The organism is Blastomonas sp. (genome assembly GCF_030373265.1).
GTDB lineage: Bacteria > Pseudomonadota > Alphaproteobacteria > Sphingomonadales > Sphingomonadaceae > Blastomonas.
In genome coordinates this window covers 1-56907 of record NZ_JAUCZC010000016.1, presented here as the reverse complement: position 1 = coordinate 56907, position 56907 = coordinate 1, and the positions used below count along the sequence as shown (strand labels likewise).

Below are 56907 nucleotides of genomic sequence, written 5' to 3'. Positions count from 1 at the left end.
ATCCTCGACGGCGCAACCGCGTCCATTCCCCCTGGCGGCCGTATCGGCCTGATCGGGCGCAACGGCGCGGGCAAGTCCACGCTGATGAAGGTGATGATCGGCGAACTCGAGCCCGATGACGGCGAGATCGACATGCCACGCCTCGCCAAACTGGGCTATATCGCACAGGAAGCCCCGCACGGCGCGATGACCCCGCTCGAGACCGTGCTCGCCGCCGATGTCGAGCGCACCAGCCTGCTCGAAGAGGCCGAAACCTGCACCGATCCCGACCGGCTGGGCGATGTCCATGATCGGTTGCTCGCGATCGATGCCTATAGCGCGCCTTCGCGCGCGGCGATCATTCTCACCGGCCTCGGCTTCGACGACGAGATGCAGAACCGCCCGCTCGACAGCTTTTCGGGCGGCTGGAAGATGCGCGTCGCTTTGGGTGCGCTGCTGTTCTCGCAGCCCGACGTGCTGCTGCTCGACGAGCCCTCGAACCACCTCGATCTCGAAGCGACCTTGTGGCTCGAAAACTTCCTCAAGGCGTACCCCGCCACGCTGATCGTCATCAGCCACGAGCGCGATTTGCTCAACAACGTCGTCGACCACATCCTGCACCTGCAGGGCGGCAAGGTGACGCTCTATCCCGGCGGCTATGACAGCTTCGAGCGCCAGCGCGCCGAACGCGCCGCGCAGCTCGCCGCCGCCAAGCTGTCGCAGGATGCCCAGCGCGCCAAGTTGCAGGATTACGTCGCGCGCAACAGCGCCCGCGCCTCGACCGCCAAGCAGGCGCAGTCACGCGCCAAGATGCTCGCCAAGATGCAGCCGATCACCGCGCTGATGGAAGATCCGAGCCTGACCTTCGACTTCCCCAGCCCTTCCGAGCTCAAGCCCCCGCTGATCACGCTCGATCTGGCCGCGGTCGGCTATAGCGCGGACACGCCGATCCTGCGGCGGCTGAACCTGCGGATCGATCCCGACGACCGGATCGCGCTCTTGGGGCGCAACGGCAACGGCAAGACCACGCTCGCACGGCTGCTCGCAGCCCAGCTGCCGCCGCTCGAAGGTGCGATGGATACCGCGGGCAAGATGCAGATCGGCTATTTTACCCAGTATCAGGTCGAAGAACTCGAAAGCGACAGCACCCCGCTCGAACAGATGACCCGCGCGATGAAGGGCAAGACGCCTGCAGCCGTGCGCGCGCAACTCGGCCGCTTCGGCTTCTCGGGCAACCGCGCGATGTCGAGCGTCGGCACCCTGTCGGGCGGCGAGCGCGCGCGGCTGGCGCTGGCGCTGATCACCCGCGATGCCCCGCACCTGCTGATCCTCGACGAACCGACCAACCACTTGGATGTCGATGCGCGCGAGGCTTTGGTGCAGGCGCTCAACGAATATGACGGCGCGGTGATCCTGATCAGCCATGACCGCCACATGGTCGAGCTGACCGCCGACCGGCTGGTGCTGGTCGATGCCGGCACCGCGACCGAATACAACGGCTCGATGCGCGATTACATGGACTTCGTGCTGGGCATCAACCAGCCCAAGGGCGAGCCCAAGCCCAAGATGTCCAAGAAGGACAAGAAGGCCGACGCCTTCCACCGCGATCAGGTCCGCAAGGTCGAGAACAAGGTCAAGGCAGCCGAAAAGGCCGTCGCCGAACTTCAGGCGCAGTGTTCCGACCTCGACCGCGCGATGTTCGACCCTTCTTCGGCCAAGCCCGAGCACGCCAAGCTGACGATGAGCGAACTGGCCCGCCAGCGCGCGCGGCTGGGCGACGAGCTTGCCGCAGCCGAGGCGACGTGGCTTGAAAACAACGAGAAGCTCGAAGCGCTGAATTGACGCTTGCTGGCGTCCCGGGGATGGTTTAACTGATCGGTTAAACCAACGAAGCCCGAGAGGATACCTGCATGGCCGACGCCTATATCATCGACGCTGTCCGCACCCCGCGTGGGGTCGGCAAGCCCGGCAAGGGCGCGCTGTCGCACCTGCATCCGCAGGACCTTGCCGCGACCGTGCTCAAGGCGATCAAGGACCGCAACCACCTCGACACCGCGACCGTCGACGATATCGTGTGGTCGACCTCGACCCAGAAGGGCAAGCAGGGCGGCGACCTTGGCCGCATGGCCGCGCTCGCGGCAGGCTATGATGTCAAGGCCAGCGGCGTGACGCTCGACCGCTTCTGCGGCGGCGGCATCACCTCGGTCAACATGGCGACGGCATCGGTGATGTCGGGCATGGAAGACTGCGTGATCGCGGGCGGCACCGAGATGATGAGCTACACCCAGACCGTGGGCGCAGCCGAAGCGAACGCCGGCATGCCGCCGCCGCTGATGGGATCGCACAACCCTGCGCTCGACGAACTGCACCCGCAGTCGCACCAGGGCGTGTGCGGCGATGCGATCGCCTCGATCGAGGGCATTTCGCGCGAAGCGTTGGATGCGCTCGCTCTGGTCAGCCAGCAGCGTGCGGCGCGCGCGATCGCCGAGGGCCGTTTCGACAAGTCGGTGGTGCCGGTGCACAATCCCGATGGCTCGGTCGCGCTCGACCGCGAGGAGTTCCCGCGCCCCGAAACCACCGCCGAGAGCCTTGCCGGGCTCAAGCCCGCGTTCACCGCGCTGGCCGATTTCGAGATCGGCGGCACGACCTTCCGCAAGCAGATCAATCGGCGCTATCCCGACCTGACGATCGAGCACGTCCACCACGCGGGCAACAGCTCGGGCGTGGTCGATGGTGCAGCAGCGGTGCTGATCGCCTCGAAGGAGTATGCCGACAAGCACGGGCTAAAGCCGCGCGCGCGCATCGTCACCTATGTCAACATGGGCGATGACCCAACGCTGATGCTCAACGCCCCCGTCCCCGCGGCGAAGAAGGCGTTGGAGCGCGCAGGCCTGACCAAGGACGACATCGACGTGTGGGAAATCAACGAGGCGTTTTCGGTGGTGGCGGAGAAATTCATCCGCGATCTCGATCTCGACCGCGAAAAGGTCAACATCAACGGCGGCGCGATGGCGCTGGGACATCCGATCGGCGCGACCGGATCGATGCTGATCGGCACCGCGCTTGACGAGTTGGAACGTTCGGGTGGCCGCTATGGCCTCATTACGATGTGCGCTGCGGGCGGCATGGCCCCTGCGATCATCATCGAGCGTATCTGAAACTGAACTTCGGCCCGGTGAGCGCGCTTTACACGAGCGCGTTCACCGCCGCCATGAACGGCCCGATCGACACCGGCTTGGACACATAGCCCTCGGCGCCGGCGTCGCGGATCCGGTCTTCGTCGCCCTTGCCCGCATACGCGGTGACCGCCATGATCGGGATCAGCCGCAGGTCGCGATCGGCCTTGATCGCCTCGATCAGTTCGAGCCCGCTGATGTGGGGCAACTGGATATCCATGATAATCAATCCGGGCACGAACTGACGTGCACGCTCCATAACCTCGCGGCCATCCGCCAGCCCCTCGACGGCAAAGCCGTGCGCGGTGAGGAGATCGCAGAAAAGTTTGCGATTGAGGTCGTTGTCCTCGACAACCAGCACTCTTTTTGCCACTGAACCGCTTATCCAAATTGCCGACGCGCGAGGCGCCGGACGTTATTCACCAGAACGTGGATGTAGGCCAAAGCCGTGACCGACACAATCAGGCCAGACACAATCAGGGCAGACCGGGGTCAGCCCAATGATCCTGCGACGATGGCGCTGATGGCGCTATCCTGGCTGCTGGGCGACGGTGAGCGCGCCGACCGGTTGCTGTCACTTACCGGAATGACCGTCGACGATCTGCGCCAGGGCGCCTCGAACCCCAGAATTCTGGCGGAATTCGTCCGCTATCTCGAGGGGCACGAGGCCGATCTGGTTGCCGCTGCCGATGCAATCGGCACCAGCCCGCCGGCTTTGGTCAACGCCCGCATTGAACTTGAACGCCAGACATGACCCCGAACGGACCCGACATGACCCCCTCCCCCCGAGCCCCCCGCCCACTGCTGATCACCGATTGCGACGAGGTGCTGCTGTATATGGTCTCCCCGTTCCGCGAATGGCTGGACGAGGCGCATGACATCGAGTTCGACATGTCCGGCGGCGATTTCGCCAAGGCGCTGCTCGATCGCAAGACGCGCGAAGCGGTAAAACCGGGGGATATCTGGCCTTTGCTCAATGCGTTCTTCGACACCGAAATGCATCGCCAGATGCCGATCCCGGGCGCGATCGAGGCCCTGCAGGCGATCAGCGAACAGGCCGACATCGTCGTTCTGACCAACCTCAATGATCACCGCCAGCAGTCGCGCAGCGAGCAGCTGGCGCGCTTTGGCGTGCACCATCGCGTCGTCTGCAACCAGGGGCCCAAGGGCGAACCCCTGAAGCGGATCATCGATGAGCATGCCCCCTCGGTCGCGATCTTCGTCGACGATCTGCCGCAGCACCACGAATCCGCCGCCGAGCACGCACCCGAGGTCTGGCGGCTGCACATGGTCGGAGAGACCGCGCTCGCTCCGCATATCGCCTGTGCCGCCAGCGCCGGCCATGCCCATGCCCGGATCGACAGTTGGCACGAAGCGCTCGACTGGGTGCTCGAACGTTTTGCGCTGGGCGTCCCTGCCCCCGGCATCGCAGCGGCAGCTTGACGCTGGCCCACCCATTGGAGAGAATGCGCATATGACTGACATCATTGAAAAAAGGCTGGCCGAAATTGGGCTGGACCTGCCCCAGCCGGCAGCCCCCGTGGCATCCTATGTTCCCGCCGTGGAAGTAAATGGATTGCTCTACATCTCGGGCCAGCTGCCGTTCATCGACGGCAAGGTGGTCACCGGACGGCTGGGGGAGAATGTTTCGCTCGAAGCCGGAGAAGCCGCGGCACGCGCATGCGGCATCATGCTGATCGCGCAGATGAAGGCAGCTCTGGGCTCGCTCGACCGGGTCGAGCGGATCGTCAAATTGGGCGCGTTCATTGCGAGTACGCCCGAGTTCAACGCCCAGCCCAAGGTCGCCAATGGCGCTTCCGATCTGATGGCGCAGGTCTTCGGCCCCGCTGGCCAGCATGCGCGCAGCGCTGTCGGCGTACCCGTGCTGCCGCTGGGCGCAGCCGTGGAAATCGATGCAATTGTTGCCGTTCGGCCTGCTTGACGGCTGGCTGGCGCCGCCGCCCGACCCCCGCCGCATCGCCTGGCTGGGAGAGCAGCCCTACGCCCATCGCGGACTGCATGATGGCAACTGGGACGGGCCGGTGCTGGAGAACGGCCTGCCCGCCTTTGCTGCAGCGATCGCGGCGGGCCATGGCATCGAATGCGACGTCCAGCGCAGCATCGACAACCGCGCGGTGGTGTTCCACGATTTCTCGCTCAGCCGGCTGACGCTGGCGCAAGGGCGGGTTGACGGCAAGACCGCCGCCGAGTTGACCCAGATCCGCCTGATCGGTCAGAACGGCGCGATTGCCGAGCTTGGCGCGGTGCTGGGCGTGGTGCGCGGGCGCGCGCCGATCCTGATCGAGATCAAGACCGAGAGTGACAACGTCGCGCCCCTGTGCCTGGCGGTGCGCCGCGCGCTAGAAGGCTATGGCGGCAAGGCGGCGATCATGGGCTTCCACCCGGCCGTGTCGGCGTGGTTCCGGCGGCAGGCACCGCACATCACACGCGGGCTTGTCATCACCGAGGAAGGCAACCGCGGCTGGAAGGGCATGCTGCAACGCCATCGCGACCTGTGGAAGGCCAAACCCGATTTTCTGGCCTATGACATCCGCGACCTGCCCAGCCGCTTCGCCGGCGCGCAGCGCGCGCGCGGGCTACCGGTGCTGACCTGGACCGTGCGCAGCGACGATCAGCACGCCATCGCCGCTGCATATGCCGATGCACCGATCTACGAACGGACAGCCATGCCGGACTCCGCGCTACCAGCATGAACGAGCGGGCGATCACCGCAGAGGTCGGCCGCAGCATCGCCGCACTCGATGCTGGTCAATGGGATGCTCTGGCAGGTCCGGACAATCCGTTCGTGTCCCACGCGTTCTTAAGCCTGCTCGAGCAATCGGGCAGCGTCGGGCGCGGCACCGGATGGACCCCTGCCCCGATCACGATCAAGGGCGAGGACGGCGCGCTGGTCGCCGCGCTGCCGGCCTATCTCAAGAGCCACAGCCAGGGCGAATACGTCTTCGACCACAATTGGGCGCACGCCTGGGAAAATGCTGGCGGCAGCTATTATCCCAAGCTGCAGATCGCGGTGCCGTTCACCCCGGCAACCGGCCCACGCATCCTGCTCGCCGATCCGGTCTGGTCGCTGCCGATCCTCACCGCCGCGCAGAACCTTGCCGAGCAGAACGCCCTGTCCTCGGTCCACGCGACCTTTATCGAGCCTGCGCAACTGCCGCTGTTCGAACAGGCCGGATGGCTGCTGCGTGCCGACACCCAGTTCCACTGGCACGATGAGGACTATGGCGACTTCGAGGGGTTCCTGGCCTCGCTGACCTCGCGCAAGCGCAAGGACCTGCGCAAGGAGCGGGCCAACGCACAGGAGGGCGTCGAAATCGTCCACCTGACGGGGGACATGATCACCGAAGAGCATTGGGACGCTTTCTGGATCTTCTATCAGGACACCGGCGCGCGCAAATGGGGCCAGCCCTATCTCACCCGCGAGGCGTTCAGCCTGATGGGTCAGACGATGGCCGATCGCATTTTGCTGATCCTGGCGCTGCACGAAGGGCGCCCGATCGCCGGCGCGCTCAACTTTATCGGCAGCGATACGCTCTATGGCCGCTATTGGGGCTGTACCGTCGACAAGCCGTTCCTGCATTTCGAGCTGTGCTATTATCAGGCGATCGACGCCGCACTGGCACGCGGCCTGACCCGTGTCGAGGCGGGCGCGCAGGGCGGGCACAAGATGGCGCGCGGCTATGCGCCCGAGATCACCTGGTCGGCGCATTACATTCCCGATCCGGGCTTTCGCCGCGCTGTGGGTGATTTCCTCGTGCGCGAGCGCGCAGCGGTGGAGGCTGACCGCGACATGCTGACCGAGATGCTTCCGTTCCGGCGCGGTCCATCTCCTGCTTGACGCTGGCGCGCGGGCAGCGCACCATCGCACCAGCAACACCTGCCTAAGCTCCTGACCTTCCTGCAGAAAGCCTTCGCCCCATGCGCACCCTTCGTCTTGCCGCCCTGTTGCTTGCCTTCGCCAGCCCCACCGCCCTCATGGCACAGGTCGCGCAGACTGCGCCCGACAGCAGGCTGACCGGCCAGGACCTGTTCTCGCTCGAGGTTGCCGCTGATCCGCAGATCGCACCCGATAGCGGCAAGATCGCGTTCGTCCGACGCGCCAACGACATCATGGCGGACAAGGCGGTCTCGTCGATCTGGCTGGTGGATACTGCCACCGGCGAGCTGACCCCGGTTGCCGCAGGGCCCGGCAGCCACAGCCAGCCGCGATGGTCGCCCGACGGCAAGCGCCTTGCTTATGTCTCGACGGCAGAAGGCGGTGCGCCGCAATTGTTCGTGCGCTGGATGGCCTCGGGCGAAGCCGTGCGGATCACGGGTCTGCCGCAAAGCCCGGGCAACATCGCCTGGTCCCCTGATGGCAATCAGATAGCCTACACCATGTTCGTGCCCGCCGAAGGCCCGAAGCTGGGCAAGGCGCCCGACAAGCCCGAGGGAGCGACCTGGGCAGCGCCGCTCGAAACCTATGACCTGCTCTCCTATCGTGCCGATGGCGCGGGCTATATCAAGCCCGGCTTCGACAAGATCTTCGTCGTCCCCGCGACCGGCGGCGCACCGCGCCAGCTCAGCTTCGGCGAGTATCATGACGGGGGCGGGCTGACCTGGAGCCGCGACGGGCAGACGCTGTACTTCTCGGGCAACCGCTCGCCCGACTGGGAAAACGATCCGGTCGATGCAGAGATTTACGCGCTCGACATCGCCACCGGTGCCATCACCGCGCTCACCGACCGCGATGGGCCCGACGCATCGCCGGTGGTATCGCCCGATGGCAGCAGGATCGCTTATCTCGGCTTCGACGACCAGCTGCTCGGCTATCACAACGCCCAGGCCTATGTGATGAACCGCGACGGATCGGGCAAACGCGCGGTCGCGCCCGCGCTCGACCGCAGCATCGACACCCTGGTGTGGGCACCCGATGGCCAGGCACTGATCGCGCAATATGACGACCATGGCGAAACCCTCGTCGCGCGGATCGGCATGGATGGATCGGTGCGCGAGATCGTGCGCGGCCTGACCGGCCCGGCGCTCGACCGGCCCTATGCGGGCGGATCGTTCAGCATCGCAAGAAACGGTGCGATCGCCTATTCGGGCGGCAATGCCACCAAACCTGCCGATGTCATGCTGGCGAGCGGCGGCAAGACCCGCACGCTGACACGGTTCAACCAGTCGCTGATGGCGAGCAAGCGGCTCGGCGAGGTGCGCAAGATGACCACCGCCTCGACCTTCGATGGCCGGGAAGTCGAAGGCTGGCTGACGCTGCCGCCGGGTCACGTGCCTGGCATGCGGGTGCCTTTGGTGCTCGAAATCCATGGCGGACCGTTTGCCGCTTATGGCCCCCATTTTTCGACCGACAACCAGCTCTATGCCGCATCGGGCTATGCGGTGCTGTCAGTGAACCCTCGCGGATCAACCAGTTACGGTGCTGAGTTCGCAAACCTTATCCACCATGCCTATCCGGGCAACGACTATGACGATCTGATCGCGATGGTCGACAAGGCGATTGCCGACGGTGTGGCTGATCCCGAGCAGCTGTTCGTCACTGGTGGATCGGGTGGAGGCGTGCTGACCAGCTGGATCGTCGGCAAGACCGACCGCTTCAAGGCGGCCGCGACGCAAAAGCCGGTGATCAACTGGACCAGCCAGGCGCTGACCGCCGATGGCCCGGCGTTCTTCGCGAAATACTGGTTCGGGAAAATGCCGTGGGAGGATCAGGCGAGCTATTGGGCGCGCTCGCCGCTGTCGCTGGTCGGCAATGTGAAGACGCCGACTTTGGTGGTGGTCGGCAGCGAGGATTATCGCACCCCGGTCAGCGAATCCGAGCAGTACTATACCGCGCTCAAGCTGGTCGGCGTGCCGACGGCTTTGGTCAAGGTTCCAGGCGCCAGCCATGGCGGCATCGCGGCGCGGCCTTCGCAAAGCGCGGCCAAGGCGTCGGCGATCATCGCCTGGTTCGAACGCTACCGCAAACCGGCAGCGCAGTAAGACTCAGGCGGCGCGCGCTGCGATCTGCTGGAGCCAGGCGCGGGCTTCGCGCTGGGCTTCGGCGATCTGGCGTGCGGTCATTTCCTCGGAGATTTCCGCGCGGCACAGCTGGCTTTCCTCATGCCCCTTGACCGCGGCGAGGTTGAACCATTTGTGCGCTTCGATCAGATCGACATTCACGCCGTGTCCCCCGGTGGAAAATGCCACTCCCAGATCGAAATAGGCGTTGATGTCGCCGCGCGCTGCCGCAGCGAGCTTGCTCTCCATCAGAAACGTCGCGGACTTCAGACTGTTAGCCATCACTCATGCCCCTCTTTGCATGGCCGGTTGATCCGACAGGGGCGAGCTTGGGAAAATGTGGTGAAGAAAAGGTTAATTCGGCAGTAACCATGCCAGAAGTTTTACATTAGCTTGCGTTTACGGGCATATTATCGATCAGCCGAGTTCCGCCGATGCGCGCTGCGACCAGCAGCCGCGCCGGACGGTCGGCAGCGTCCATCCGCTCAAGCGTCGCCGCATCGGCCAGCGTGACATAATCGACCGAGCCGAACCCGGCTGCCAGCAGCGCCTGCTCGATGCCGCTGGTTGCCTCCCTCACCGGACCACCCGCCTCGATCACCGCGATCCCCGCCTGCATCGCGCGTGGCAGCATCGCGGCGGCAGCGCGCTGCTCGGCGCTCAGATAGGCGTTGCGCGATGACAGCGCCAGCCCATCGACATCGCGCACCGTCGGCACACCGATAATGTCGAGCCCGAAGTTCAAATCTCGCGCCATCGCGCGGATGACGGCGAGCTGCTGGTAATCCTTCTCGCCGAACAGCGCCATATCGGGCTGAACCTGGTTGAAAAGCTTGGCAACGACGGTCGCGACGCCATCGAAATGACCGGGCCGCGCCGCACCGCACAGGCCCTCGCTGACCCCGGTGACGCTGACGTTGGTAGCAAAGCCTGCCGGATAGACCTGATCGACATCGGGTGCCCACAGGATTGCCACGCCAGCCTCGCTGAGCATTGCAGCGTCCGCGTCTTCCTGTCGCGGATAGGCGTCCAGATCCTCGTTTGCGCCGAACTGCTTGGGGTTGACGAAAATCGACGCGACCACATGGTCGGCGCGCTGCCGGGCCTCTCGGACAAGCTGCATGTGCCCGCTGTGCAGCGCCCCCATGGTGGGCACCAGAGCCACCTCGCCGCCCTGCCGCCTCAGCAGCGAAACCGCAGACCTCAACCTGTCTAGCCGACGTATGATTTGCACCTTGGTAAAGCCTCCGATAGGGAACTGCCGCAATGGGGTACGGGTCGTGCCCGCACGCGATTCACTAGGCAGCACTGGCACATTCGTCGGCCTGCTGGAAGGGGCTGAAAACCATGGACATGACGACGCGCAAGGCGTCCCCGCACCATATCGTGTTTGCCAACGAGAAGGGCGGCACCGGCAAATCCACCAGCGCGGTCCATGTCGCGGTGGCTCTGTCGTATCTCGGCTTTCGCGTCGGCGCGATCGATCTCGATCCGCGCCAGCGCACATTGCACCGCTATCTGGAAAACCGTGTGGCAACACAGGAACGGCGCGGCATCACCCTGCCGACCCCCCGGTTCGAAGTGTATCAGGAAGAAAGCCAGGCTCGGCTCGAGCAGATGGTCGTCAAGATGAGCGAGGACTGCGACTTTCTGGTCTATGATACGCCGGGCCGTGATGACAAGTTCGCGCGTTTCGTCGCCACCCGCGCCGATACCTTGGTCACCCCACTCAACGACAGCTTCGTCGATTTCGATCTGATCGGCCAGGTCGATCCGGAAAACTTCAAGGTCCGCCGCCTGAGCTTCTATGCCGAACTGATCTGGGAGGCACGCAAGGCGCGCGCCAAGACCGACGGGATCGAGATCGACTGGGTGGTGCTGCGCAACCGCACCCAGCAGACCGATGCCCGCAACAAGCGCAGGCTCGATGCCGCGCTCGCCGAACTCTCCAAGCGCGTCGGCTTCCGCTATGTCCAGGGACTGTCAGAGCGCGTTGTCTATCGCGAACTGTTCCCCTCGGGGCTGACCTTGCTCGACAAGGGCCATCTCGCCGATCTCGGCACCAGCCACATCATCGCCCGGCAGGAACTGCGCGAAATGGTCTCGGCGCTCAACCTCCCCGGCGTCGGCAGCCGGGCTACCGAGCGCCAGCCGCAGCTGATCTGACGCCCGGCTTTTTCAGGGCGACTTCGCCATCAGCTTGAGCGTCATCGCGGTCATCGCCTCGGCGGCTGTGGCGATCACGGTATCGGCCTCGGGTGCCCAGAACGGGCTGTGCAGCGAGGGCATTTCGGCGCCCTCCTTCTTGGCCTTGTTGTATTCGGCCAGCGGCACCCCGCCGACCCAAAAGATCAGGCTGGTGATGTTGTCGGGATCGGCGCGGTAGAAGCGGCTGAAATCCTCGCCACCCATCGACGGCGGCACCTGCGCGACCCGCTGCTCGCCGAACCGGGCCTTGAGCATCTCGGCGGTCTCGCGGGTGAAATCCGGGCTGTTGTAGACCGCAGGCGTGAAGGTGTCGCTCATCGTCACCTCGGGCATCCGGTCTTCGGGCATGCCCGCGGCAATCGCCTCGCCTTTGGCCACGCGCTTGATGCCGTTGAGGATTTTCTCGCGCGTCTCGTCCGAATAGCTGCGCACCGTCAGCAGCAGCTTCGCCTCGTCGGAGATGATGTTGTGCTTGGCCCCCGCCTGGAAACTGCCGACGGTGACCACCGCGGCATCCTGCGGATCAAGCTCACGGCTGATCAAAGTCTGCAGCGTGGTGACGATCCGCGCGCCGAGCACGATCGGGTCCTTGGTCGATTGTGGATAGGCACCGTGCCCTCCCAGCCCTTTCACCTTGATATCGACGCTGTCGACATTGGCGAGCGCGAAACCGGGGGTGTAGCCGATGAAACCGGCGGGTGCCTGCGCGGCATCATGGAAGCCGAGCACGTATTCGGGCTTGGGAAAGCGCGTGTAGAGCCCATCCTCGAGCATCGCCAGCGCGCCCGAGCCGATCTCTTCGGCTGGCTGCAGGATCATCACCAAGGTGCCCGACCATTCGGCCTTGCGCTTGACCAACTGCCGCGCGGTGGCGACCCAGCCGGTCATATGCGTGTCATGCCCGCAGGCGTGCATCACCCCGGTCTCAATCCCCGCGGGGCTCATCGCGCGCACCTTGCTGGCAAAGGGAAGCCCGGTCTGCTCGACCACGGGCAGCCCATCCATGTCGGCGCGAAGCATCACCACCGGACCGGGACCGTTCTTCATCACCGCGACCACGCCGGTCCTGCCGACGCCTTCGGTCACCTCAAAGCCCAGGCTGCGCGCCTCGGCGGCAAGCTTGGCTGCGGTCTTGACCTCCTGAAAGCTCAGCTCCGGATTGGCGTGCAGATCGCGATAGATTTCCATCAGGCCGGGCATGTCCGCAGCGATATCGGCGCGGATGGTGTCCTGCGCCTGCGCGGGCATGGCGGCTGCCAGCGCCAGAACGGATGCGGCAAACGCGCGCGTTACAAACGATGCGACCGGCATAAGTGTCTCCCCAGACATATGTTTGAGCCGCAGGCTAACGCCTTGATCGCATTACGCCAATCGAATTTGGACCGTCATTTCCGCGTCCGCGGGAATACCGCTCGTTGTGGCCGGGGTTGCGCGCAAGCGGGCCCCCCGGCGTGCCCGGGGGATGACGAAGATGCGCACCTCACCCGTCGCGCCTCACTTCAGTGGGCGGAGATCGATGATGTCGAGCGTCGATTCATAATAAGGGTTGGGAAACACGATCCGCCAGCGGTCCTCGCCGATGCGCTCGACGGTGCCGGCCATGTCACGCTCCTTGTCCTGCCCATACGGCACCAGGGTCTCGTCATCGCCCAGCATCAGCGAACCCAGGAACACCCCTCCGCGCTTACTATCGGCGTGAATGAAACCAACCGGGCGCTGCGAGCCGGTGAGCTTGACGAACTGCCGGGTCGCCCCGCTGCCGTAAACCGCACAGACAAAATCGGGATAGGCGATGAACGCCAGATATTTCCCGCCCAATTTGTGGGTGGCGCACCGATAGCGTCCCTCGGGGGGCAGCGGCGTCTCGAGACGCTTTTTCGGATCGTAGAGCAAACCGTCCTTGGCGAGTTCGCCAGCATATTCGGACGCGCGCACCTCGGCCAGCGCCGCGGCGAACGCGGTGTCGCGCTGCTTGAGCCGCTCTGCATCGCTGGCAGTGATGGTATCCTGCCAGCCCTGCGCGGTGGCCACCGTGCCCAGTGCCGCAGCGGCAAGCACCAGCCCTGCTCGGATCCCCAAAACCATGCTCACTCTCCGTGCCTCGTGGTGGCCAGCCTGATCAGCTGTGCGGCGCCAGATCGAAGGCGGCCGTCTTGCCGTTCATGATGTTCTGCGCCAGCAGGTCGCCGCGTTTCATCACCGCCTGCACCGCCTCGATGCCCTGGTCCCAGTGCATGTCCATGGTGGCGCGCGAAAACTCGAAATCGCGCATCCCGCTTTCCCATCTTTGTACATTGTAGATCAGGTGGACGATGTTGACTGCATTGTCCTCCACCAGTGCGCGCATGCGCTCGACATCGGGGTCGGTCCGCATGTCTGGCGGCAGCATCGCCAGAACGTTGCGCAGCGCCTCGTGCTCCTTGCGCAGCTTGAGATAATAATCGGTCACCTGCCGGGTGCGGCTGGAATAGCGGATGTCCTTTTCGCGGCTCATCACATCGGCAAACTTGGTGGGAAGCTCGCCACGTGCCGGGAACAGATCGACCTGGAAGGCCAGCATATCGCTGGTCTGGTTGTCGAGCACATAGGCCAGCGGCGTGTTGCTGACGAGGCCGCCGTCCCAGTAATGCTTGCCGTTGATTTCTATCGGCGCAAACCCGGGAGGCAGCGCGCCCGAGGCCATGATATGGCGCGCGTCGATAACCTGCGGGCCGTGGGGGTCCTGCGTGTCGAAGTAATAGAAATTGCCCGATTCCACGTTCACCGCGCCGACCGAAAACCGCATCGGGCCGTTGTTCAGGCGGTCCCAGTCGATGAAGCGGTTGAGCGTCTCGATCATCGGGGTGGTATCGTACATGCTGACCGCCGCGGGCGTGCCCGGCCAGGCGAAGAAGGGCGGCAGCAGATGCGGGCGATAGAAGCCCGGAACGCCGACCGTCGCGGCCATCGCCGCTCCGGCATAGTGGTTCACCTCGCGCCAGTAGTCCGCATCGCCGAGCATGAAATCGACGGTGCCCGACGTCACCAGCTCCCAGAATTCGCGCAGCCGTGTGCAGGCCATATCGGGCTCGTTGCCGGCAATAATCGCCGAGTTGATCGCACCGATCGATATCCCGGCGACCCAGTCGATCCGCACGTTCTGTCGCACGAGTTCGCTGAACACGCCTGCCTGATAGGAACCGAGCGCGCCGCCGCCCTGCAGCACCAAGGCCACGGTTTCCGGCAGCGGAACGGCTGCGGACTGGGTATCCAGCGCATCTTGAGAGCCCGGCATGTTACGTCCTCGTCTGTTGGCGTGCCATTGCACGCTTTGGACGTGACTCTATGCCGCAGCGCACAATAACGCAATTGCTGCAAAAATGGGTGATGCCCATCGCACGCTGCCGGTGGTAGACAGGCACTGTTCGCTACAGGGATGACGCAGCGCATGAAGCTCGACGACTATCGCACCTCAGACAATGTTTCGGATCAGCGCGGCGGCAGGGGCGGCGGCTCTCGCCTGCCGATCGGCGGCGGCAAGATGGGGATCGGCACCATCCTTATCCTGGGCATCGCAGCCTTGGTTTTCGGCATCAATCCGATGGAACTGATCCAGGGGGGCGGGATGACCGGTGGTGCGCCGGTGCAGACTCAAGGACCTGGGGCAGCCGGCGGCCAGAACGCGGCGCAAAGCTGCGCGGTCGATGAGAAAAGCAAGTTCAGCTGCCAGGTGCTTGCCAGCACCGAAGACACCTGGGGGGCGCTGTTCCAGGAACAGGGTCAGGCCTATCAGCCTGCCACCCTGACTTTCTATGACCGCAATGGCCAGTCGGGATGCGGCGCGGCACAAAGCGCGATGGGGCCGTTCTACTGCCCCGCCGATAACGGAATTTATCTCGACACCAGCTTCTTCGACGAACTCGCCACGCGCTTCGGCGCCGCAGGCGATTTCGCTCAGGCTTATGTCATCGCGCACGAGGTCGGCCACCATATCCAGACGATCACGGGGCGCTCTGCCAATGTGCGCCGCGCGCAAAGCACCGCCAGCCAGGCCGAAGGCAACCAGTTGCAGGTGCGGATGGAGCTTGAGGCGGATTGCTATGCCGGGGTCTGGGCGGCGCGCAACAAGAACCGCATGGAACCGGGCGATATCGAGGAGGGCCTGACCGCCGCCAGCGCCATCGGAGATGATACGCTGCAAAAGGCTGCAGGCCGCAGGCCGGTCCCCGAAAGCTTCACCCATGGCACCTCTGCCCAGCGCATGGCGTGGTTGAAGAAGGGGTTGAGCACCGGCGACCCGGCGCAATGCGATACTTTCAGCGCGACACGTTTGTGATCGGACGCATCGTTTGGCACAGTCGTGCGTAAGCGCAACAAAGGCGCTTAACTGACGCCATAACCGGGGAAACCATCATGCACCGCACCGCCACCGTTCTCGCCAGCCTTGCCTTTGCCGCGAGTGCACTTCCCGCCGCCGCGCAGAACCCAGGGTCGAATGGACCGCGCTCGACCGAGCAGGTGGCCGAAGATGTCGTCACCCAGCCGGTCGAGGATATCGGGATCGACAAGAAGGACATCCCGCAAAATCTGATCGCCATTCAGGACAAGCCCTATTCGCTGGTCGGGATCAAGACGTGCGCTCAGATCCGCAGCGCGATCGGTGACATGGACGCAGTGCTCGGCGAAGACCTCGACGTGCGCTATGAGCAGACCCGCGATGACAAGCGCAAGGATACAGCCGGCAGGGTCGGCGGTCTGATCGTCAATTCGATCATCCCCTTCCGCCGGGTCATTCGCGAAATCTCGGGAGCGGCGGCACAGGAGCGCCGTTATAACGCCGCGGTTTATGCGGGCGTCGTGCGGCGCAGCTTCCTCAAGGGGATCGGCCATCAGCGCGGCTGCAAGTATCCGTCCGCACCCGAGCCTTCGAGCATGAAGTGACTTGCTTCAAACTCCTCTCCCTTTAGGGGAGGTGGCTCGCCGCAGGCGAGACGGAGGGGAAGCGTCCGGATGATGTGTCCGATGGGATGCGCAATTCGGCTGCCCCTCCACCGCTTCGCGGTCCCCCTCCCCGTTCCGGGGAGGATCCGACAGTTGGGGGCAGAAATCTATGCGACGTTTTCCGGTCCGGCGGCTGGCCGATTGCCACACGGTCGATGACTTTCGCGAGCTGGCACGCAAGAAGCTGCCCTATCCGGTGTTCCACTATATCGATGGCGCTGCCGATGACGAGGTGACCCGCAACCGCAACACCACGGCGTATGAAGAGTGCGACCTCGTCCCCAATGTGCTCGCAGGGGTCGCAGATATCGACATGACGACCACGCTGATGGGCCGCAAGATCGATATGCCGTTGTTCCTGTCACCGACAGCCTTGCAGCGGCTGTTCCATTGGCGCGGCGAGAAGGCGGTCGGTGCGGCGGCGGAAAAGTTCAACACCTTCTTCGGCATCTCCTCGCTCGCCACGGTCAGCCTTGCCGAGATCGGCGACAGCATCGCCAGCCCCAAACTGTTCCAGCTCTATGTCCACAAGGACAAGGGCTTGAACGCCGCGCTGATCCAGGCGGCCAAGGACGCGAAGTTCGATGCGCTGGCGCTGACGGTCGATACCATCGTCTCGGGCAAGCGCGAGCGGTGTTTGCACACCGGCTTCACCTCTCCGCCGCGGCTCACCCCGGGATCGGCGATGAGCTTTGCTACCCATCCCGGCTGGTCGTTCAATTACATGGGCCGCGAGCGCTTCTCGCTGCCCAATCTGGAAAGCCATATCGCGGCGGGCACCAACGCGGCGATTTCGGTGGCGGACTATTTCAACACCATGCTCGACCAGCAGATGGACTGGGCGATGGCCGAGGAGATCCGCAAGGCGTGGGACGGCCCGTTCTGCCTGAAAGGGATCATGAGCGTCGAGGATGCGCGCCGCGCGGTCGCGATCGGCGCGACCGCGATCATGGTGTCGAACCATGGCGGACGGCAGCTCGACGGCAGCCGCGCACCGTTCGACCAGCTCGCCGAGATCGTCGATGCGGTCGGCGACAGGATCGAGGTGATCTGCGATGGCGGCATCACGCGGGGCACGCATGTGCTGAAAGCGCTCAGCGTCGGCGCCAAGGCGTGTTCGGGCGGGCGTCTGTATCTCTACGCGCTCGCCGCCGGGGGCCAGCGCGGGGTCGAGCGGACTTTGGCCAACCTGCGCGGGGAAATCGAGCGCGGCATGAAGCTGATGGGGGTGACCAAGCTCGACCAGCTGACGCGCGGCAATCTGCGCTGGCGGTAACCGAGCGGGGACGCTCACCGGGGGCGGCCCACCTCCCCCGTGGCGCTGATGATGATCCGGTCGCTGTTGGCGCCGCGCGACAGCAACACCGTCACCGGCGCATTGGGCAGTCCGGTGCTGTCGAACCAGAAGCGCGCGCGTGTCGGTGCTGCAGCGGCAGGATCGGTGCCCGGCGGTTCAACGGATTGTGCAGCCTCGCCTTCGATCCGGGCGATAGTCCCCGGCTTCCAGTCCCGGTTGGCCAGCGTCCGCGCGTTCAAGGGAACCCATTGCCGGTCCTGCCGCGCATCGAAGCCGTAGCCCGATGGCGCGATCCACACCGCGATCGGCCGCGCGCTCACCACCGCCTCGTCGCGCGCTGCGGCGACGCGGGCGGCAAAGCGATCGGCATCTTCGGAAAGCGCCGAGCTGTCGCCAGGGATGGACAGCATCACAGCGCCCGCGACCAGCCCGACGATGAACAGCACCACCATCAGTTCGATCAGCGTGAAGCCGTTGCTCAAATCCTCCCCGAGCTTGTCTCGGGGTGGGGGACTGCGCCGCGCAGCGGCGGGGTGGAGGGGAAGCGAGGCGCACGTCTTTTTCATCGGTACGATCCCGCTTCCCCTCCACCATTCGCTGCGCGAACGGTCCCCCTCCCCCAGCAAGCTGGGGGAGGATTTAAGCGTCTCACCCCCCATTGGCGGTGATATCCGCATTCTCGTTCTCGCCGCCCGGTGCGCCGTCGGCGCCCAGCGAATAGAGGTCGAACGCGCCGGTGGTGCCGGGGCTGGTGTACTGGTACGGGCGGCCCCACGGATCCTGCGGCAGCTGCTTGATATAGCCACCGCTGCGATAGCGGCCGGGCTGCGTCAGCGTGGGAGGTGGGGTCATCAGCGCGTTCAAGCCCTCTGCCGACCCCGGATAGGCAAGATTGTCGAGCCGGTACATCTCGAGCGCCTGGCTCAAGGTCGCAATGTCGCTGCGCGCCTTTTCGGTCATCGCGCGGTCCTGGCTGGGCAGCACATTGATCACGACCACGGTCGCGAGCAGACCGATGATGAAGATCACCACCATCAGTTCGACGAGGGTGAAGCCATTGGCACGCTTGCGTGCCTTGGGCGAGAGGCGCTTCAGCAGCGCGGATCGAAAGTTCAACATGATATTCCTCATAAGCCAGTCAGGTTCTGAAGCTGCAGAATCGGCAGCAGGATCGACAGGATGATCAGTGCGACCACCCCGCCCATCACCACGATGATCGCCGGCTCGAGCAGCGCCATCGCGGTGGAGGTGAAATTCTGGAACTCGCGCTCCAGATACTCGGCGGCGCGCTCGAGCATCGTGTCGAGCTGGCCGGCGCTTTCGCCGCTGGCAACAAGATACACCAGAAGCGGCGGAAACGTCCCCGCATTGCGGAGCGCGCCCGACAAGGACCCGCCCGAACGGATCGATTCGACCGCTTCTTCGAGCGCCTCGCGCAGCACCGCATTGCGCACGGTGCGGGTGGTCAGCTTCATGCCCTCGAGCAGCGGCAGGCGGCTGTGCACCATCGTGGCCAGCGTGCGCGCCAGCTTGGCCGCGTTCAGGTCGCGGATCAGCCGTCCGATCAGCGGCAGCCTGAGCAGCATGCCGTCGAAGCGGTATTTGAATTTGGGCACCTTCATCGCGCGCCAGAAGGCGATGCCCGCCAGCACCAGCGCGATGGCAAGCGCCCACCACCAGGTACTGAGAAAATCGGAAAGCCCGATGACGATCCGCGTGATCAGCGGCAGCTGGGTCTGGGCATTGTCGAACTGCTCGACCACCCGCGGGACCACCGAGATCATCAGGCCTGCGACCACGCCGAAGGCGACCAGCGTCAGGATGATCGGATAGGCCAGCGCCCCGATGATCTTGCCGCGCACCTCGGCCTGCTGCTCGAGCAAGGCCGCCAGCCGCTCGGTGATCACCGGCAGCGAGCCCGAGCTTTCGCCCGCGCTGATCATTGCGCGATACAGCGGCGGAAAGCTGCGTGCCTCGCGCGCCATCGATTCAGCAAGCGACTGGCCCTCCATCACGCCTGCGTGAACGTTGATCAGCACATCGCGGGCGTTGGCCTTTTCGGTCTGGCGGCTGATCGTGCGCAGCGCTTCCTCGAGCGGGCTGACGGACATCAGCGACGACATCTGCCGGGTGAACAGGGTGAGCTGCTTGGGGCTCAATCGCGCGGTGCGCTGCGACAGCAACGCTTTGCGCGGCGGCGCTGGCGATACGGTGACGATGTGGAACGCCTTGCGGATCAACGCTGCGCGCGCCTGCGCATCGGAAGGCGCGCTAATCCGCCCCTGCCGTTCGCGCCCGGCCGCATCGATCACCTTATAGGCAAAGTCAGCCATTGGCCGTTTCGGGCACCGGTTCAGCCTCGCGCCTTGAAATCCGGATCGCCTCTTCCGCGGTGGTCTGCCCGGTGCGGACGAGTTCGCGCGCCGCCGAGCCGAGGTTGGGCGCGTTGAGGAAGGCATGCCGCGAGATGATCGCCTCGTCGCCGCCGTCGTTTATCAGCCGGCGGATCGTTTCGTCGACGCGCACCGCCTCGAACACGCCGATGCGTCCCTGGAAGCCGGTGTGGTTGCACGAATCGCAGCCGACCGGGCGATAGACCACGGTGCCCTTGTCGAAGCCGAGCAGCGAGGCGAGCGAGCCATCGGCCTGCACCGGCTCGCGGCAGTCGGGGCACAGCCGCCGCACCAGCCGCTGCGCAACGACCGCACGCAAGGTCGAGGCGAGCAGGAACGGCTCGATCTTCATGTCGCGCATCCGGGTGATCGCGCCGATCGCATCGTTGGTGTGGACGGTCGAGAGCACCAGATGTCCGGTCAGCGAAGCCTGCACCGCGATCTCGGCGGTCTCGTGATCGCGGATTTCGCCGATCATCACCACGTCGGGATCCTGGCGCAGGATCGCGCGCAGCCCTGCGGCAAAGGTGAGCCCGACCTTGGGATTGACCTGGGTCTGGCCGACGCCTTCGATCGCATATTCGACCGGGTCCTCGACGGTCAGCATGTTGCGCGAGCCATCGTTCAATTGCTTGAGGCACGAATAGAGCGTCGTCGTCTTGCCCGATCCAGTGGGACCGGTGACCAGCACGATGCCATTGGGTTCGGACAGCGCCTCGGCGAGGATCTTGTGGGTGCGCGGACTCATGCCCAGCAGCCCCAGATCCATATTGGCGTTTTCCTTGTCGAGCAGGCGCAGAACGACGCGCTCGCCCGCGCGACTGGGCAAGGTCGAGACGCGGACGTCGAGCAATTTGCCGCCGATCGTCAGACCGATGCGGCCATCCTGCGGCACGCGGCGCTCGGCGATGTCGAGCCGCGCCATCACCTTGATCCGGCTGACGATCACCGGCGCGACATTGGGCGGCATCCGCAGCTTTTCCTGCAGCACGCCATCCATGCGCATGCGGATGACCAGCCCGGTTTCATAAGGCTCGATATGGATGTCAGACACGCCCTGGCGCGCGGCCTCGGCGATCACGCCGTTGATCAGCCGGATCGCGGGCGCATCATCGGCGCTGTCGAGCAGATCCTCGGCGCTGGGCAGGTCGCTTGCCAGCATCTCGAGATCGCCGCCATCGATGTTCATCGAGCTCGCCATCGCCGCTGCATTGCCCTCGACCGCATAATGATCCGACAGATAGCGTTCGAACTGCGCCACCGGGGCGATCTCGACATCGAACGGCATCGCGAGATAGCGCCGCACCTCGAGCAAAGTGATCGGGTCCGCGCCTTCGCGCAAAGCGACCTTGAGCCGCCCCTCGGCCTCGCCCAGCATCACCACGCCATTGTCGCGGGCAAAGCCATAGGGGATGTCGAGCATCATCCGCGACAGGGTGCGATCAACCGACAGGTCGAGCGCAGAGCCGGGCCCTTCGCTAGCGGCCTCTTCCATGGGAGCGTCGCCTTTGCGGATCTTCATGGCTGTTCTCCCGGCAAGGGCGGCATCTGGCCTGATCGCTGCGCAGGCTGGCTCGGCGGCAGTGTCATGCTGTCGAGCGGCGCGCTGTTCGGCATCGCGCGCGGCGATACGACCAGATCGTTCGGCCCTGCAGGCGGAGCGACCGGAATGTTTGCCCCCATATAATCGCGCACAATCGCGTCGAGCGAGGGTTCGCTTTTGGGGTTAAACTCGATCTGCGCCGCGCGCACATAATTGTAACGCCGCGCAGCGATTGCCTGCGCATCTTCTGCGGTGCGCAGGATCGTTGGGCGGATGAACACCATCAGGTTGGTCTTGGTGCGTTCCTTGCCACGCGACTTGAACAGTTCACCGATGATCGGAATATCGCCCAGGAACGGAATCTTCTGGATCGTGCGGCGTTCATTGTCGTCGAGCAGTCCGCCCAGAGCGATAATCTCGCGGTCCTTGACGGTGACCGTGGTTTCGACTTCGCGCTTGTTGATGATCAGTTCGTTGAAATCATCGCTCACCGGACCGACGATCGAACTGACCTCCTGCCGGATCTGAAGCTTGACCTGGTTGCCGGCATTGATCTGCGGCTTCACTTCGAGCTCGATGCCGACATTCTGGCGCTGGATGGTGCGGAAGGCGTTGTCGAAATTGTTCGACAGCGCCTCGCCGGTGCTGACCGGGATTTCCTGACCGAACAGGATCGAACCCTGGACGTTGTCGTTCACGGTCAGCGACGGCGTCGACAGGATGTTCGAATCGCTGTCTTCCTGCACCGCGTTGATGATCGCGCCCAGCACGCGGTTGTTGCCGATATCGGCGGCAAAACCGGTATAGCCGCCGCGCGCGCCCAAGATGCGGTTGGCTGCGTTCTGACGGAGGAAATCGCCCACCGCGCTGTTGGTGCTGGTGGTCACGGTGTTGCCGTTGATCACGGTGGTCGTTTCATCCAGGTCATTGGCAAGCAGGCCGCCTGCAATATCCAGAATGTTGGGCGTGACGTTGGAGAACGGCGTGACGAGGAACGGGATGTCCTTGCCGCCGATGAGGAACTGGACGCCGAGCTCGCGCGCCACCCGGTCCGAAATCTCGACGATGATCGCCTCGACCAGAACCTGTTCCTGGCGGATATCGAGCTGGCGTACCAGTTCGGCCAGCGAGCGCTGGACATCCACCGGTGCCGAGATGATCACCGCATTGGCGCCCTCATAGCGGGTGATGATCGCCTGGCCGCGCCCGTTCGACAGCGCCACCGCGCCACCGACCGGAGCCGATGCTCCGCCGGTCGCCGCGCCATTGGCTGCGGGCGCTGCGACCGCCGCCGACAGCGGCTGCATGCCGCCCCCGCCCTGGCTGCCGGCCATCATCTGCAGCACCGGCACCAGCTGTTGGGCATCGGCATAATCGAGCCAGATTACGCGGATTTCGCTGCCATTGGCGGCGCGTGCATCCAGCTCTCGGGCGATCGCGGTGAGCCGCGCTACCGTTGGCGCATCGCCGCGCAACGCGACCGAGTTGCTGCTGTCCACTGCGACGACCGACACCAGAGGCGCGCCCCCGCCGCCTTCTGCGCCGCCGCCCGGTGCCGGGCTGAGCTGCTGCAGCGTCATCGCGATTTCTCGCGCGCCGGCATGGTTGAGCGTGATCACCTGGGTGGTCGCATTGTCACGGTCGATCTGGCCGATCAGCGCGCGGATACGGCGGATGTTGTCGGCATAATCGGCGACGACCAGGCTGTTGCCGCTGCGGTTCGCGGTGATCGAGCCTTCGCGGCTAACCAGAGGACGCAGCGTCTCGACCGCCGTGCTCGCGTCGATCGCGCGCAGGCGGAAGACTTCGGTGACGAACTCGTTCTGCCCACCGCGGCTGCCCACCCGGCCTGGTGCCGAGGCCGCGCCATCGGTCGGCTGAACGCGGTACGCACCGTTGGCGGTCGGCACCGCGATCAGCCCGTTGGCGCGCAAGGTGGAAAGGAACACCTCGAAATATTCACTGCGGCTCAAGGGCCGATCGGTGACCACCGAAACCTTGCCCTGCACACGGCCGTCGATGATGAAGGTGCGTCCGGTGACCGTCGCCGCGTCCTCGATAAAGGCGCGGACATCGGCATCGCGGACATTCAGGCTGTGCTGCGCGGCCAAGGGCGACGACAGCACGAGCGCGGCGCACAGCGCCAGGGTTGAGATGTGTTTTTTCATGGTTCCGGAATGATCAGCGCGATGGGAAGGGTTTCTGTGCCGCGCTCGACGAGCAGCGAAATGCGGGCACCAGGGCGAAGCTGCCCTGCCAGCGCCGCGCCATCCTGGGCGGAGCTGACCTTGCGGCCGTTGATTTCCACGACGATATCACCGGGTTTGAACCCGGCCTGCGCAAACACCGCACCATCGGCCTTGGGGGTGACGGCGAAACCGCTGACGCGGCCGTTTTCGGAGCGCGGTGCAAAGCCAATGCCTGCGGTGATCGCGTCTGACGTAAGCGGCCCTGCTTGGGCTACCGGCAGCTGCGGCGCTCCGGATACCGGGGCAGCGGCGGTATCGCCCACCGTCTCGGCGGGAACCGACTGATCGATGAACAGGCTTTCGCGCGATCCGCCGCGCTCGAGCACGACATGATCGAACAGCACCTCAACCAGCTTGACCCCGGAGGCGACTTCCTCGCCAACCGAATAGCTGCGCTGCACCCCGTCGGATCCGGCTATGATCGCAGAGCCGCCGCCCGAAGCCTCGTTCATCCGCAGCCCGTAGAGCGTAAGATCGAGCGAGGTGACCGCCGCGCTGGCATCGCCCGTTGCGGCGGCGCGATCGAACCCGTCAAAACTGGCGAAGAGCGCTGCGCGCGAGGGAGCGGACATGACGTTTGCGGTGCGCGCCTGCCAGTCGCCCAAAGGGGAAATCGGGGTGACAATTGTCCAGATCAGCCGGGCAAGCTGGATGACCAGCGCCAGCACAAGCAGAGCCCGCAGCCAGCCATACAGGCCGACCGGCAGAAACCGAGCGACACTGCCGCCCCGCCCTTCAAACCTTGCCGACCGGAATCGGGAGAGTGAAGCGCCAAGGCCTGTCTGCGCGCCGTTATGGGCCGCTGATGCCACGAATCACTCCCCTTTGCAGGCCGATCCCCTTGGCCCTCACTCGCTGCTAGGCGCAGTGAATGACGGTTGGATTACCAGTTTGTGACAGATATTTGAACGCAAATGCGTCGGCGCGCATCTGAAGCGCAAACAAGTAGGGGGCAGGCTTGTCGCCCGCCCCCCTTATGGTCGCGTTGAAACCGCGCTGACGCGTCAGAAATTGGCGGACAAACCAATGCTGAAAGCTGCGCCAAGATCATAGCGGTTGTAGAAAATGCGATTGTCGCCAACCCGCTGAAGTTCCTGGTACTTGGTGCGCGTAATGTTGCGCGCCTCGAATTTCAGCTCGGCGTCCAATCCGCCCAGTCGGATGCCCTGCCTTGCGACAAAGTCGAGACGAAGCCCGGGTTTCTCGAAGATGTCCGGCTGACCGGAAGGGCCGCGGCTGGTCACACGATCGCTGTTGTAGATGAACAGCAGCGTCTGCTGGGACAGCCGCTCGGTATCCTCGAGGCCGATCTGCAGGTTGACGATGTGATCCGACTGTCCGGTCAAGGGCGCCCCATCGATGAAGAAATTCGAGGCTGCAGAGCTCAACCCGTTCACCACCGTCACATCACCGGGCCGCACTTTCAGTTCAGACTGCGTGAAGGTGTAGTTTGCCAGAAGCAGCAGCCGGCGCGAGGTGAAAAAATCACCATCGATCCAGTTGGCCATGTCGAAATACTTTATCGCTTCGACCTCGGCACCATACAGCGTTGCCTTGGGAGCGTTGGCAAAACTGGAGTTGACGACGTTGTCCGAATTCGAGGTGAAGGTTTCGATCGGATTGTCGATCGATTTGAAGAAACCGGCTGCCGAGAAACGCTGATCGCGGTCGAAATACCACTCGTAGCGTGCCTCGGCATTGATCAGGCGGCTATCCTGTAGCGATGGGTTGCCACGGAACACGCGGTTGCTGTCCGTGTCCTGGAAGACCTGCGCGATCAACTCGCGGAACTGGGGCCGGGCGATCGTGCTCGACACGTTGAAGCGCAGCTGCATGTCGGGAAGGAATTCCCAGGTCAGGGTTGCAGTGGGCAAGAAGTAGTCGTTGTTGAGGTTGGTCGCGACGATGGCCGATGCACCGCTGTCGAACAAATCGACCGGTACCACTGTCAGTTCCGCGTCCTCATAGCGCACGCCGGCGTTGAGGCTCAATCCTTCGGCCATATTGACCTGAAGCTGGAAATATCCGGCGTGAGTCGTCAGGTCGGCCTGGAACGCTGCCGTGCCGTCCTGCGCCGACGTTTCGATCAGGAAGATGTCGTACAACTGGACGCTTGCATCGGACAGCAGGAAATCGGGCCGCAACTGCTGGACGGGGATCGGCAGACCGGGCGCGCGATAGAGAAAGGCTCTGCGCACGGCACTGCGGGATGCGTCCGTATAGGCATATCCGATCGACGCCGTGATATCGGGGGTCACTTCATAGCCCAGATCGATACTGCCGAACCAGAGATCTTCATTCAGGTCGCTGAACGCCAGCGAAGCTACGCCCTGGGAAGACCCCCCGAGGTCGTTGATGAATTTCCGGCTCAGGGGATTGTTCGGATCATCAACGGTCGACCGAACATACGTGAAGCTGCGCTCGTAGGGCGCTTCGCGCTGCGAGTTGGCATATCCGCCGCGGGTGTTGACCGAAAAGGCGTCGAACTTGAATTCGCCGACGAGCTGGGAATTGATCAGCTGGCGCTCGAACCAGGCGGTGTCCTGCTCGAGCAACTCGGTCTGGAAGGTGTTGATGTTGGTGCCGACGCCCAACCGCCCCTGCTTCAGAGTGTCGCGGATATACAGGTTGGTCCAGCGCAGCTTGTGCTCGCCGAACTCAAGCGCCGCGCCCAGCAATCCGCTGACGATGATGCGGTTGTCGGTGATGACGCGGGTAAAGTCGGAGGCCGGCGTACCCGAAAGGTCGAGCGTGCTTGCAGACTGCTGGAGCGTTTGACGGGTCAGCCACTTGTTGCTGATATTGGCCGAAGCGATCAGGCCCAGTTGGGTATCGCCAATCGGAATGGTGGTCCCGCCGGAAAAGCCCGCGGACCAGTTCACCGGAATGTTGTTGTTGCGTTGCAGGACGGTGGTCGGCGCATTGACAAGCTGAAGCTGGATGGCCTTCAGATCGTCGAGCGTGAAGTCCGCGCCCGGCAGGATGGGGCGGCCGCTGTTCAGCGCCGCGCTCAACAGCGGGGGAATGTCACGGGTTCCATTGTCGAACCCCGTCCAGTCGGTGCGCGACCCGAAATAGGTGTAGCCAAGCTGTCCCGTGGTTTCCGTATCCCCACCCGTGCTGAACGACACGTTGAGAAACGGTTCTGCGGGAGTAGCGATGGTGGTCAGATTGATCGCACCGCCGCCGAATTCACCGGGATAACTCGCCGAAAACGTCTTCTGAACCACCGACGATGCGATCACGCTCGTCGGGAAAATGTCGAGCGGAACCACGCGCTTGAGCGGCTCGGGGCTGGGCAGCGGCGAGCCGTTGAGCAGAGCCAGCGAATAGCGGTCGCCCAAACCGCGGACGTAGACGAAACCGTTGCCGACGACGCTGAGACCGGTGACGCGCTCGAGCGCGCCCGCGATGTCGCCTTCGCCGGTACGCGCAATATCCGCCGAGGACAGCACCGATACGACCTCGGTATTCGCCCTGAGGGTATTCGGAATGAACCGGCCGCGGACGACGATCTCCTGCCCGCCAGCACCGGGACCGGAAACATCGACTTCCTCTTCTGCGCCGAGGTCCGGTTCAGCCTGCGCGTCCGGGACGACGGTGCCGCCAGCCTGCGCATTCTGGCTGACGGTGCCACCACCAGCCTGCCCGTCAGACGATTGCGCCCAGGCGCTGGAAGGAGCAACAAGCGCTGTGCTCAGCAAGAGTGCGCCCGCAAAGGATAGCGGCATTCGCATAATAACCCCCATAGTATGGGGGTCGAGCCGGATGGCTCGACCCTTATTCAGTTTGTTCAGATCACGGGGATAGAGGTGCAGCTGCCGCTGCTGGACCCGAAGTTGGCGAAGTTGGAGTTGCAGGTCCATCCGGCAAACCACCGGTCATTCGCATCACGGACCGCACCGATATAGTTCGTGCGCTCGAAGAACGAATTGATCGTCGAAGCATCGAATGCCGGGATGGCGGTTTCTGCAGAGCCGTTGATATAAATCGCGGACAGAGTCGGCGAGAAGGTCGAGCTGACGTTGGTGCCAGCGTTGAACAGCGAAGCGACCTGCTCGTTGGTGACGCCGTTACGACCGCTGAAGGCGTTGCCCGAAGGGCACTGGAACTGCACCGAACGGAAGACGGGAGCGCCCGCTTCGTCGATCGAGGCATCGGCCGCAGTGGCTGCCGTCTGAGGCCGGCTGACCGCGAAGCACGGAAGGTTGGGGCTGACCATCACGCCATTGAAGAACGAATAGTCGGCACCGCCGCGAAGCAGGATGGCCGTTCCGTTGTTGCCGGCGCGATTGTCGCCGTTCTTGACGAAGGTGAAGTTGGACAGCCGGACGTTCTGACGCGGCGTCTGACCATCGTTCGCATTGTCCGAGTCGATTTCGAGGATCGAATCGCCGATGTCCGAGCGCTGGATAGCGAGGACATATTGGATGAAGCCCTTGTAGCCGACATCGGTATCAAGGCTGTCATCTTCCGCGCCGGTGATGACGAGGTGCTTGGCGTTACCGCGGCCACCGAAGATTTCGATGCCGTCATCCGAGCTGTTGTGGACCTGGATATACTGCAGTTCGGTGCCCGATCCGGTGCCCGAGGGGGTAAGACCCTGAAGCTCGCTGTTGCGCTCGAGCACAAAGCCCGAATAGCGGATCTGAACATAGCGCATGCGACCGCTGCTGTCGGTCGGCGATGCACCGCCATACAGCGCGTTGCTGGTGCCTTCGGTGTCACGCTCGCACGCGGCGGTTCCCGGGGTCGCACCCGAAGCCAGGCAGTCGGTGATGGGCGCGCGGCCAAGGAGGACGATGCCGCCCCACAGCTGCGAGGTTGCATCGGTGGCTGCGCCGGTCACGTTCTGGCGTCCGGTGAAAATAATCGGCTGGGCCGCCGTGCCCACTGCATCGATCTGGTTGCCGCGATTGACCGCCAGGAACGAGGCGCCGCTCGCAAACACCACGACGCCAGGATCGACGGTCAGGATGACATTCGTGCCCGTGCTCGTCGGACCCTGATCGGTGCCGACGTCAACGCGGCCACCCATCGAATAGATGACGCCGGGGACGCGGGCCACCTGGGTGTTGCTGGTGAAACGGCTGGGGAACTCGCAGTTGCGGTACGTGCCGGTCGGCCCCGAAATCGTGCCGCGATCGGTGTAAATCGCAGACGGGCAGGATGCTGCCGGAGTGGCCAAGCTGGGCGGAGTCGGGGTCGGGGTCGGCGTTGGCGTGGGAGCCGGTGCCGGCGTGGGGGCAGGAATAACAATCACGCCTTCGCCAGGCGAAGCAATATCATCTGCACCGCAGGCGGTTACTACTAGGGCCGCGGCCGAAGCCATCAGGACCGTACGAACACGTGCATTAAGCATCTTTGATTCTCCGCAAATCTGGACAGGCTGGGCTGTCGGCTTTTCAGGAACGAAGCGGAGATGAGCTGATTCCACCCCCTGGAACGCCGTTCGAGAGGGCAGATAGGCAGGCATGATGAAGCTGCGGCGCTATTTCAGTGACAGCGCAGCGACAGGAATGTGACGATTTGGAGTCTTATATGACAATCCAGCGTCAACCGGACCGCATTCCAGGCTAGGCGACTGGAATTATTGCGTTATTTTCCGGGTACTGCAGCAGCAGTCGGGGGTCGATGCCAGCCTGGAGCACGGCAGTCGACGTCTGTTTGCGGTCACGATTGACTCAGAAGGTGATCATTTTGCAACAATCTGTCCGACTGGCCATGCAAAAGCCCGGCCGAAACGGATTCGACCGGGCATCGCGTTCAATACGGAAGGCGATCGTGGCGATCAGCGGCTGGCATAGCCCTGATCGAGGCGGCGCAGGGCATGGCGCGCGGCAACGCGGCTGTCCATCACCCGCCCATCGGACAGGACGATGTCGAACGACACCGGGGTATCGATCGCCGCCTGATAATGCTGGCGCGCCGATCCGACGTCGCCCAGCTTGGCGTACGCCAGCCCCATATTGATCAACCGGGCGGGATCACGACGGGCGGCGGGGGAAACCTGTTTCTCTGCGGCGTGCATCTGTTCCAGAGCGGCCGGATAATTGCCCTGCAGCATCGCGGCGTAGCCAAGCGAGCCTGCGTCATATCCGATTTCAGTCGCCGCCGCCCGGTTCTGCACAGGCTGGGCAAAGCCAGGGGCAGCCATTCCGAGGGCGGCCAGCGCCGCGAATGCGATAACTTTGGTGTTCATGTCATCAATCCTTTCATCGTGTGACAAGCAGCAGGCTATGCCTTTGTGACATCCGGTGCAACACCAATGTCATATAAAATACGTTTTTGTGTCATATTTTTGTAATCTTAGAAATGTTGAACGATTGTCACACGCACGACACGGGACGTGATCATCAGGCACATGCGCCGTAGCTCGCGGCCAGATCATTACCCGGGGGGAAGCCTTGCCATGACAATGACGATCGACCGCAGACTGCTGATCAAGGCCGGGACCTTCGGTCTGGCCGCACTGTCCATCCCGGGCGCGGCGCAGGCGCTGTTTGCCGGTCGAGGCTTCACCCATGGCGTCGCGAGCGGCGAGCCTGCGGGCGACTCCGTGTTGCTGTGGACACGCTATGTCGCCGATGGCGATACCCGGCTGACCGCGGAGCTTTCCCCCTCCCCCGATTTCGCGAAGGTCGTCGGCGGAGGATCGGTCACCGCAAGCGGCGCACGCGATCATATCGCCAAGCTCACCGTCTCGGGATTGAGCCCTGACCGCTGGTATTTTTACCGCTTCGTGGCGCCGGACGGCAGCACATCCCCGGTCGGGCGCACCCGCACCCTGCCGGTGGGAGACACCGCCGCGTTCAACATCGGCGTCTTTTCCTGCTCCAACCTGCCGTTCGGGTGGTTCAACGGCTATGCCCATGCCGCGGCCCGCAACGATATCGACTTGGCGGTGCACACCGGCGATTACGTCTATGAATATGGTCTCGACGTGTACCCCACCCGCACGCAGGCCCTGCCCGGCCGCAGCGTCCAGCCCGATCACGAGATGGTGACCTTGGCCGATTACCGGCTGCGCTATGCCAGCTACCGGCTCGATGCCGACCTCCAGCGGCTGCATCAGGTGGTGCCGATGATCGCGATGTGGGACGACCACGAGATCGCCAACGACGCCTATCGGGACGGTGCGCAGAATCACCAGAGCGAGACCGAGGGCGATTATATGGTTCGCCGCCGCATCGCCGAACAGGTCTATCGCGAGTGGATGCCGGTCGCCGATCTGGCGCCGTCCGACACGCTGTGGCGCAGCTATCAGATCGGCGATCTGGCCACACTGTTCCGCACCGAGAGCCGGCTGTCGGGACGCGACAAGCCCGCCGAGCTGGCGGAAGCCTTTTCGGGCGGCGGCGACCTGGCCGCAGCACTGGCCAAGTTCCGCAACGAAACCTGGATGGACCCATCGCGCCGGATGCTGGGCGATGACCAGGCGCGCTGGCTGGGTGACCAGTTCAGGGCATCGAAGGCATCGGGAACGCGCTGGCAGGTGTGGGCGCAGCAATGCGTCATGGGGTCGCTCAAGCTGCCGCTGGAGACGGCCGACTGGGTGCCCAAGGATGCGCCACAGATCGTGCGGACCCGCTCGGCCGCGGGGCTTGCCGCAAGCAAGGCCGGGCTGCCGTTGAACATGGACGCTTGGGACGGCTATCCGGTGCAGCGCGAGGCCTTGCTGAAATCCGCGCAAGCCGCAGACGCCGATCTGGTCGTGCTGTCTGGCGACAGCCACAACGCTTGGGGTTTCGACCTCGATGCCGGCGGCAAGCCAGCGGGCGTGGAATTTGCCGGCCACTCGATCAGTTCGCCCGGCTTCGAGGCCTATGCCCCGACGATTGCGCCCACGGATGTCGCAGGGGCGCTGGTTCGTGCCAATCCGCAGCTCAAATGGGCCGACACCAGCGCGCGCGGCTATATGACGCTGAACCTGACCAAGGACAGCGCCACCGCGCACTGGCACAAATTGCGCACGATCCGCGAGCGGGATCCAGCATTGGCAGGCACGACCAGCCTCAGTGTTCGGCCGGGGCGCCGAACGATCGCCGATCCCGCCTGATCGATCTTCGGCCGGCGGCCGCCAGCCGACGTTGGTCGATTGTGCCCAGCCGCCTGCCGAAAAGCTTTGCCCGTCTGCAGGTGGTTACCTAAGCTGACCCCATCGCCGCGAACCGCGCCCCGGAGCGCGTGTTGCGGCCGCCCGCATTCTGCGGGCTCAACCGACATCTGGGGAACTGAATATGGTAAAATCGATTCTGCTGGCATCGGCAGCGCTTGTCGCGCTGACGGCCGCACCTGCCTACGCGCACAAGCCCGATGCCAACGGCCCTGACATCGACATGCTGATCGAGGGCGAGGCTCCCGGCACCACTGCGGCAACCGGCGCTGCCGATGCCGAAGGCATCACCACCACCGCGCGCGATTATTGGGGCAACTGGGGTATCGACACCACGGTCATGAACCCCGCAGTCAAGCCGGGCGACGACTTCTACGCCCACGTCAACGGCAAGTGGCTCGACACCTTTGAGATCCCGGCCGACCGGGCCCGTTACGGTGCCTTCACTCTGCTGGCAGAAAAGTCCGAGCAGCGCGTCCGCAAGATCATCGACGAACTCGCCGCGACCAAGCCCGATGCCGGGACCGGCGCGGGCAAGGTGGCCGCGTTCTACAACGCCTATCTGGACACGGCCGCGATCGACGCGGCAGGCCTGGCCCCTGCCCAGCCCTATCTCGACACCATCAAGGCGGCCAAGACCCGCGAAGATCTGGCCAAGCTGTTCGGCACGCCCGGTTTCCGCAGCCCCGTCGCCGGCTTTGTCGACATCGATTCCAAGGAGACCGACAAGTACATCTTCCAGGTGACGCAGGCGGGGCTGGGGTTGCCCGACCGCGATTATTATCTGGTCGACAGCGAGGCGAACCTGAAGATCCGCACAGCCTATTTGGAGTATCTGACCTTCCTGATGGGCAAGGCCGGATATGCGGACCCTGCGGCGACCGCGCAAACAGTGTATGATCTGGAAAAGGCGATCGCGACCGAACATTGGGATCGCGCCATCGGCCGCAACCGCAACCTCACCTACAACAAGCTCTCCAAGGCGGAGATGGTGGCACTGGGCGACGGTTTCCCGGTCGAAACCTTCATGCAGGCCATCGGCGTCGACGGGCAGCAGGAGTTCGTGGTCCGTCAGCTCACCCCCACGGCCGAGGAACTGGCAGCGGAAAAGCTGACGCCCGAGCAGGCGGCCAAGCTTGGCAGCGGCATTCCCGGGCTGTTCCGGCTGGCCAACACCGCGCCTGTCGAAGCCTGGCAGGCATGGCTGACTGCAGGCTTCCTCACTGCCAACGCCAGCGTGCTGCCTTCGGACATCGATGATGCCAACTTCGCCTTTTATGGCAAGGTTCTGGGCGGCCAGCAGACGCAGCGCGAGCGCTGGCAGCGCGGCGTCGCTGCCGTCGAAGGCACGATGGGCGAGATCGTCGGCAAGATCTACGCCGACCGATATTTCCCGTCCGATAACAAGGCGGCGATGGACGAGCTGGTCGGAAACCTGCGCAAGGCAATGGCGGCGAATCTGGTCGAGATCGACTGGATGGGAGAGGCCACCAAGGTCGAGGCGCGTGACAAGCTGGCCAAGTTCACCCCTAAGATCGGCTATACCGAGAAGTTCGAGACCTATGACACCCTGGCCGTGGCCCCCGGCAAGGCGCTGGATAACGTCATGGCCGCGACCAAATGGGGCTATAACGACAACATCTCGAAGCTGGGCAAGCCGATCGACAAGACCGAATGGTTCATGCTGCCCCAGACGGTGAACGCCTATTATTCGCCGCCGCGCAACGAGATCGTATTCCCCGCTGCAATCCTGCAGCCGCCGTTCTTCAACCTGTCGGCGGACCCTGCGGTCAATTATGGCGCGATCGGCGGTGTCATCGGCCATGAAATGGGCCATGGTTTCGACGATCAGGGGTCCAAGTCGGATGGCGACGGCGTGCTGCGCGACTGGTGGACCGCAGAAGACCAAGCCAACTTCAAGAAACTGACCAACGCCCTGGTGGCGCAATACAGCGAACTGTGCCCGCTCGACGATGGCAAGACCTGCGTCAACGGTGCGCTGACGCTGGGCGAGAACATCGGCGATGTCGGCGGTCTGTCGATGGCATACCGTGCCTACAAGATCCATCTCGATGGCAAGGAAGACAAGGTGATCGACGGGCTGACCGGCGATCAGCGCTTCTTCATGGCGTGGGCGCAGGTGTGGCGCAACAAGTCGCGCGAGGAGTATTTGCGCCAGCAGCTCCAGACCGATTCTCACTCGCCGGCCAACTATCGCGCCAACGGCACGGTCCGCAATTTCGACGAGTGGTATGAAGCGTTCAACGTTCAGCCGGGCGACGCGCTGTATTTGCCGCCGGAAAAGCGTATCCGCATCTGGTAATCGCGTTGCGGCGCTGGCCACAAACAACAAAGGGCGCTGTCATTGCCGTGACAGCGCCCTTTTTCGCAATAGCCAGCCGATCAGGCTGGGCTTGAAGTCAGTACGGCCTCAGCTTGCCGAAATGGGTTTCCAGCAGGGCCTGCATCTTGTCGGCCGCATCGCGCAAGGCTGCGTCGGTCTGGCCGCCATTGCCCTTGACCGTGAGCGGCTTGCCGCCCTCCGGCCTGGCTTCGAGCGTGCACTCGATATCGTCGCTGCCGCCACGCGGGCCATTCACGTCGGCCAGGTGAACTTCCACGCGCGTCAATCGGCTCGAAAAGCGGTTCAGCCTGGACTTGACGATGTCCTCGGCTTCGGTGGCGAGCGCTTCATCGCCGGTGATGCGGTTATCGGTGTTGAATTGGATCAGCATAATCGTTCACCGCACCTTTCTGGAACGTTCCAGGACGGGGCGGTGGCCCTCGGCATCCAGGGCTCCCATCGGCGGATTATGATCGCTGTCTCCGCTGATCCGTCCCTCGCCAGCGGTATCGGTCTGATGCTGGAGGTATTCCGCATCCGCGTCCGACGCGCCTTCCTGTTTAAGGTTGAGCGCTTTTTCGGACAGGTCTGTCTGATCGAGCGCGGGCGGTGTTTTTTTGGTGTCTTTGCTCATGTCATATCTACGCATGACACCCGTGGACGGTTCCTGCCGCGGCGGGTTCAGCGCGCCGCGGTTTCGGTGGGACGAGGCCGCATGCTTGGGTTGCTCACCCGCCAGATGATCCCGGCAACGTCGTCGGTGACGAGCAGACCGCCTCGCGAGTCCACCGTCACATCGGTGGGGCGTCCCTTGGCGGATCCATTAGCCGTCAGAAACCCTGTGAGCACATCGACCGGCAGGCCGCCGGTAACCTTGCCCTCGGCGTTGCGGGTAACCGCCGGGCGTCCGCCCTCGCCGAACGGAACGAACACCACTTTGTAGCCCGAGGCGGGCTTGCGGTTCCACGATCCGTGCAGAGCAACGAACGCGCCGCTCGCAAAATTGCCGCCCAGGGCCGCGTTGCCGGCGAACGTCAGCCCCAGCGGCGCAACGTGGCTGCCCAGCGCATAATCGGGCCGGCGGGTGTATTCGCGCAGATCCTGGCGGCGCGGCTCAACGCGGAAATCCTCGTAGCCGCCCCAATAGTTCCACGGCCAGCCAAAGTGCATCCCGGCTTCCACCCGGGTGAGATAATCTGGCACCAGATCGGAGCCCAGCATGTCGCGTTCGTTGACCACCGTCCACAAAGCTTGCGAACCGGGCTCCCATGCCATGCCGACCGGGTTGCGCAGACCGACCGCAAAGTCGCGCTTCTCGCCGGTCGCCAAATCGATCTCGATGATCCGCGCGCGGCCCTTCTCGGCGGGCAAGCCCTTTTCGGCGATGTTGGTGGCAGAACCGATCGCGACATACAGCTTTGTGCCGTCACCGCTGGCGAGCAGATTGCGCGTCCAGTGGTTGTTGGGCTTGGACGCAGGCAGATCGATGATCTTGCGGCCATTTCCAGTGATCTTGGTCTGGCCGGGGGTGAACGCATAGGCCATCACCGCATCGGTGTTGGCGACGTACAAAGTTTCACCCACCAGCGCCATGCCATAAGGCGAGTTCAGCCCTTCGAGCAGGACCGACTTGCTCTCCGCCTTGCCATCGCCATCGGCATCGCGCAGCACGGAGACGCGGTTGGCAGACGGCACGCCTGCGCCCGCCTTGTTCATCAGCATCCGCATGACAAAACCCTCGACGCCCTTGTTCTCGCGCGGCGGACTGTTGGTTTCGGCGACCAGCACATCGCCATTGGGCAGCACCAGCATCGAACGCGGGTGGTCGAGACCCTCTGCAAACCGCACGACGGAAAGCCCCGCGGCCGCCTTGGGCGCTTCGTCGGCCGCCCAGACTTTGACATCGGCGACATTGATCGTCGGGAAGGTTTCCTTGCGAGGGGGCAGGATCGTCGGCGAGGGCCCGGACACCTCGGCAATATCGAGCTCGGCGGTGTCGCCACTCAGAAAATACCAGCCTGCGCCGCCGACGATGGCGGTGGTGAGGCCCAGAAAAACGAGAATGTTGCGTGCTTTGTTGGTCATTTCCCAGAATTAGGGGGCCCGGCCCCCGCACGCAAGCAGGATCACCCGGTATAATCGGGCAGCGAGTGAAAAGCGTTCTTGAGGGCGTCGCTCCACTGATCGGCGATCAGGTTGTAATAAGGATCGCTGCCCAGAATGCGGCGGTTGCGCCCGGCGAAGCTGTTCGAGGCGTAGATCTGCAAATCAAGCGGCAGATCGACCGAGAGGTTGGCCTTGATCGTCGAGTCGAACGACACCATCAGCAGCTTGATCGCATCGTTGAACGACATGTCGCGATCATAGGCGCGCACCAGGATGGGCCGTCCGTATTTGGTTTCACCGATCTGGAAGAACGGCGTGTCGTCGCCCGCCTCGATGAAGTTGCCTTCGGGATAGATCAGGAACAATTTGGGATCCATGCCCTTGATCTGGCCACCGACGATCATCGATGCGCCGAAAGAGGATGACGCGCTTTCTCCGGCGATCGCACGTGTCCGCGCAATCTCGTCGCGCAGCGCTTCGCCGATCAGCCGTGCGACCTGGAACATCGTCGGCGCTTCCATGATCGAAGGCTTGCGCTCATGCGGCACCTTGGTGCGCTCCTCGAGCACGCTGATCACGCCCTGCGTGGTGGCAAGGTTGCCCGCGGTCATCACCGTGATGTAGCGGTCACCCGGCTTTTCCCAAGTGAACATCTTCTTGAAAACGCTGATGTTATCGACACCAGAGTTGGTGCGCGTGTCCGACATGAACACCAGCCCCTTGTCCAGTCGCATCCCGACGCAATATGTCATAGGAGCGTCCTCCCCCTTTATTCGCATGACTGCCATAAGTGGTCATGCACTTCACAGGGTCAAGCTTGAATGCCACTTGCCGCTTTTTGCATGTGGAAAACCGCTACTGCTGCTGGGTCTGCGATTGCCCCTGGGATTGTGACTGGCCCTGAGATTGGGACTGGCCCTGCGATTGGGACTGGGACTGGACCTGCAGTTGCTGGACCTGCAGCGTGACGCTCATCGCCTCGTTGCTCTTGCCGAAGGTGATGCCGCCGATCGGCGCCGCCTCGCGGTAATCGAGCCCAGTGGCGACGCGGACGTACCGCTCATCGGGGGAATAGCCGTTGGAAATGTCGAAGCCGACCCAGCCCAGCCCGGCGACATGCACCTCTGCCCAGCCGTGCCCGGCATCCTGATCGACCCGGTCGTTCATCAGCAGATAGCCGCTGACATAGCGAGCGGGATAGCCCAACAAGCGCGCGAGCGTGATGAACAGATGCGCATGGTCCTGACAGACGCCATGGCCGGCGCTCAACGCCTCTTCCGCCGTCGTGGTGGCCCCGGTCTGGCCGACCTCATAGCCCACCGCGCCGCGCACCAGTTCTGACAGCCTGTGCAGGCGCACGGCGTCACCATCGGCCGTGCCGGGATCATCGAATTGACGCAGCAGCTTGCGGATGCCGGGGCCGGGCCGGGTGAACGGCGTCTCGCGACAGAAATACCAAAGCGGTGCAGAACCGCCATGCTGGCCGACCATTCCGGCGTGATCGCTGGTCTCGACTTCGCCCTCGCAATGGATCACGACCTCGTGCTGATCGGGATCGAAGCTGAACAGTTCGACATGATTGTTGTGATGATCGACGTATTCGACTTGCTTCGACCCGCCATCGACCTCGGTCTTCCAGCTGACCACGCGCTGTCCGGCGGAGTCCTTGGGGATCATCCGCAGCCGCTGCAGTGCATAGGGCATCGGCGTGTCATAATGATAGGATGTGCGGTGAACGATATGCAGACGCATGAGTGACCCGTAACTCTATTAATATCCGACCCGGCGCGGGCCCTTACAGATAGAAGCGGAATTCCTGCTCGATCTGCGCGGAAATGGCGTTGTTGCGCTTGATGAAATCCTGAATGAACTGGTGCAGGCCATTGTCGACGATCATGTCGATATTGGCCGTCTCCAGATCCCGCCGCAAGGCCGAGGCGAGTTCCAGACTGCTGCCGCTGCCGCCATATTCGCGCGCGATCGCCTCGAGCGCGCCCGCCATGCGGCCTGCGCAAAAAGCCAGCGAACGCGGCATCACCTGATCGAGTATCATGAACTGGGCGATATTGCGCGGGTTGGTTTCGCCCGGGTTGAGCCAGCGAAACGCGCGATAGGCCGAAACCGACCGCAGGATCGTTTCCCATTGCACGTTGTCGAGGCTGGACCCGACATAGGACAAGGAGGGCAGCAGCACGTAATATTTGACGTCGAGAATGCGCGCGGTGCTGTCCGAGCGTTCGACAAAGGCGCCGAGCTGCGCGAAGAAATAGATGTCGTTGCGCATCATCGTGCCGCTCTGGGCGCCGCGCACCAGCGCGCTTTGCTGGCGGATGAGACTGAGCACATCGGGCAGGTCGTTATCGGATATCTGGGTGCGCAGCGCTTCCTTGAGCGTCATCCAGCATTCGTTGGTGGCCTCCCACACCTCGCGGGTCAGCGCGGTGCGCACCAGACGTGCATTGTTGCGCGCGCTTTCTATGACCGAAAGCACGCTGTTGGGGTTCGTCTTGTCGCGCAGCAGGAAGTTGATGACGCTGGAGCCTTCGACCTTTTCGTAACGCTGGGCATAGGCCCGGCGCACGCCCGCGGTGGTCAGCACTGATCCCCATTCGTCCTCGGCCGCTTCCGACCGGGTCAACGCGATGCGGAAGCCCGCATCGACCAGCCGCGCAATGTTCTCGCTGCGCTCGAGATAGCGCTGCATCCAGAACAGGCCGCCTGCGGTCTTGCCCAGCATCAGCGGGCTCCTTCAGCGTCAACAGCGTACATCATTCGTCGAGCACCCAACTGTCCTTGGTGCCGCCACCCTGGCTGGAATTGACGACGAGCGACCCCTTTTTCAGCGCCACTCGGGTCAGCCCGCCAGGCGTGATATCGATGCCCTTGGGAGATACCAGCACGAACGGCCGAAGATCGACATGCCGAGGCGCAAGACCCTGGCGGGTCATGATCGGCACCGTGGACAGCGCCAGCGTCGGCTGCGCGATATAGTTGCCCGGCCGTGCCTTCAATTTGTCGCGGAAGGCAGCGAGTTCGCGGCGGTTGGCAGCGGGGCCGACGAGCATGCCGTAGCCGCCAGATCCGTGCACTTCCTTGACCACCAGTTCGCTCAGATGCTCGAGCACATAGGCCAGCGAATCGGCTTCCGAGCAGCGCCAGGTCGGCACGTTTTCGAGGATCGCCTTTTCGCCGGTATAGAACTCGATGATCTCGGGCATGTAGCTGTACAATGCCTTGTCGTCCGAGATGCCGGTGCCCGGTGCGTTGGCGATGGTGATGCCGCCGGCGCGATAGACGTCCATGATCCCTGGCACGCCCAACGCCGATTCCGGACGGAAGGTCAGCGGATCGAGATAATCGTCGTCGACCCGGCGATAGAGCACGTCGATGGCGCGATAGCCGCGCGTGGTGCGCATCGCGACGCGTCCGTCGATGACGCGCAGATCATGCCCCTCGACCAGTTCCGCGCCCATCTGGTCGGCGAGGAAGCTGTGCTCGAAATAGGCGCTGTTGTGGATGCCCGGCGTCAGCACCGCGATCTCGGGCTGGCCATTGCACGCACGCGGCGCGCTGGCAGCGAGCGAGCGACGCAGCTTGCGCGGATAATCGGAAACCTCGCGCACCTTGTTCTTGCGGAACAATTCCGGGAACATGTGCAGCATCGTCTCGCGGTTTTCGAGCATGTACGACACGCCCGACGGCGTGCGGGCATTGTCTTCGAGCACATAGAACTGGTTCGGGCCGGTGCGCACGATGTCGACGCCGATGATGTGGGTGTAGATGCCGCCGGGCGGATCCATGCCGATCATCTGCGGCAGATAGGCATCGTTCTTGGCGATCAGGTCGATCGGAATACGCCCTGCGCGCAGAATCTCCTGCCGGTGATAGATGTCGTAGAGAAACGCGTTGATCGCGCGGACGCGCTGCTCGATCCCGCGGCTGAGCCGTGCCCATTCGCGGCCCGAAATGATGCGCGGCACGATATCGAAGGGAATCAGGCGCTCGCTGGCTTCTTCCTCGCCATAGACCGCGAAGGTGATGCCGGTACGGCGGAAGAAGTTCTCCGCATCGCGCGCCTTGGTGCGCAACCTGCTCGCGTCCTGGCTGGTGTACCAGGCGCAGAATTCGTCATAAGGTTCACGCACCGAACCATCGGCCCGAAGCATCTCGTCAAAGTGCGGTGTGTCCCCTGTCATTGCCAGAAGATGTGACAGCTATTGTGCACTGCCGCAAGACCGGAAATGCATCGCGCGCAACCCTCGCGCTGCGTTGATCGCACTTCTTGCCTTGGCGTGGCTTCTGGTGTGTATTCGCCGCCAAACACACCAAAGGAACACATTTTGAACAAGCTGACTGGCCTTGCGTTTGCAGGCCTGCTGACGCTGTCGGCCTGCGGACCGGCCGACACCACGGTCGATGAACCCGTCGCTGCCATTCCCGAAGCACGGCCAGACGCGGTAAATGATCGCTTCGCCCGGCTGGCGCTGAGCTGCGTGCACAAAGAGTACCCCAACAAGATTTCGCACGTGCTCAACGACGCCGCCGATGCGCGCACGCCCAGCCGGCTGACCCCCGCGTTCTACGGCTGTTTCGATTGGCACAGCTCGGTCCACGGCCATTGGTTGTTGGTCCGCATCCTCAAGACCGACCCTGCCTCGCCGATGAAGCCCGCGATCCTCGCGGCGCTTGACCGCAGCTTCACTCAGGACAACATCGCGCTCGAACTCGCCTATCTCGATGGTGAGGGCCGCAAGGGGTTCGAGCGGCCCTATGGCACCGCCTGGCTGCTGCAGCTGGTCGCCGAGCTTGACGAAAGCGATGATCCGAAACTGAAAGCCTGGCGCGAAACGTTGCGCCCGCTCGAGGAACGGATTGTCACCGAGACGCAGGAATGGCTGCCCAAGCTGGCCTATCCGATCCGGCTGGGCACGCACAACCAGAGCGCCTTCGCGTTTGGTCTGATGATCGATTATGCGCGGCAGGCGGGCAATAGCGCGTTCGAACAGGCGCTGGTTGACAAGTCGCTGGAGTTCCATCGCGCGGACGTCAATTGCCCGCTCGCCTATGAACCTTCGGGCGAGGATTTCCTTTCGCCCTGCCTGATGGAGGCAGATCTGATGCGCCGGGTGATGCCGCAGGCGGACTATGCCGCGTGGCTGGCGAAGTTCCTGCCGCAGATCCCCGCGGATGGTTCGGCGGACTGGCTGACGCCCGGCGAGGTCCGCGATCCCACCGATGGCAAGTTGGTCCACCTCGATGGGGTCAACCTGTCGCGCGCTTGGGCGATGGAGGGCATCGCCAGCGCGCTGCCCGAGGGCGATGCACGCATCCCCGCGCTGCTGGCGGCGTCGAAGGCGCACGCCACCAGCGGGCTGGCAGCGGTCAGCGCCGACAATTACGAAGGCAGCCACTGGCTGGGCAGTTTCGCGACCTATCTGACGACCAAGCGGGGGATTGCGGCGCGGTAAGTCAGCGCACACCCTCTCCCCTCCCGCAAGCGGGAGGGGTGCCCGCAGGGCGGGGTGGGCCTGATCAGACCATTGTGCCCCCTGCCCACCCCGGCTCAGCAAGCTGAGCCTCTCCCCTCCCGCTTGCGGGAGGGGAGAGGCAGTTCACCCCACCGTCAGCACCAGCTCGCCGTCGCCATCCTCGACCTTGACCGTCGAGCCGTCGGGGATCTCACCCCGCAGCAATTTGTCCGCCAGCGCATCCTGCAGATAGCGCTGGATCGCACGCTTCAATGGCCGCGCGCCGTAGACAGGGTCATACCCGACCCGGCCCAGCCACTTCGTCGCGCTTTCCGAAAGGTCGATCGTGATCTTGCGGTCCTTGAGCAGCCTGGCGACGCGCGCCACCTGGATGTCGACGATCGGCGCCATATGCTCCTCGCCCAGACGGTGGAACAGGATGATCTCGTCGAGCCGGTTAAGGAATTCGGGGCGGAAGTGACCGCGCACGATCTCCATCACCTGCGGTTCGACATCCTTGACCTTCTGGTCCTCGGTCATCCCGGCGAGATACTGGCTGCCGAGGTTCGAGGTCAGGATGATCAGCGTGTTCGAGAAATCGACCGTGCGGCCCTGCCCGTCGGTCAGGCGGCCATCGTCGAGCACTTGCAGCAGCACGTTGAACACATCAGGATGCGCCTTTTCGACCTCGTCGAACAGCACGACCTGATAGGGCCGCCGCCGCACCGCCTCGGTCAGTACGCCGCCTTCCTCATAGCCGACATAGCCCGGAGGCGCGCCGATCAACCGCGAGACCGCGTGCTTCTCCATGAACTCGCTCATGTCGATGCGCACCATCGCGTTGTCGTCGTCGAACAGGAAGCCCGCGAGCGCGCGCGTCAGTTCTGTCTTGCCGACGCCCGTGGGGCCGAGGAACAGGAAGCTGCCCAGCGGCCGGTTGGGGTCCTGCAGACCCGCGCGCGAGCGCCGCACCGCCTTGGCGACAGCCTCGACCGCAGCCGCCTGGCCGATCACCCGCTTGCCGATATGCTCTTCCATCGCCAGCAGCTTTTCGCGCTCGCCTGCCAACATCCGCTCCATCGGGATGCCGGTCCATTTGCTGACCACAGCAGCGATATCGTCCTCGGTCACTTCCTCGCGCAGCATTGCACCTTCGGTAAAGGTCGCCGCTTCCTCGATCTTGCGCTCGAGTTCGGGAATGCGCCCGTAGGACAGTTCGCCTGCGCGCGCGAGATCGCCATTGCGCTGCGCTTGGTCGAGCTCGAGGCGCAGCGCATCGAGTTCTTCCTTGAGCTTCGCCTCGGCGTTGATCTTGTCCTTCTCGCCCTGCCAACGTGTGGTCAGCTCAGTCGACTGCTGTTCGAGCTCGGCCAGATCCTTCTGCAGCGTCACCAGCCGGTCCTTCGACGCGGCATCGCTTTCCTTGCTGAGCGCGGACGCCTCGATCTTGAGCTGGATGATCTTGCGGTCGAGCGCCTCGATTTCTTCCGGCTTGCTCTCGACCTCCATGCGGATCCGGCTCGCGGCCTCGTCCATCAGGTCGATCGCCTTGTCGGGCAGGAAGCGGTCCGAGATATAGCGGTTGGACAAAGTCGCCGCCGCGACCAGCGCGTTGTCGGTGATCCGGACGCCGTGGTGCAGCTCGTACTTTTCCTTCAGCCCGCGCAGGATCGAGATCGTGTCCTCGACATTGGGCTCGCCGACGAACACCGGCTGGAACCGCCGTTGCAGAGCGGGGTCCTTCTCGACATGCTTCTGGTACTCGTCGAGCGTAGTCGCGCCGATGCAATGCAGTTCGCCGCGCGCCAATGCGGGCTTGAGCAGGTTCGAAGCGTCCATCGCGCCCTCGCCTTTGCCCGCACCCACCAAAGTGTGCATCTCGTCGATGAACAGGATGATCTCGCCATCGGCGCCCTTGACCTCGTCGAGCACCGCTTTGAGCCGCTCCTCGAACTCGCCGCGATACTTGGCGCCCGCGATCAGCGAGCCCATGTCGAGCGACATCAGGCGGCGGTCCTTCAGGGAATCGGGCACGTCGCCATTGGCGATGCGCAGCGCCAGCCCTTCCGCGATCGCGGTTTTGCCGACGCCGGGTTCACCGATCAGAACGGGATTGTTCTTGGTCCGCCGGGCGAGGATCTGCACGGTACGGCGGATCTCCTCGTCGCGGCCGATCACCGGATCGAGCTTGCCCTCGCGCGCGGCCTCGGTGAGGTCGCGGGCGTATTTTTTCATCGCCTCGTAGCTTTCCTCGGCGCTCGCCGAATCCGCCGAGCGTCCGCCGCGCAAGGTTTCGATCGCAGTGTTGAGCGCTTCGGGGGTGACACCCGCCTTGGCCAGCGCATCACCCGCCTTGGTCCCCTTGGCGAGCGCGATCGCGAGCAGCATCCGCTCGACGGTGACATAGCTGTCGCCCGATTTGGTTGCGACCTGTTCGGCACTATCGAGCAGCCGCACCGCGTCGTTGTCCAGCCCCGGCGTCGCTTGCGCGCCGCCGCCTGACACGGCGGGCACCTTGGCGAGCAACGCATCAACTTCCTGCACCGCGACGGGCGCGTTGCCGCCGGCGCGCTGGATCAGCCCGGCGGCCATCCCTTCGGTGTCTTCGAGCAATGCTTTGAGGATGTGTTCGGGGCTGATCCGCTGATGGTTCATGCGGATCGCCACGGTCTGCGCCGACTGCAGGAAACCCTTGGCGCGATCAGTGAATTTTTCGAGGTTCATGGGAGTGTCTCCGCCCTATCTGTGCCCTTGCAGAACTCACATAGTGTTGCATCTTTGCAACGCAAGGGGTGCTCACACCCCGCAGTTCAACTTGCTGTATGTTACTTTCCTCAAACCTGCCCCTGCTGCCGCAACAGCTGCTGCGCGCGCGACAGATGGGGACGATCGAGCATGCCGCCCTGATAGCCGATCGTACCGACGCCGGGGTTGGCGGCGAACAGGTCGACGATCATCTGTGCGTGCGCCAGTTCCTCTGCGCTCGGCGTGAACGCGGCATTGATCACATCGACCTGTGCGGGATGGATCGCCAACATGCCGCGAAACCCGTCACGGCGCACCTTCTCCGCACGCGCCTTCAACCCGTCCAGATCCCGGAAATCAGCCTGGATGGTTTCGATCGCGGCCACACCTGCGCTGGCCGCGCCCAGCAGGCACAGGCTGCGCGCAAGCTCGTAGGTAAACCCGAAGCTCCCGTCAGCGTTGCGGTTCGAACTCGCTCCGATCGAGTCTGCCAGGTCCTCGCCCCCCCAGCTCATTGCGACAAGCCGCGCTGCACCCTTGTAGCCGCCGGTGTGGAACATCGATTCCGCGGTCTCGGTCACCAGAGCGATCACCGGCGTCGATCCCTGCTCGATGCCGTTGGCGACCTCGAGCGCAGAGAGATAATGGTCGAGCACCTCGACATCGCGGCGTCCATTCGCCTTGGGCAGCATGATTCCGCCTGGCCGCGCGGGCATGACGGCGGCGAGATCCGCCAGCGTATAAGGACCATCAAGCGGGTTGACCCGAACCCAAAGCCGATCGCGCCCATCCGTCTGGTCGGCGAGCATGGCCTGAACCAACTGCCTTGCCAGCGGCTTGTTCTCGGTTGCGACCGCATCCTCGAGGTCGAACAGCGCGATGTCGGCAGCGGATTGTGCCGCCTTGGCCATCTTTTTCTCGCTATCGCCCGGTGCGAACAACCACGAGCGCATCGGCAGATCGGCAGTCAAAGGCATATCGGCATCCCATGGTCGCGGGCCGGTTTGGCCCCGCCCGCCTTTTACCGCCGATCGCATCTGGTGCAATCATCTCTGGGCTCCAGACTTGCCCTGGGCACACCGGTTGCAGCGCGCCTGCCAACTTGTCGGGAAAAGCCGCGGGCCGGTGCTTGATTTACAGCGATAAAACTTCGCACCCCCCTAAAAGTCGGGGTAGTAAGTCCTTAAAGATACTGCAAAACATAACTATCGAATAAGCCGTCGGTGCCCGGCAAGTAATAACGCACGTCAAATGGGCAGACAGAGGGCACACGGTCGCGCGACTTTGCACAGGGGAAAGCACGTGAAATCGTTAGCCAGAGATACTTCGCGCTCGACCTCCGCGTGGAGCCGACCGACCCGAACAGATGGCCCGCAGCCGGACGCCAGATTACTTGAGGGCGACGCCAAGACGCGCCTCATCCTGCAGGAACAGCAAGCCAGCCGGTTGCGTTCTTCTTGCTTTTCAGGGCTGAAGCTGCGCAATCCAAGCTGGGACATGCTCGTGGCGCTGCTTGCGGCCAAGCGCAACGGCACGCAACTTTCGATGAGCGACCTTTGTCTGATGTGCGATGCACCGGAAAGTACCGCTTTGCGCCTGATCCATCAGCTCCGCGAAAAAGGCTATGCCGAAATGGTGCCCGATCGATCGGATCGCAGGCGGACCCGGGTCTCGCTTACCCGCATGGGCGAAACGCAGTTCGACAGTTACCTCGACAAAATCGGCAATGCCTGACCTCGTCGGATCTGCTTAGCCCTATTTTACCGCAATTTAAGGGTTGGTGGCTAATCCTCGGTTCGACGAGGATGAAACCGCTATGTCGTTCGGAAAAAAAGGGCTGCCAGAAACGGGCGTATCGCAGACAGATGCGGATGCCGGAGCCATGCCCGAGCGCGAAGCGCGTGTGCACCGTTTGATGAAGGTCACCATTTTTCACGAACGCTTCGGCAGCGCCGACGCCGTCATTCGGGATATATCGTCAGGCGGCCTGGGCGGCCGCTGCACCGCCATGCTCACCCAGGGCGATGTCATAGACATCGACCGGCCGGGACTTGGCCGGTTTGAGGCCGAGGTCCGCTGGGTGCGCAACGGCCAGTTCGGTGCGCAGCTCACATCGGATTTGCGCATCGACACAAAGGCGATCGAAAACCTGGCATTCAACGGGTCCAGCTGGGACAGCCAGGTCAATAAGCCGCTCGAAAACCATGTCTTCACGCGGTTCAGACCGATGCAAAACACCTATCGACCGGGCATCTCCCCGAGCCGCCGCGGCCGGTAAGCAGCCCGGCGGGCATACCGCCGGCCACCCCTGCCCCCGGCCGAAGCCCGAGGCAGGAGCACGATCCTGCGATCATCCGTCGAAGCGCAGGCTCTTGACCGTTTTCACGCCAGCGAGCTGGCACAGTTTCCACAGCACGGGTTCGGCAGGCGCGCCATCGAGCGACAGCAGCAGAACGGCCTCACCTCCGCCACGCGACTCACGGCGGCCCAGGTGGAAGGTCGCGATGTTGACATTCGCCTCGCCCAGGGTCGAACCCAGCCGTCCGATGAAGCCCGGCTCATCGCGGTTGACGATGTACAGCATGTGCCCGGCCAGATCGGCCTCGATCTTGATGCCGTAGATCTCGACGAGACGCGGCGTAGCATTGCCGAACAGCGTGCCCGCAACCGAACGTTCGCCCTCTTCGGTTTCGACGGAGACGCGCACGAGCGTGTGATAATCGCCCTCGCGGTCATGGCGCACTTCGCGCACGTCGAGCCCGCGATCCTTGGCGAGGAACGGTGCGTTGACCATGTTCACCGAGCTGCTGAACGCGCGCATGAAGCCGGCGAGCACCGCAGCGGTGATCGGCCTCATGTCGAGTTCGGCGGCAGCGCCCTCCACTTCGATCGCGATGCTCTTGACGCGGTCGCTCTCCAGCTGCCCCACGAGCAGGCCCAGATTGGTAGCCAGCGCCATATAGGGGCGCAGCTTGGGCGCCTGTTCGGCCGACAGGCTGGGCATGTTGAGCGCATTGGTGACGCCGCCCTTGACCAGATAATCGGCCATCTGCTCGGCAACCTGAATCGCGACATTGACCTGCGCTTCGCTGGTCGATGCACCCAGATGCGGGGTCGAAACGAAGTTGGGGGTGCCGAACAGCGGGCTGTCGGTGGCAGGCTCGGTCGCGAACACGTCGAGCGCGGCGCCGGCGACCTGGCCCGAATCCAGCGCGTCCTTGAGCGCGGCTTCGTCGATCAGACCGCCACGTGCGCAGTTGATGATGCGCACGCCCTTCTTGGTCTTGGCCAGCGCATCCTTGCTGAGGATGTTGCGCGTCTGGTCGGTGAGCGGAGTGTGCAGCGTGATGAAATCGGCCCGCGCCAGCAGGTCGTCGAGCGTGACCTTCTCGATCCCCAGCTCCACCGCGCGCTCAGGCGTCAGGAAGGGATCGAATGCAACGACCTTCATCTTGAGGCCCAGGGCGCGATCCGCGACGATCGAGCCGATATTGCCCGCGCCGATCAGACCCAGCGTCTTGGCAGTGAGCTCGACGCCCATGAAGCGGTTCTTTTCCCACTTGCCGGCCTGGGTCGAGGCGTCCGCCTCGGGCAGCTGGCGGGCGAGCGCAAACATCAGCGCGATGGCGTGTTCGGCGGTGGTGATCGAGTTGCCGAACGGGGTGTTCATGACGACAACGCCCTTGGCCGAGGCCGCGGGGATATCGACATTGTCGACGCCGATCCCGGCGCGACCGACAACCTTGAGATTGGTCGCCGCATCGAGGATCGCCTTGGTCACCTTGGTCGAGGAGCGGATGGCGAGGCCATCATACTGGCCGATGATCCCGGCGAGTTCCTCAGGCGTCTGCCCGGTGATGACATCGACTTCGCAGCCGCGCTCGCGAAAGATCTGCGCGGCTTTGGGGTCCATTTTGTCGGAAATGAGAACTTTAGGCATGTCGGGATTCCTTGTGTCGGACGATGTGTCGGTCCCCTGCGCAGGCAGGGGCCCATCTCCGGACGGCCGCACTTGGTGCACGCGCAGAAGATGGGTCCCCGCCTTCGCGGGGAAACCGGTTCAATTATTTGGAAGTCAGCTCGGCGTAGGCCCAGTCGAGCCAGGGCCCGAGCGCCTCGATATCGGCGGTGTCGACCGTGGCGCCGCACCAGATGCGAAGCCCAGGAGGGGCATCGCGATAGCCCGCAATATCGAAGGCCGCGCCTTCCTTTTCGAGCAGTCCGGCAAACGCCTTGATAAAGGCTTCGTCGGCACCCTCGACTGTCAGGCAGACGCTGGTGGTCGAACGCGTCGCCGGATCGGGCGCGAGGTGACCCAGCCACGGCCGCGACTGGACGATCGCGTCCAAGGCCGCCGCATTGGCGTTGCTGCGCGCGATCATGCCGTCTGCACCGCCGACCGACTTGCCCCATTCGAGCGCGAAGATCGCGTCTTCGACTGCAAGCATCGAAGGGGTGTTGATGGTCTCGCCCTTGAACACGCCTTCGGCAAGCTTGCCCTTGGAAACCAGGCGGAACACCTTGGGCAGCGGCCATTCAGGCGTATAGGTCTCGAGCCGTTCGACCGCGCGAGGGCCGAGGATCAGCACGCCGTGCGCGCCTTCGCCGCCGAGTACTTTCTGCCAGCTGAAGGTGGCAACGTCGATCTTGTCCCAAGGGATGTCATAGGCGAACACCGCGCTGGTGGCATCGGCGAAGCTCAGGCCTTCGCGGTCATCGGCGATCCAGTCGCCATTGGGGACGCGTGCGCCAGAGGTGGTGCCGTTCCAGGTGAACAGCACATCGCTGGACCAGTCGACCGCCGCCAGATCGGGCACATGGCCGTAGTCCGCGCGCACAATGGTGGGATCGAGCTTGAGCTGTTTTACCGCATCGGTGACCCAGCCTTCGCCGAAGCTTTCCCAAGCCATTGCGGTAACCGGACGCGCGCCGAGCATCGTCCACATCGCCATTTCAAACGCACCGGTGTCCGATCCCGGAACGATACCGATACGATGGGTTTCGGGGAGCTTGAGCAGTTCGCGCATCAGGTCGATGCAATACTGCAGCCGCGCCTTGCCGATCTTGGACCGATGCGAGCGGCCGAGTGATTCGGTGGAGAGCGCCTGTGGCGTCCAGCCCGGAGGCTTGGCGCAGGGGCCGGAAGAAAAATACGGCCGAGCAGGCAGAGTAGCAGGTTTTTTGGCGAGCACGGCAGTGCTCGCGCCAACGGTATCAGTCATGTCAGTCTCTCCTTACAGAGAGCACGCGCGGCGTTGGGACCGCGTGGCCCGTCGACGGCCCTAAGGGTGTTTTGCGTTTTGCGCAATCACCAATCGGCGGACGGGTACAAATGGTCGCCGTCCGGTGCAACAATGCAACGGACGGCGCGCCAATTACTTCTTGAAAATTACCTTGCCGCGCTGGGACACCAGCAGCTTTTCCATGGTCACCGGATGGAAATAGGCCTCGACGTTCTGGCCCTCGGGGGTGACGCCATACACTTCGTAGCAGCCGCCATCGACCTTGGACTTCTTGACCGTCCAGCCGTCTTTCTTGAGCTTAGACTCGAGATCCGTGCGGCTCTTCCAGCCTGACTGTGGGCCGGCGTCGCACTTCATCTTACCCGTGGCAAACGCTGCCGGGCTAGCGGAAAACTGCATCGCTGTCGCCGCGGCCACAGCCAGCATTGCTTGACCAAACTTCATCGTGAAACCCTCTTCTTCAATTGACCATCGCGTGTTTGGCACGTCGCGCTGAACGCCGCTTTAACATAAGGACCACTCGAATGATTTCCAGGACGAGCAGTGGAACAAAATGGGCTAGCATGGCCTCCCATTCCCCATCGACATAAAGCCAGTGCAGCGCAATCAGAACCGCAGCGGGATAAACCAGCCGTTGCAGCCGTTTCCAATTGGCCTTGAGCATACGCTGCGAGGCAGCATTGCTCGTCGCCGCCATGGCCGCAAAGATCAGCATCGCGGCATAGCCCGTCCAGATGCTGAAGATCACTGCCTCTTCGGCGATCATGCCCCAGTCGCCCATGTCGTAGAGATAGAACGCCAGATGCAGCGCCCCATACCCAAAGGCGGCAACACCCAGAGCGCGGCGGTGCGCCAGCAGCCAATCGAGCCAGCTTCGCCGACCCAGAACAGCCCGCAGCGGCGATATCATCATCGCTACAATCATCAGACGCACCGAATACTCGCCGCTGGGATGGATAAGGTCGAACGCCGTCACCGGATCGCGGACGAATCCGGCCACCATGGCAATCCCGGGTATCGCCAGGACAAGCCAGATGAGACGGGGGTTTTTCAGGATGCGCAACATTGCAGGCCTTTGTGATTGCAGGCAGAACACAGCCTGGCTTCTGGCTAAACCTCTCGCCAACCCGGCGCAATGCCATGGTTTCAATCCCTACCCGCCCGTTAACCATAGTCGGCACGGCAGGGTTAAAGTTCATGTCGTAATAGCATCTCATGACCCGTAGCGCTCTTCCTGACAGCAATCCTCTGGCGGCCAGTCCGCTGCCGGGTTCGGCTGTGGATATCGCTGGCAGCATGCCTGCCGATGCCGTGTCGCCCGCCGTCGCTTTTGCTGCCTTGGCCCAGCCCCACCTCGCCGCGACCAGTCGTGTACGGCGCCATCGCTGCGAAACCCGCAAGGCTGATCCTCGCTTCCATGCGAGCCCCGGCTCGCCCGAAATGCAGCGCATGGCGCTGGTCGCTGCGCTCTCGGTGCTGATCTCCGGCTGCAGCGTGTTGCCCGAGGGGCGGGTGCTGTCCCGTGCGCCGGTGTCGCGACCTGCAACGGCCAGCGCGCCTGCCGCGCTTCCCGCTCCATCGCGCACCGAAACCCGCCAGTGCATCGCCGCCCTGACCCAGGCGCAGGTGCGCTTTACCCCCGTCCCCGACCAGACGTTCGGAGCAGGATGTTCGCAGCTCGGCAGCGTCCGCCTGTCGACGATATCGCTCACCGATGCACAACGCGGCGCCAACGAGCTGGCGATCAGCAACATCGGGCCGGTGCGCTGCGAACTCGCGCAGCGCTTTGCCGGCTGGGCTCAGTTCGGCATCGCGCGCGCCGCCGAGCAGACGCTCGGAAGCCCGCTCGTCAGGATCGAGACCATGGGCAGCTATGCCTGCCGCAACATTGCGGGCTCGGTCAAGCTGTCGCAGCACGCCCACGCCAACGCGATCGATATCGCCGCGTTCGTGCTTGCCGATGGGCGCCGTATAACCGTCAAGCAGGGATGGAACGGAAGCAACCAGGAGCGGGCCTTTCTGCGCACTATCCACGCCAGCGCCTGCAAGCGTTTCGGCACAGTGCTGGGACCCGACTATAACGCGGCGCATCGTGACCATTTGCATGTCGATATGAGCGGCCAAGGCTATTGCCGATAACCGCTTGGCCCCTTAATTGCGGACGATGACCAAAAAAGACCTGACCGAGCCGCGTTTTCGCCAAGCTGCCGAAGACGCCCGTACCGCCGAAGCTGCGGTCCACGATACCCCCCAGACCCAGGACCCGGCCTATCGGCTGGCCTTTGGCGACACCGACTTCCTGCTGCGGCAGGAACTGCGCCCGGTGCGCTTTCAGCTCGAACTGCTCAAGACCGAGATGCTGCTGGAAGAAGCCGGCATCGGATCGACATTGGTGATCTACGGCTCGGCGCGCATCCCCTCGCCCGACAAAACCGAAGGGCTGGTCGAAGCCGCACGGACGCCGGAGGAGAAAACGGTGGCCGAAAGGCTGGTCGCCAAGGCCAAATATTATGACGAGGCGCGCCGGCTGGCCCAGCTCGCCAGCGAATGCGGCGTGGAAGAGGACGGCAAGCGCCAGTTCGTCGTCTGCTCGGGCGGCGGCCCGTCGATCATGGAAGCCGCCAACCGCGGCGCTGCCGATGTCGGCATGGATTCTGTCGGCCTCAACATCGTGCTGCCGCACGAACAGGCGCCCAACCGCTATGTGACCCCGCATTTGTCGTTCCAGTTCCACTATTTCGCGCTGCGCAAGATGCACTTTCTGCTGCGCGCCCGCGCGGTGGCGGTGTTCCCCGGCGGGTTCGGCACGTTCGACGAGTTCTTCGAACTGCTCACGCTGATCCAGACCGGCAAGATGGAGGCCATTCCGATCATGCTGTTCGGCCGCGAATTCTGGAACCGTGTGGTCAATTTCGAGGCACTGGCCGAGGAAGGCGTGATCTCGCCTAGCAATCTAGGTCTGTTCCATTTCGTTGAAACCGCCGACGAGGCCTGGGAAAAGATCAGCACATTCTACGAGCTGCCCTGCGATTGACCCCGCCAGCAGTTGAGCCATGGTCGAAATAGTTGCCCATAACCCTTTATGGACCGATGACTCTCGGGCGGAACGCAAGGCCATCCGTTCCGCCATGGGCCCACACCTCATCACGCTCCACCATATCGGCAGCACATCCATTCCCGGCATCCACGCCAAGCCGGTGATCGACATGCTGGCGGTGGCGCCGTCAGTGGAGGCGCTCGATGCCGCCGCCCCGGCGCTGGTCAGGCTGGGCTATGAGGCGATGGGCGAATACGGCATCGAGGGCCGGCGCTATTTCCGCAAGGATGACGCCGCAGGCCGCCGCACTCATCATCTGCACAGCTTTGCAGCAGACTCCCCGGACATAGAACGGCATCTGGCGTTCCGCGATTTCCTGCGCGCGCATCCGGATATCGCCGAGCGATATTCAGCGCTCAAGCAACAGCTTGTGACGGGATCTGTAGATTATATCGAGGGCAAGGCGCCGTTCGTGCTGGCAACCCAGGCTGATGCGATGGTCTGGTATCGCGCGCAGCCGGGAAGCTACTGACCCAGTTCGACGCTGCGCCGGGCAGCCGCCGCCATCGCGTCGGCCACCAGCCTGTCGAGTGCATCATCGGCGTCGAACACGTTGAGCGCGGCGCGGGTGGTGCCGCCGGGGCTGGCGACTCGCTCGGCAAGCTGCGCCGGCGTTTCGGGCGACTGCTGCGCGAGGTCCGCCGATCCCCGCACCATGCCGAGCGCAAAACGTGCGGCCTGATCGGCAGGCATGCCCATCGCAACTGCGCCTTTGCTAAGCGCATCGATGAAACGGAACAGATAGGCCGGGCCGGAGCCACTCAGCGCGGTCACCAGATGCATCTGCGATTCATCGGTCAGCCATTCGGCGGTGCCCAGCATCGCGAACAAGGATTCGAGCCGCCGATGCTCGGCAGGCTCCAATGGTTCGGCGTACAGCGCGGTAACCGACTGGCCGATCCCGATCGCCATGTTCGGCATGATCCGCGCGATGGTACGCGCACCCGGCACCGCCTTGCGGAGCCCCGTGATCTCAACCCCTGCCAGCATCGACACCAGCAGGGCTCCTGACAGATCGAGCGACGCCAGCTTCGGCGCGACATCGGCCAGCATCTGCGGCTTGATGCCCAGCAACAGCCATTCGGGGGCAGCGATGCTCGAATCGATCGTGGTGAGGTGGCGCACGCCTTCTGGAAGATCCCGCGGTGATGGATCGACGACGGTGACGGTGGCCGGCTCAAGTCCGCGCGCAAACCATCCCCGCAGCATCGCGCCAGCCATGTTGCCCGAGCCGATGACCAGCAGCGATTGGGGGAATATGCCCGACACGAAAACCTCCGTTTGTCCCGAGCGAAGTCGAGGGACGTGCGCGCCAACGGTTACGATCGCGTCCCTCGACTTCGCTCGGGAACGCGGCTGAGGTGGCTATGCCGCTAAAACCTCAAGCCTCGCCCTGCGTATCGATCAGCGCTGCTGCCAACGCTTCCTGCGGGGTCTTGTCGCCCCACAGGATGAACTGGAACACTGGATAGAAACGGTCGCATTCGTCGATCGCGGCCTCGACCGCGAGCTGCGCCTGGTCGAGCCCCAGCATCGCGTCGCTGCCCAGCATCATGCCGTTGCGATACAGCACCACGCCGCTGTTCGACCAGATATCGAAATGCCCCAGCCACAGCTGCTCGTTGATCAGCGCCAACGCCTCACAGATGACCGCAAACTTGTCGTCGGGGACGCGAATGTCGGGCATCGCCAGCAATTGCAAGACATTGTCCTCATGCCGCCAGATCGCGCGCAGCTGATAGCTGGTCCAGCTGCCCTTGACCTCGGTCAGCAGCTCGTCCTCGCCCACCATCTCGCACGGCCAGCCGCGCGCCTCGAACAGCGCGGCGAGCATGTCCACCGGAGCTGCTTCCTCCCGGTCCAGATCAAGCTGCTGTTCGTTCAAATGAATTTCCTTTCGCGCCCGGTGGCGCGGCTTCAAATTGCCGCCATGCGCCGTTGCACGCAATGGCTACGCACACCGTCGGAGCGCGTGATGTGGCGAAGTCTGTTCAAAAACTGTGGATAACGAACGGTTAAGCCAGGCTCAGGCCGCAGGGCCTGCGCTCTGGCCAGCCAACTTGGCTTCCAGAGCCTCCAGCCGCGCCTTGAGCGTTTCGCTCTCTTCGCGCGCTTTGCTGGCCATTTCCTTTACCGCATCGAACTCCTCGCGGCTGACGAAATCCATTCCCGCAATCCATTCGCGGGTCCGCTCGCGCGCGCTCTCGCCAGCTTCACGGCTCATCCCGGCCACGGTTCCGGCCAGGCCATTGATGAACTTTGCGAAGTCGCCGCCAAATTCGGATTTGTTCTGCATCAGTATCTCCATCTCAGGCGCTGGGCGCCTGATGCTAATTGTGATGCCATAGCATGTGGGTTGCACGGCCACCAACCGCAAGCGCTATTGCCGTGATCAGGGCGCAGGCGGGGCGAGCTGAATGCGCTGGGCGTCGCGCGGGACCACCAGAGTTTCGGCATTGGGGTTCAGCGTATCGATCTGCTTGTTCAGCACCGCTGCAAAACACAGCCATGCCAGATATGGCACCATCAGCCACGCCGCGAGCGACCTGACGCGGCCAAACACGATGGTGGTGATGAACGCAGCGCCGAACACTGCGACCAGCAAATAGAATGCCAGCGTGACCTGGTGCATCGCGAAGAACACGATCGGCCAGGACAGATTGAGCGCGAGCTGGATAAAGAACAGCAGCACCGCGACACCGCGCAGCCGCGCCCCGCGCGCGGTGACCACAACGGTGACCGCCAGACCCATCATGACATACAGGACCGACCAGGCTGCGCCGAATGCCCAGCCCGGCGGCTGCGCATCGGGCTTCTGAAGCGCCTGGAACCAGCGGTTATCCTCCCCCGATCCGGAAAAATCGCTGACACCGAAGCCGAGCAGAACGACCAGCGGAACGAACAACAAGGCCCAGCGCAGAAAGCTGAGACGAAGCTGCATGGGCGAAGCGATTTCATTCATCGACGCGAATTCTCCAGCCATTTCCGGGCACTTGACTGCACTCGCATATCGGATTCGTTCGAGCCGCGCCAGCGGGGTTTAGCATGGAAAATCGTACCGCTTCGGGTCAGCAGCTGCGCCCCTTTTGCGCGACGACCAGAAATTCGACATTGCCGCTGGGACCGGTAATCGGGCTTTGAGTCAGGCCGGTAACGGGCCAGTCGATGCTTTCGAGCCACTGCATGACCCGATCGCACACCGCCGAATGCAGCGCGGGATCACGGACCACCCCGCCCTTGCCGATCTGGTCGCGACCGACCTCGAACTGCGGCTTGATCAACGCGGCCAGCCAAGCGCCGGGCTTTGCAAACGCCATCGGCACCGGCAGCACCTTGTCGAGCGCGATGAAGCTGGCATCGCACACCACGATATCTATGGCCTGCGTGATATGCGCGTCGGTCAGGATGCGCGCGCTGGTCTGTTCGTGCACCGTGACGCGCGGATCCTGCCGCAGCTTCCACGCCAGCTGGTTGGTTCCGCTGTCCACCGCGAAGACATGGCCCGCGCCGCGCGTCAGCAGCACGTCGGTGAAACCGCCGGTGGACGAGCCGACATCGATCGCGGTCATGTCCGTAACGTCGATCCCGAAATGATCGAGCGCATGCGCCAGCTTGATTCCGCCGCGTGACACCCAGGGATGGTCGCGCCCGCGCACATCCAGCGGCGCATCTGCCGGCAGCGTTTCGCCCGCCTTGGCGACCTTTCGCTCTCCGGCGAACACCAGCCCGGCGAGAATCAGCGCCTGCGCCCGCGCGCGGCTTTCCACCAGTCCGCGCTCGACCAGCAATTGGTCAACACGCATTTTGGGCGTCTTGCCTTGCGCCTTTTTATCGAGAGCAGATCGGGGTGGGTGGTCGGCCATGGGCCTACGCCTTAACGGCAGCGCCGCGCTTTTGCGAGCGGCAGATAGTGACGCCAAAAAAAATGAATTACAAGTCTTGCTG

At 63.7% G+C, this 56907-nt stretch carries 53 protein-coding genes (1 of these 53 only partly in view); 20 read left to right on the top strand and 33 right to left on the bottom strand.

The genetic code is table 11. The features are described from left to right. Both QUV11_RS11005 and QUV11_RS11000 read left to right on the top strand, forming a co-directional pair. Positions 1 to 1821: the 3' portion of an ABC-F family ATP-binding cassette domain-containing protein gene (locus tag QUV11_RS11005; protein WP_300882591.1), read on the top strand. Its footprint begins 45 nt before the window's first position; only the last 1821 of its 1866 coding nucleotides appear in the window; the start codon falls outside the window, past its left edge; it ends in the stop codon at positions 1819 to 1821. A 68-nt stretch (positions 1822 to 1889) separates the two neighbouring features. Further along, entirely contained in the window at positions 1890 to 3137 is a 1248-nt protein-coding gene (locus tag QUV11_RS11000; RefSeq protein ID WP_300882588.1) for an acetyl-CoA C-acetyltransferase, read from the top strand. Positions 3138 to 3165: 28 nt separating this feature from the next. Here the strand turns inward: QUV11_RS11000 and QUV11_RS10995 are convergent, their stop codons facing one another. Further along, the gene (locus QUV11_RS10995) at positions 3166 to 3528 is read right to left on the bottom strand and encodes a response regulator (RefSeq protein ID WP_188513366.1); all 363 of its coding nucleotides are present in this window, start codon (positions 3526 to 3528) and stop codon (positions 3166 to 3168) included. A gap of 75 nt (positions 3529 to 3603) precedes the next feature. On the opposite strand from QUV11_RS10995, the gene QUV11_RS10990 reads away from it, so the two are divergent. The 6 genes from QUV11_RS10990 to QUV11_RS10965 all read left to right on the top strand — a co-directional run bounded on the left by QUV11_RS10990 (position 3604) and on the right by QUV11_RS10965 (position 9155). Further along, the gene (locus QUV11_RS10990) at positions 3604 to 3909 is read left to right on the top strand and encodes a DUF3572 family protein (RefSeq protein ID WP_300882583.1); all 306 of its coding nucleotides are present in this window, start codon (positions 3604 to 3606) and stop codon (positions 3907 to 3909) included. Positions 3910 to 3926: 17 nt separating this feature from the next. Continuing rightward, positions 3927 to 4598: an HAD family hydrolase gene (locus QUV11_RS10985; protein ID WP_300882581.1), complete on the top strand. Its 672-nt coding sequence runs from the start codon at positions 3927 to 3929 to the stop codon at positions 4596 to 4598. A gap of 31 nt (positions 4599 to 4629) precedes the next feature. Then, entirely contained in the window at positions 4630 to 5097 is a 468-nt protein-coding gene (locus QUV11_RS10980; protein WP_300882579.1) for a RidA family protein, read from the top strand. Next, positions 5069 to 5869, top strand: coding sequence for a glycerophosphodiester phosphodiesterase family protein (locus tag QUV11_RS10975; RefSeq protein ID WP_300882577.1), 801 nt, complete (start codon positions 5069 to 5071; stop codon positions 5867 to 5869). The genes QUV11_RS10980 and QUV11_RS10975 overlap by 29 nt, the downstream gene beginning before the upstream one ends. After that, positions 5866 to 7014, top strand: coding sequence for a GNAT family N-acetyltransferase (locus tag QUV11_RS10970; RefSeq protein WP_300882575.1), 1149 nt, complete (start codon positions 5866 to 5868; stop codon positions 7012 to 7014). The genes QUV11_RS10975 and QUV11_RS10970 overlap by 4 nt, the downstream gene beginning before the upstream one ends. Before the next feature lie 80 nt (positions 7015 to 7094). Further along, positions 7095 to 9155 (top strand): S9 family peptidase, encoded by a 2061-nt coding sequence (locus tag QUV11_RS10965; RefSeq protein ID WP_300882573.1) that lies wholly within the window; start codon positions 7095 to 7097, stop codon positions 9153 to 9155. Between the two features lie 3 nt (positions 9156 to 9158). On the opposite strand, the gene QUV11_RS10960 is transcribed toward QUV11_RS10965, so the two are convergent. Beyond that, on the bottom strand, positions 9159 to 9455 hold the full coding sequence (locus QUV11_RS10960; protein WP_300882571.1) for a hypothetical protein: 297 nt from the start codon (positions 9453 to 9455) through the stop codon (positions 9159 to 9161). Between the two features lie 106 nt (positions 9456 to 9561). Further along, positions 9562 to 10407, bottom strand: coding sequence for a pantoate--beta-alanine ligase (gene panC, locus QUV11_RS10955; RefSeq protein ID WP_300882569.1), 846 nt, complete (start codon positions 10405 to 10407; stop codon positions 9562 to 9564). 113 nt (positions 10408 to 10520) lie between these two features. On the opposite strand from panC, the gene QUV11_RS10950 reads away from it, so the two are divergent. Further along, entirely contained in the window at positions 10521 to 11339 is an 819-nt protein-coding gene (locus tag QUV11_RS10950; protein ID WP_300882567.1) for a division plane positioning ATPase MipZ, read from the top strand. A 12-nt stretch (positions 11340 to 11351) separates the two neighbouring features. On the opposite strand, the gene QUV11_RS10945 is transcribed toward QUV11_RS10950, so the two are convergent. The 3 genes from QUV11_RS10945 to QUV11_RS10935 form a co-directional block, all read right to left on the bottom strand. After that, positions 11352 to 12692, bottom strand: coding sequence for an amidohydrolase (locus QUV11_RS10945; protein ID WP_300882566.1), 1341 nt, complete (start codon positions 12690 to 12692; stop codon positions 11352 to 11354). 183 nt (positions 12693 to 12875) lie between these two features. Next, positions 12876 to 13466, bottom strand: coding sequence for a DUF4893 domain-containing protein (locus QUV11_RS10940; protein WP_300882564.1), 591 nt, complete (start codon positions 13464 to 13466; stop codon positions 12876 to 12878). Positions 13467 to 13500: 34 nt separating this feature from the next. Then, on the bottom strand, positions 13501 to 14655 hold the full coding sequence (locus QUV11_RS10935; protein ID WP_300882562.1) for a patatin-like phospholipase family protein: 1155 nt from the start codon (positions 14653 to 14655) through the stop codon (positions 13501 to 13503). Between the two features lie 153 nt (positions 14656 to 14808). Here QUV11_RS10935 and QUV11_RS10930 point away from each other — a divergent pair, with 153 nt between their 5' ends. The 3 genes from QUV11_RS10930 (at position 14809) to QUV11_RS10920 (ending at position 17637) form a co-directional block, all read left to right on the top strand. Next, the gene (locus QUV11_RS10930; RefSeq protein ID WP_300882560.1) at positions 14809 to 15696 is read left to right on the top strand and encodes a neutral zinc metallopeptidase; all 888 of its coding nucleotides are present in this window, start codon (positions 14809 to 14811) and stop codon (positions 15694 to 15696) included. A 77-nt stretch (positions 15697 to 15773) separates the two neighbouring features. Further along, positions 15774 to 16301 carry a hypothetical protein gene (locus tag QUV11_RS10925; RefSeq protein WP_300882558.1) on the top strand — a complete coding sequence of 176 codons (528 nt, stop codon included), beginning with the start codon at positions 15774 to 15776 and terminating at the stop codon, positions 16299 to 16301. A gap of 169 nt (positions 16302 to 16470) precedes the next feature. Then, positions 16471 to 17637 carry an alpha-hydroxy acid oxidase gene (locus QUV11_RS10920; protein WP_300882556.1) on the top strand — a complete coding sequence of 389 codons (1167 nt, stop codon included), beginning with the start codon at positions 16471 to 16473 and terminating at the stop codon, positions 17635 to 17637. Positions 17638 to 17651: 14 nt separating this feature from the next. Here QUV11_RS10920 and QUV11_RS10915 read toward each other — a convergent pair whose 3' ends face one another. From QUV11_RS10915 to QUV11_RS10875, 9 genes are all read right to left on the bottom strand, one after another. Next, positions 17652 to 18224, bottom strand: coding sequence for a GspH/FimT family pseudopilin (locus QUV11_RS10915; RefSeq protein ID WP_300882554.1), 573 nt, complete (start codon positions 18222 to 18224; stop codon positions 17652 to 17654). Between the two features lie 82 nt (positions 18225 to 18306). After that, complete coding sequence (gene gspG / locus QUV11_RS10910) at positions 18307 to 18777, bottom strand: type II secretion system major pseudopilin GspG (protein ID WP_300882552.1); 471 nt, start codon at positions 18775 to 18777, stop codon at positions 18307 to 18309. An 8-nt stretch (positions 18778 to 18785) separates the two neighbouring features. Next, entirely contained in the window at positions 18786 to 19991 is a 1206-nt protein-coding gene (gene gspF, locus QUV11_RS10905) for a type II secretion system inner membrane protein GspF (RefSeq protein WP_300882550.1), read from the bottom strand. Further along, positions 19984 to 21573 (bottom strand): type II secretion system ATPase GspE, encoded by a 1590-nt coding sequence (gene gspE, locus QUV11_RS10900; protein WP_300882548.1) that lies wholly within the window; start codon positions 21571 to 21573, stop codon positions 19984 to 19986. Before gspE ends, gspF begins: the two co-directional genes overlap by 8 nt. Further along, entirely contained in the window at positions 21570 to 23762 is a 2193-nt protein-coding gene (gene gspD / locus QUV11_RS10895; RefSeq protein ID WP_300882546.1) for a type II secretion system secretin GspD, read from the bottom strand. Before gspD ends, gspE begins: the two co-directional genes overlap by 4 nt. Continuing rightward, on the bottom strand, positions 23759 to 24655 hold the full coding sequence (locus tag QUV11_RS10890) for a type II secretion system protein N (RefSeq protein ID WP_300882543.1): 897 nt from the start codon (positions 24653 to 24655) through the stop codon (positions 23759 to 23761). Before QUV11_RS10890 ends, gspD begins: the two co-directional genes overlap by 4 nt. A 192-nt stretch (positions 24656 to 24847) precedes the next feature. Then, positions 24848 to 27580: a TonB-dependent receptor gene (locus QUV11_RS10885; RefSeq protein ID WP_300882681.1), complete on the bottom strand. Its 2733-nt coding sequence runs from the start codon at positions 27578 to 27580 to the stop codon at positions 24848 to 24850. A gap of 56 nt (positions 27581 to 27636) precedes the next feature. Next, positions 27637 to 29205, bottom strand: a complete 1569-nt coding sequence (locus QUV11_RS10880; protein ID WP_300882541.1) for a hypothetical protein — start codon at positions 29203 to 29205, stop codon at positions 27637 to 27639. A gap of 429 nt (positions 29206 to 29634) precedes the next feature. After that, on the bottom strand, positions 29635 to 30045 hold the full coding sequence (locus QUV11_RS10875) for a hypothetical protein (RefSeq protein ID WP_300882540.1): 411 nt from the start codon (positions 30043 to 30045) through the stop codon (positions 29635 to 29637). A 210-nt stretch (positions 30046 to 30255) separates the two neighbouring features. On the opposite strand from QUV11_RS10875, the gene QUV11_RS10870 reads away from it, so the two are divergent. Continuing rightward, positions 30256 to 31902 (top strand): alkaline phosphatase, encoded by a 1647-nt coding sequence (locus QUV11_RS10870; protein ID WP_300882538.1) that lies wholly within the window; start codon positions 30256 to 30258, stop codon positions 31900 to 31902. 181 nt (positions 31903 to 32083) lie between these two features. Next, positions 32084 to 34282: a M13 family metallopeptidase gene (locus QUV11_RS10865; protein ID WP_300882536.1), complete on the top strand. Its 2199-nt coding sequence runs from the start codon at positions 32084 to 32086 to the stop codon at positions 34280 to 34282. A 97-nt stretch (positions 34283 to 34379) separates the two neighbouring features. Here QUV11_RS10865 and QUV11_RS10860 read toward each other — a convergent pair whose 3' ends face one another. The 7 genes from QUV11_RS10860 to QUV11_RS10830 all read right to left on the bottom strand — a co-directional run bounded on the left by QUV11_RS10860 (position 34380) and on the right by QUV11_RS10830 (position 40605). Continuing rightward, entirely contained in the window at positions 34380 to 34694 is a 315-nt protein-coding gene (locus QUV11_RS10860; RefSeq protein ID WP_300882534.1) for an HPF/RaiA family ribosome-associated protein, read from the bottom strand. A 6-nt stretch (positions 34695 to 34700) separates the two neighbouring features. Beyond that, a complete protein-coding gene (locus QUV11_RS10855; protein ID WP_300882531.1) occupies positions 34701 to 34937 on the bottom strand; it encodes a hypothetical protein in 237 nt (78 codons plus the stop codon). A 47-nt stretch (positions 34938 to 34984) separates the two neighbouring features. Then, on the bottom strand, positions 34985 to 36388 hold the full coding sequence (locus tag QUV11_RS10850; protein WP_300882529.1) for a sorbosone dehydrogenase family protein: 1404 nt from the start codon (positions 36386 to 36388) through the stop codon (positions 34985 to 34987). A gap of 41 nt (positions 36389 to 36429) precedes the next feature. Next, entirely contained in the window at positions 36430 to 37161 is a 732-nt protein-coding gene (locus tag QUV11_RS10845) for a peptidase (RefSeq protein ID WP_300882527.1), read from the bottom strand. Between the two features lie 103 nt (positions 37162 to 37264). Next, a complete protein-coding gene (locus QUV11_RS10840) occupies positions 37265 to 38161 on the bottom strand; it encodes a transglutaminase family protein (protein WP_300882525.1) in 897 nt (298 codons plus the stop codon). A 43-nt stretch (positions 38162 to 38204) separates the two neighbouring features. Further along, the gene (locus QUV11_RS10835) at positions 38205 to 39146 is read right to left on the bottom strand and encodes an alpha-E domain-containing protein (RefSeq protein ID WP_300882523.1); all 942 of its coding nucleotides are present in this window, start codon (positions 39144 to 39146) and stop codon (positions 38205 to 38207) included. 31 nt (positions 39147 to 39177) lie between these two features. Next, positions 39178 to 40605 carry a circularly permuted type 2 ATP-grasp protein gene (locus QUV11_RS10830; RefSeq protein WP_300882521.1) on the bottom strand — a complete coding sequence of 476 codons (1428 nt, stop codon included), beginning with the start codon at positions 40603 to 40605 and terminating at the stop codon, positions 39178 to 39180. Between the two features lie 144 nt (positions 40606 to 40749). Between QUV11_RS10830 and QUV11_RS10825 the strand changes: the two genes are divergently transcribed. Then, on the top strand, positions 40750 to 41877 hold the full coding sequence (locus QUV11_RS10825; RefSeq protein ID WP_300882519.1) for a DUF2891 domain-containing protein: 1128 nt from the start codon (positions 40750 to 40752) through the stop codon (positions 41875 to 41877). Between the two features lie 144 nt (positions 41878 to 42021). Here the strand turns inward: QUV11_RS10825 and clpB are convergent, their stop codons facing one another. Together clpB and QUV11_RS10815 are read right to left on the bottom strand one after the other, a co-directional pair. Next, on the bottom strand, positions 42022 to 44601 hold the full coding sequence (gene clpB / locus QUV11_RS10820) for an ATP-dependent chaperone ClpB (RefSeq protein ID WP_300882517.1): 2580 nt from the start codon (positions 44599 to 44601) through the stop codon (positions 42022 to 42024). 110 nt (positions 44602 to 44711) lie between these two features. Next, positions 44712 to 45599 (bottom strand): CoA ester lyase, encoded by an 888-nt coding sequence (locus QUV11_RS10815; protein WP_300882515.1) that lies wholly within the window; start codon positions 45597 to 45599, stop codon positions 44712 to 44714. 325 nt (positions 45600 to 45924) lie between these two features. On the opposite strand from QUV11_RS10815, the gene QUV11_RS10810 reads away from it, so the two are divergent. Together QUV11_RS10810 and QUV11_RS10805 are read left to right on the top strand one after the other, a co-directional pair. Next, on the top strand, positions 45925 to 46356 hold the full coding sequence (locus QUV11_RS10810) for a MarR family winged helix-turn-helix transcriptional regulator (protein WP_300882513.1): 432 nt from the start codon (positions 45925 to 45927) through the stop codon (positions 46354 to 46356). 82 nt (positions 46357 to 46438) lie between these two features. Then, complete coding sequence (locus QUV11_RS10805) at positions 46439 to 46900, top strand: PilZ domain-containing protein (protein ID WP_300882511.1); 462 nt, start codon at positions 46439 to 46441, stop codon at positions 46898 to 46900. Positions 46901 to 46972: 72 nt separating this feature from the next. Here the strand turns inward: QUV11_RS10805 and serA are convergent, their stop codons facing one another. The 4 genes from serA to QUV11_RS10785 all read right to left on the bottom strand — a co-directional run bounded on the left by serA (position 46973) and on the right by QUV11_RS10785 (position 50931). Continuing rightward, positions 46973 to 48562, bottom strand: coding sequence for a phosphoglycerate dehydrogenase (gene serA, locus QUV11_RS10800; RefSeq protein WP_300882509.1), 1590 nt, complete (start codon positions 48560 to 48562; stop codon positions 46973 to 46975). Between the two features lie 124 nt (positions 48563 to 48686). Then, positions 48687 to 49844, bottom strand: a complete 1158-nt coding sequence (locus tag QUV11_RS10795) for a phosphoserine transaminase (protein ID WP_300882507.1) — start codon at positions 49842 to 49844, stop codon at positions 48687 to 48689. Positions 49845 to 49997: 153 nt separating this feature from the next. Next, complete coding sequence (locus QUV11_RS10790) at positions 49998 to 50309, bottom strand: PepSY domain-containing protein (RefSeq protein WP_300882505.1); 312 nt, start codon at positions 50307 to 50309, stop codon at positions 49998 to 50000. Positions 50310 to 50325: 16 nt separating this feature from the next. Beyond that, the gene (locus tag QUV11_RS10785) at positions 50326 to 50931 is read right to left on the bottom strand and encodes a ferric reductase-like transmembrane domain-containing protein (RefSeq protein ID WP_300882503.1); all 606 of its coding nucleotides are present in this window, start codon (positions 50929 to 50931) and stop codon (positions 50326 to 50328) included. Positions 50932 to 51080: 149 nt separating this feature from the next. Here QUV11_RS10785 and QUV11_RS10780 point away from each other — a divergent pair, with 149 nt between their 5' ends. Genes QUV11_RS10780 through QUV11_RS10770 form a run of 3 tightly spaced genes read left to right on the top strand, consistent with a single transcriptional unit; the run spans position 51081 to position 53434 of the window. Then, positions 51081 to 52004 (top strand): extensin family protein, encoded by a 924-nt coding sequence (locus tag QUV11_RS10780; protein ID WP_300882501.1) that lies wholly within the window; start codon positions 51081 to 51083, stop codon positions 52002 to 52004. A gap of 25 nt (positions 52005 to 52029) precedes the next feature. Further along, positions 52030 to 52899: a TIGR00730 family Rossman fold protein gene (locus QUV11_RS10775; protein WP_300882499.1), complete on the top strand. Its 870-nt coding sequence runs from the start codon at positions 52030 to 52032 to the stop codon at positions 52897 to 52899. A 19-nt stretch (positions 52900 to 52918) separates the two neighbouring features. Further along, complete coding sequence (locus tag QUV11_RS10770; protein WP_300882497.1) at positions 52919 to 53434, top strand: GrpB family protein; 516 nt, start codon at positions 52919 to 52921, stop codon at positions 53432 to 53434. Here QUV11_RS10770 and proC read toward each other — a convergent pair. The 5 genes from proC to QUV11_RS10745 form a co-directional block, all read right to left on the bottom strand. Continuing rightward, entirely contained in the window at positions 53428 to 54231 is an 804-nt protein-coding gene (proC, locus tag QUV11_RS10765) for a pyrroline-5-carboxylate reductase (RefSeq protein ID WP_300882495.1), read from the bottom strand. The genes QUV11_RS10770 and proC overlap by 7 nt on opposite strands. 112 nt (positions 54232 to 54343) lie before the next feature. Further along, positions 54344 to 54847: a YbjN domain-containing protein gene (locus QUV11_RS10760; RefSeq protein WP_033926353.1), complete on the bottom strand. Its 504-nt coding sequence runs from the start codon at positions 54845 to 54847 to the stop codon at positions 54344 to 54346. Positions 54848 to 54988: 141 nt separating this feature from the next. Further along, complete coding sequence (locus QUV11_RS10755; RefSeq protein WP_300882489.1) at positions 54989 to 55258, bottom strand: accessory factor UbiK family protein; 270 nt, start codon at positions 55256 to 55258, stop codon at positions 54989 to 54991. 96 nt (positions 55259 to 55354) lie between these two features. Next, entirely contained in the window at positions 55355 to 55924 is a 570-nt protein-coding gene (locus QUV11_RS10750; protein ID WP_300882487.1) for a TspO/MBR family protein, read from the bottom strand. A gap of 106 nt (positions 55925 to 56030) precedes the next feature. After that, the gene (locus QUV11_RS10745) at positions 56031 to 56765 is read right to left on the bottom strand and encodes a TlyA family RNA methyltransferase (protein ID WP_300882485.1); all 735 of its coding nucleotides are present in this window, start codon (positions 56763 to 56765) and stop codon (positions 56031 to 56033) included. Positions 56766 to 56907 lie beyond the last annotated feature (142 nt).

Excerpts from the sequence above, each read along its gene's own strand:
- QUV11_RS10795 (WP_300882507.1), bottom strand. The coding sequence starts at position 49,844 with ATGACTGATACCGTTGGCGCGAGCACTGCCGTGCTCGCCAAAAAACCT.
- QUV11_RS10965 (WP_300882573.1), top strand. The coding sequence starts at position 7,095 with ATGCGCACCCTTCGTCTTGCCGCCCTGTTGCTTGCCTTCGCCAGCCCC.
- QUV11_RS10770 (WP_300882497.1), top strand. The coding sequence starts at position 52,919 with ATGGTCGAAATAGTTGCCCATAACCCTTTATGGACCGATGACTCTCGG.
- QUV11_RS10855 (WP_300882531.1), bottom strand. The coding sequence starts at position 34,937 with ATGAGCAAAGACACCAAAAAAACACCGCCCGCGCTCGATCAGACAGAC.
- QUV11_RS10755 (WP_300882489.1), bottom strand. The coding sequence starts at position 55,258 with ATGCAGAACAAATCCGAATTTGGCGGCGACTTCGCAAAGTTCATCAAT.
- gspF (WP_300882550.1), bottom strand. The coding sequence starts at position 19,991 with ATGGCTGACTTTGCCTATAAGGTGATCGATGCGGCCGGGCGCGAACGG.
- gspD (WP_300882546.1), bottom strand. The coding sequence starts at position 23,762 with ATGAAAAAACACATCTCAACCCTGGCGCTGTGCGCCGCGCTCGTGCTG.
- QUV11_RS10780 (WP_300882501.1), top strand. The coding sequence starts at position 51,081 with ATGACCCGTAGCGCTCTTCCTGACAGCAATCCTCTGGCGGCCAGTCCG.
- QUV11_RS10815 (WP_300882515.1), bottom strand. The coding sequence starts at position 45,599 with ATGCCTTTGACTGCCGATCTGCCGATGCGCTCGTGGTTGTTCGCACCG.
- QUV11_RS10945 (WP_300882566.1), bottom strand. The coding sequence starts at position 12,692 with ATGCCGGTCGCATCGTTTGTAACGCGCGCGTTTGCCGCATCCGTTCTG.
- clpB (WP_300882517.1), bottom strand. The coding sequence starts at position 44,601 with ATGAACCTCGAAAAATTCACTGATCGCGCCAAGGGTTTCCTGCAGTCG.
- QUV11_RS10930 (WP_300882560.1), top strand. The coding sequence starts at position 14,809 with ATGAAGCTCGACGACTATCGCACCTCAGACAATGTTTCGGATCAGCGC.
- QUV11_RS10935 (WP_300882562.1), bottom strand. The coding sequence starts at position 14,655 with ATGCCGGGCTCTCAAGATGCGCTGGATACCCAGTCCGCAGCCGTTCCG.
- QUV11_RS10790 (WP_300882505.1), bottom strand. The coding sequence starts at position 50,309 with ATGAAGTTTGGTCAAGCAATGCTGGCTGTGGCCGCGGCGACAGCGATG.
- QUV11_RS10785 (WP_300882503.1), bottom strand. The coding sequence starts at position 50,931 with ATGTTGCGCATCCTGAAAAACCCCCGTCTCATCTGGCTTGTCCTGGCG.
- QUV11_RS10915 (WP_300882554.1), bottom strand. The coding sequence starts at position 18,224 with ATGAAAAAGACGTGCGCCTCGCTTCCCCTCCACCCCGCCGCTGCGCGG.
- QUV11_RS10850 (WP_300882529.1), bottom strand. The coding sequence starts at position 36,388 with ATGACCAACAAAGCACGCAACATTCTCGTTTTTCTGGGCCTCACCACC.
- QUV11_RS10870 (WP_300882538.1), top strand. The coding sequence starts at position 30,256 with ATGACAATGACGATCGACCGCAGACTGCTGATCAAGGCCGGGACCTTC.
- QUV11_RS10845 (WP_300882527.1), bottom strand. The coding sequence starts at position 37,161 with ATGACATATTGCGTCGGGATGCGACTGGACAAGGGGCTGGTGTTCATG.
- QUV11_RS10980 (WP_300882579.1), top strand. The coding sequence starts at position 4,630 with ATGACTGACATCATTGAAAAAAGGCTGGCCGAAATTGGGCTGGACCTG.
- QUV11_RS10920 (WP_300882556.1), top strand. The coding sequence starts at position 16,471 with ATGCGACGTTTTCCGGTCCGGCGGCTGGCCGATTGCCACACGGTCGAT.
- QUV11_RS10835 (WP_300882523.1), bottom strand. The coding sequence starts at position 39,146 with ATGCTGGGCAAGACCGCAGGCGGCCTGTTCTGGATGCAGCGCTATCTC.
- QUV11_RS10950 (WP_300882567.1), top strand. The coding sequence starts at position 10,521 with ATGGACATGACGACGCGCAAGGCGTCCCCGCACCATATCGTGTTTGCC.
- serA (WP_300882509.1), bottom strand. The coding sequence starts at position 48,562 with ATGCCTAAAGTTCTCATTTCCGACAAAATGGACCCCAAAGCCGCGCAG.
- QUV11_RS10875 (WP_300882540.1), bottom strand. The coding sequence starts at position 30,045 with ATGAACACCAAAGTTATCGCATTCGCGGCGCTGGCCGCCCTCGGAATG.
- QUV11_RS10840 (WP_300882525.1), bottom strand. The coding sequence starts at position 38,161 with ATGCGTCTGCATATCGTTCACCGCACATCCTATCATTATGACACGCCG.
- QUV11_RS10865 (WP_300882536.1), top strand. The coding sequence starts at position 32,084 with ATGGTAAAATCGATTCTGCTGGCATCGGCAGCGCTTGTCGCGCTGACG.
- QUV11_RS10805 (WP_300882511.1), top strand. The coding sequence starts at position 46,439 with ATGTCGTTCGGAAAAAAAGGGCTGCCAGAAACGGGCGTATCGCAGACA.
- QUV11_RS11000 (WP_300882588.1), top strand. The coding sequence starts at position 1,890 with ATGGCCGACGCCTATATCATCGACGCTGTCCGCACCCCGCGTGGGGTC.
- QUV11_RS10885 (WP_300882681.1), bottom strand. The coding sequence starts at position 27,580 with ATGCGAATGCCGCTATCCTTTGCGGGCGCACTCTTGCTGAGCACAGCG.
- QUV11_RS10925 (WP_300882558.1), top strand. The coding sequence starts at position 15,774 with ATGCACCGCACCGCCACCGTTCTCGCCAGCCTTGCCTTTGCCGCGAGT.
- QUV11_RS10750 (WP_300882487.1), bottom strand. The coding sequence starts at position 55,924 with ATGAATGAAATCGCTTCGCCCATGCAGCTTCGTCTCAGCTTTCTGCGC.
- QUV11_RS10975 (WP_300882577.1), top strand. The coding sequence starts at position 5,069 with ATGCAATTGTTGCCGTTCGGCCTGCTTGACGGCTGGCTGGCGCCGCCG.
- QUV11_RS10960 (WP_300882571.1), bottom strand. The coding sequence starts at position 9,455 with ATGGCTAACAGTCTGAAGTCCGCGACGTTTCTGATGGAGAGCAAGCTC.
- QUV11_RS10940 (WP_300882564.1), bottom strand. The coding sequence starts at position 13,466 with ATGGTTTTGGGGATCCGAGCAGGGCTGGTGCTTGCCGCTGCGGCACTG.
- QUV11_RS10970 (WP_300882575.1), top strand. The coding sequence starts at position 5,866 with ATGAACGAGCGGGCGATCACCGCAGAGGTCGGCCGCAGCATCGCCGCA.
- QUV11_RS10985 (WP_300882581.1), top strand. The coding sequence starts at position 3,927 with ATGACCCCCTCCCCCCGAGCCCCCCGCCCACTGCTGATCACCGATTGC.
- QUV11_RS10775 (WP_300882499.1), top strand. The coding sequence starts at position 52,030 with ATGACCAAAAAAGACCTGACCGAGCCGCGTTTTCGCCAAGCTGCCGAA.
- QUV11_RS10745 (WP_300882485.1), bottom strand. The coding sequence starts at position 56,765 with ATGCGTGTTGACCAATTGCTGGTCGAGCGCGGACTGGTGGAAAGCCGC.
- gspE (WP_300882548.1), bottom strand. The coding sequence starts at position 21,573 with ATGAAGATCCGCAAAGGCGACGCTCCCATGGAAGAGGCCGCTAGCGAA.
- QUV11_RS10880 (WP_300882541.1), bottom strand. The coding sequence starts at position 29,205 with ATGCTTAATGCACGTGTTCGTACGGTCCTGATGGCTTCGGCCGCGGCC.
- QUV11_RS10860 (WP_300882534.1), bottom strand. The coding sequence starts at position 34,694 with ATGCTGATCCAATTCAACACCGATAACCGCATCACCGGCGATGAAGCG.
- QUV11_RS10830 (WP_300882521.1), bottom strand. The coding sequence starts at position 40,605 with ATGACAGGGGACACACCGCACTTTGACGAGATGCTTCGGGCCGATGGT.
- gspG (WP_300882552.1), bottom strand. The coding sequence starts at position 18,777 with ATGTTGAACTTTCGATCCGCGCTGCTGAAGCGCCTCTCGCCCAAGGCA.